This is a genomic window from Micromonospora sp. NPDC049529 (assembly GCF_055586685.1).
The window spans coordinates 377,381-433,544 of the sequence record NZ_JBVJHT010000004.1 but is presented as its reverse complement, the minus strand read 5'-3'; the positions used below and the strand labels follow the sequence as shown (position 1 = coordinate 433,544).

General features: G+C 70.8%; 52 protein-coding genes, 1 tRNA gene, 1 other RNA gene and 2 pseudogenes. 36 read left to right on the top strand and 20 right to left on the bottom strand.

Annotation, left to right across the window (positions count from 1 at the left end):
• Positions 1–74 precede the first annotated feature (74 nt).
• The 3 genes from ssrA to ACZ6QQ_RS09520 all read left to right on the top strand — a co-directional run bounded on the left by ssrA (position 75) and on the right by ACZ6QQ_RS09520 (position 2,109).
• Positions 75–450, top strand: a transfer-messenger RNA (tmRNA) gene (gene ssrA, locus ACZ6QQ_RS09530).
• Between the two features lie 174 nt (positions 451–624).
• Positions 625–1,104, top strand: a complete 480-nt coding sequence (locus ACZ6QQ_RS09525; RefSeq protein WP_465875480.1) for a hypothetical protein — start codon at positions 625–627, stop codon at positions 1,102–1,104.
• Between the two features lie 63 nt (positions 1,105–1,167).
• On the top strand, positions 1,168–2,109 hold the full coding sequence (locus ACZ6QQ_RS09520) for a hypothetical protein (protein ID WP_465875479.1): 942 nt from the start codon (positions 1,168–1,170) through the stop codon (positions 2,107–2,109).
• Between the two features lie 82 nt (positions 2,110–2,191).
• On the opposite strand, the gene ACZ6QQ_RS09515 is transcribed toward ACZ6QQ_RS09520, so the two are convergent.
• On the bottom strand, positions 2,192–2,995 hold the full coding sequence (locus ACZ6QQ_RS09515) for an S-methyl-5'-thioadenosine phosphorylase (protein ID WP_465875478.1): 804 nt from the start codon (positions 2,993–2,995) through the stop codon (positions 2,192–2,194).
• A gap of 286 nt (positions 2,996–3,281) precedes the next feature.
• Here ACZ6QQ_RS09515 and ACZ6QQ_RS09510 point away from each other — a divergent pair, with 286 nt between their 5' ends.
• From ACZ6QQ_RS09510 to ACZ6QQ_RS09500, 3 genes are all read left to right on the top strand, one after another.
• Positions 3,282–3,881 carry a YqgE/AlgH family protein gene (locus tag ACZ6QQ_RS09510; RefSeq protein WP_465875477.1) on the top strand — a complete coding sequence of 200 codons (600 nt, stop codon included), beginning with the start codon at positions 3,282–3,284 and terminating at the stop codon, positions 3,879–3,881.
• A 103-nt stretch (positions 3,882–3,984) separates the two neighbouring features.
• A tRNA-Ala gene (locus tag ACZ6QQ_RS09505) sits at positions 3,985–4,057 on the top strand.
• A 551-nt stretch (positions 4,058–4,608) separates the two neighbouring features.
• Positions 4,609–4,770 (top strand): hypothetical protein, encoded by a 162-nt coding sequence (locus ACZ6QQ_RS09500; protein WP_465875476.1) that lies wholly within the window; start codon positions 4,609–4,611, stop codon positions 4,768–4,770.
• Between the two features lie 3 nt (positions 4,771–4,773).
• Here the strand turns inward: ACZ6QQ_RS09500 and ACZ6QQ_RS09495 are convergent.
• Both ACZ6QQ_RS09495 and ACZ6QQ_RS09490 read right to left on the bottom strand, forming a co-directional pair.
• Positions 4,774–4,980: pseudogene (locus ACZ6QQ_RS09495) on the bottom strand (hypothetical protein); the annotation flags it as partial.
• Between the two features lie 54 nt (positions 4,981–5,034).
• Positions 5,035–5,784: a transposase gene (locus ACZ6QQ_RS09490; protein ID WP_465875475.1), complete on the bottom strand. Its 750-nt coding sequence runs from the start codon at positions 5,782–5,784 to the stop codon at positions 5,035–5,037.
• Positions 5,785–6,579: 795 nt separating this feature from the next.
• Between ACZ6QQ_RS09490 and ACZ6QQ_RS09485 the strand changes: the two genes are divergently transcribed.
• The 13 genes from ACZ6QQ_RS09485 to ACZ6QQ_RS09425 all read left to right on the top strand — a co-directional run bounded on the left by ACZ6QQ_RS09485 (position 6,580) and on the right by ACZ6QQ_RS09425 (position 20,178).
• Complete coding sequence (locus ACZ6QQ_RS09485; protein WP_465875474.1) at positions 6,580–7,830, top strand: nucleotide sugar dehydrogenase; 1,251 nt, start codon at positions 6,580–6,582, stop codon at positions 7,828–7,830.
• 116 nt (positions 7,831–7,946) lie between these two features.
• Positions 7,947–8,912 carry an NAD-dependent epimerase/dehydratase family protein gene (locus ACZ6QQ_RS09480; protein ID WP_465875473.1) on the top strand — a complete coding sequence of 322 codons (966 nt, stop codon included), beginning with the start codon at positions 7,947–7,949 and terminating at the stop codon, positions 8,910–8,912.
• 68 nt (positions 8,913–8,980) lie between these two features.
• Entirely contained in the window at positions 8,981–9,892 is a 912-nt protein-coding gene (locus ACZ6QQ_RS09475) for a GNAT family N-acetyltransferase (protein ID WP_465875472.1), read from the top strand.
• Positions 9,893–9,912: 20 nt separating this feature from the next.
• Positions 9,913–10,785, top strand: a complete 873-nt coding sequence (locus ACZ6QQ_RS09470) for a hypothetical protein (protein ID WP_465875471.1) — start codon at positions 9,913–9,915, stop codon at positions 10,783–10,785.
• A gap of 20 nt (positions 10,786–10,805) precedes the next feature.
• The gene (locus ACZ6QQ_RS09465; protein WP_465875470.1) at positions 10,806–11,996 is read left to right on the top strand and encodes a DegT/DnrJ/EryC1/StrS family aminotransferase; all 1,191 of its coding nucleotides are present in this window, start codon (positions 10,806–10,808) and stop codon (positions 11,994–11,996) included.
• On the top strand, positions 11,993–13,288 hold the full coding sequence (locus ACZ6QQ_RS09460) for a M20 family metallopeptidase (protein WP_465875469.1): 1,296 nt from the start codon (positions 11,993–11,995) through the stop codon (positions 13,286–13,288). The genes ACZ6QQ_RS09465 and ACZ6QQ_RS09460 overlap by 4 nt, the downstream gene beginning before the upstream one ends.
• Positions 13,285–14,262 (top strand): phosphotransferase, encoded by a 978-nt coding sequence (locus ACZ6QQ_RS09455; protein WP_465875468.1) that lies wholly within the window; start codon positions 13,285–13,287, stop codon positions 14,260–14,262. The genes ACZ6QQ_RS09460 and ACZ6QQ_RS09455 overlap by 4 nt, the downstream gene beginning before the upstream one ends.
• Before the next feature lie 2 nt (positions 14,263–14,264).
• The gene (locus tag ACZ6QQ_RS09450) at positions 14,265–15,062 is read left to right on the top strand and encodes an inositol monophosphatase family protein (protein ID WP_465875467.1); all 798 of its coding nucleotides are present in this window, start codon (positions 14,265–14,267) and stop codon (positions 15,060–15,062) included.
• A gap of 23 nt (positions 15,063–15,085) precedes the next feature.
• Positions 15,086–16,210, top strand: coding sequence for a DegT/DnrJ/EryC1/StrS family aminotransferase (locus ACZ6QQ_RS09445; RefSeq protein ID WP_465875466.1), 1,125 nt, complete (start codon positions 15,086–15,088; stop codon positions 16,208–16,210).
• Positions 16,211–16,362: 152 nt separating this feature from the next.
• The gene (locus tag ACZ6QQ_RS09440; protein WP_465875465.1) at positions 16,363–17,016 is read left to right on the top strand and encodes a hypothetical protein; all 654 of its coding nucleotides are present in this window, start codon (positions 16,363–16,365) and stop codon (positions 17,014–17,016) included.
• A 61-nt stretch (positions 17,017–17,077) separates the two neighbouring features.
• Positions 17,078–17,899, top strand: a complete 822-nt coding sequence (locus ACZ6QQ_RS09435; RefSeq protein ID WP_465875464.1) for an LLM class flavin-dependent oxidoreductase — start codon at positions 17,078–17,080, stop codon at positions 17,897–17,899.
• A 9-nt stretch (positions 17,900–17,908) separates the two neighbouring features.
• Positions 17,909–19,279, top strand: coding sequence for an MFS transporter (locus tag ACZ6QQ_RS09430; protein WP_465875463.1), 1,371 nt, complete (start codon positions 17,909–17,911; stop codon positions 19,277–19,279).
• Positions 19,276–20,178 carry a glycosyltransferase family 2 protein gene (locus ACZ6QQ_RS09425; RefSeq protein WP_465875462.1) on the top strand — a complete coding sequence of 301 codons (903 nt, stop codon included), beginning with the start codon at positions 19,276–19,278 and terminating at the stop codon, positions 20,176–20,178. The genes ACZ6QQ_RS09430 and ACZ6QQ_RS09425 overlap by 4 nt, the downstream gene beginning before the upstream one ends.
• 48 nt (positions 20,179–20,226) lie before the next feature.
• On the opposite strand, the pseudogene ACZ6QQ_RS09420 reads toward ACZ6QQ_RS09425, so the two are convergent.
• Positions 20,227–21,052 (bottom strand): annotated as a pseudogene (locus ACZ6QQ_RS09420) (transposase family protein).
• 137 nt (positions 21,053–21,189) lie between these two features.
• Here ACZ6QQ_RS09420 and ACZ6QQ_RS09415 point away from each other — a divergent pair.
• Positions 21,190–22,539, top strand: a complete 1,350-nt coding sequence (locus tag ACZ6QQ_RS09415) for a DUF6271 family protein (protein ID WP_465875461.1) — start codon at positions 21,190–21,192, stop codon at positions 22,537–22,539.
• Between the two features lie 472 nt (positions 22,540–23,011).
• On the opposite strand, the gene ACZ6QQ_RS09410 is transcribed toward ACZ6QQ_RS09415, so the two are convergent.
• Positions 23,012–23,317 (bottom strand): putative quinol monooxygenase, encoded by a 306-nt coding sequence (locus tag ACZ6QQ_RS09410; protein ID WP_465875460.1) that lies wholly within the window; start codon positions 23,315–23,317, stop codon positions 23,012–23,014.
• 117 nt (positions 23,318–23,434) lie between these two features.
• Between ACZ6QQ_RS09410 and ACZ6QQ_RS09405 the strand changes: the two genes are divergently transcribed.
• Complete coding sequence (locus ACZ6QQ_RS09405; RefSeq protein WP_465875459.1) at positions 23,435–23,983, top strand: winged helix-turn-helix transcriptional regulator; 549 nt, start codon at positions 23,435–23,437, stop codon at positions 23,981–23,983.
• On the opposite strand, the gene ACZ6QQ_RS09400 is transcribed toward ACZ6QQ_RS09405, so the two are convergent.
• The 7 genes from ACZ6QQ_RS09400 to ACZ6QQ_RS09370 form a co-directional block, all read right to left on the bottom strand.
• Positions 23,980–26,367, bottom strand: coding sequence for a hypothetical protein (locus tag ACZ6QQ_RS09400; RefSeq protein WP_465875458.1), 2,388 nt, complete (start codon positions 26,365–26,367; stop codon positions 23,980–23,982). The two genes, ACZ6QQ_RS09405 and ACZ6QQ_RS09400, sit on opposite strands and share 4 nt — an antisense overlap.
• Complete coding sequence (locus tag ACZ6QQ_RS09395; protein ID WP_465875457.1) at positions 26,364–28,184, bottom strand: ABC transporter permease; 1,821 nt, start codon at positions 28,182–28,184, stop codon at positions 26,364–26,366. The genes ACZ6QQ_RS09400 and ACZ6QQ_RS09395 overlap by 4 nt, the downstream gene beginning before the upstream one ends.
• Positions 28,181–29,467: an ABC transporter substrate-binding protein gene (locus ACZ6QQ_RS09390; RefSeq protein ID WP_465875456.1), complete on the bottom strand. Its 1,287-nt coding sequence runs from the start codon at positions 29,465–29,467 to the stop codon at positions 28,181–28,183. Before ACZ6QQ_RS09390 ends, ACZ6QQ_RS09395 begins: the two co-directional genes overlap by 4 nt.
• Positions 29,464–30,117, bottom strand: a complete 654-nt coding sequence (locus tag ACZ6QQ_RS09385; RefSeq protein WP_465875455.1) for an ATP-binding cassette domain-containing protein — start codon at positions 30,115–30,117, stop codon at positions 29,464–29,466. The genes ACZ6QQ_RS09390 and ACZ6QQ_RS09385 overlap by 4 nt, the downstream gene beginning before the upstream one ends.
• Before the next feature lie 121 nt (positions 30,118–30,238).
• Positions 30,239–30,817 carry a thymidine kinase gene (locus tag ACZ6QQ_RS09380; RefSeq protein WP_465875454.1) on the bottom strand — a complete coding sequence of 193 codons (579 nt, stop codon included), beginning with the start codon at positions 30,815–30,817 and terminating at the stop codon, positions 30,239–30,241.
• Positions 30,818–30,937: 120 nt separating this feature from the next.
• Positions 30,938–31,702 (bottom strand): S1 family peptidase, encoded by a 765-nt coding sequence (locus ACZ6QQ_RS09375; protein ID WP_465875453.1) that lies wholly within the window; start codon positions 31,700–31,702, stop codon positions 30,938–30,940.
• A 175-nt stretch (positions 31,703–31,877) separates the two neighbouring features.
• A complete protein-coding gene (locus ACZ6QQ_RS09370; RefSeq protein WP_465875451.1) occupies positions 31,878–32,783 on the bottom strand; it encodes an AraC family transcriptional regulator in 906 nt (301 codons plus the stop codon).
• Between the two features lie 156 nt (positions 32,784–32,939).
• Here ACZ6QQ_RS09370 and ACZ6QQ_RS09365 point away from each other — a divergent pair, with 156 nt between their 5' ends.
• The 3 genes from ACZ6QQ_RS09365 (at position 32,940) to mdlC (ending at position 36,036) form a co-directional block, all read left to right on the top strand.
• Positions 32,940–33,245 carry a putative quinol monooxygenase gene (locus ACZ6QQ_RS09365; protein WP_465875450.1) on the top strand — a complete coding sequence of 102 codons (306 nt, stop codon included), beginning with the start codon at positions 32,940–32,942 and terminating at the stop codon, positions 33,243–33,245.
• Positions 33,246–33,299: 54 nt separating this feature from the next.
• Positions 33,300–34,268, top strand: coding sequence for an alpha/beta hydrolase (locus tag ACZ6QQ_RS09360; RefSeq protein ID WP_465875449.1), 969 nt, complete (start codon positions 33,300–33,302; stop codon positions 34,266–34,268).
• 172 nt (positions 34,269–34,440) lie between these two features.
• A complete protein-coding gene (gene mdlC, locus ACZ6QQ_RS09355) occupies positions 34,441–36,036 on the top strand; it encodes a benzoylformate decarboxylase (protein WP_465875447.1) in 1,596 nt (531 codons plus the stop codon).
• Between the two features lie 27 nt (positions 36,037–36,063).
• Here the strand turns inward: mdlC and ACZ6QQ_RS09350 are convergent, their stop codons facing one another.
• Positions 36,064–36,582: a DinB family protein gene (locus ACZ6QQ_RS09350; protein WP_465875446.1), complete on the bottom strand. Its 519-nt coding sequence runs from the start codon at positions 36,580–36,582 to the stop codon at positions 36,064–36,066.
• Between the two features lie 114 nt (positions 36,583–36,696).
• Here ACZ6QQ_RS09350 and ACZ6QQ_RS09345 point away from each other — a divergent pair, with 114 nt between their 5' ends.
• From ACZ6QQ_RS09345 to ACZ6QQ_RS09330, 4 genes are all read left to right on the top strand, one after another.
• Entirely contained in the window at positions 36,697–37,305 is a 609-nt protein-coding gene (locus ACZ6QQ_RS09345) for an NAD(P)H-dependent oxidoreductase (protein ID WP_465875445.1), read from the top strand.
• Between the two features lie 119 nt (positions 37,306–37,424).
• Positions 37,425–37,922 carry a hemerythrin domain-containing protein gene (locus tag ACZ6QQ_RS09340; protein ID WP_465875443.1) on the top strand — a complete coding sequence of 166 codons (498 nt, stop codon included), beginning with the start codon at positions 37,425–37,427 and terminating at the stop codon, positions 37,920–37,922.
• Between the two features lie 153 nt (positions 37,923–38,075).
• Positions 38,076–39,569, top strand: a complete 1,494-nt coding sequence (locus ACZ6QQ_RS09335) for a sigma 54-interacting transcriptional regulator (RefSeq protein WP_465875442.1) — start codon at positions 38,076–38,078, stop codon at positions 39,567–39,569.
• Positions 39,570–39,572: 3 nt separating this feature from the next.
• Positions 39,573–41,546: a vWA domain-containing protein gene (locus ACZ6QQ_RS09330; protein ID WP_465875440.1), complete on the top strand. Its 1,974-nt coding sequence runs from the start codon at positions 39,573–39,575 to the stop codon at positions 41,544–41,546.
• A 37-nt stretch (positions 41,547–41,583) separates the two neighbouring features.
• Here ACZ6QQ_RS09330 and ACZ6QQ_RS09325 read toward each other — a convergent pair whose 3' ends face one another.
• The gene (locus ACZ6QQ_RS09325; RefSeq protein WP_465875438.1) at positions 41,584–42,219 is read right to left on the bottom strand and encodes a TetR/AcrR family transcriptional regulator; all 636 of its coding nucleotides are present in this window, start codon (positions 42,217–42,219) and stop codon (positions 41,584–41,586) included.
• 125 nt (positions 42,220–42,344) lie between these two features.
• On the opposite strand from ACZ6QQ_RS09325, the gene ACZ6QQ_RS09320 reads away from it, so the two are divergent.
• Both ACZ6QQ_RS09320 and ACZ6QQ_RS09315 read left to right on the top strand, forming a co-directional pair.
• Entirely contained in the window at positions 42,345–43,886 is a 1,542-nt protein-coding gene (locus ACZ6QQ_RS09320; protein WP_465875436.1) for an MFS transporter, read from the top strand.
• 79 nt (positions 43,887–43,965) lie between these two features.
• Entirely contained in the window at positions 43,966–44,445 is a 480-nt protein-coding gene (locus ACZ6QQ_RS09315; RefSeq protein ID WP_465875434.1) for a hypothetical protein, read from the top strand.
• Positions 44,446–44,483: 38 nt separating this feature from the next.
• Here the strand turns inward: ACZ6QQ_RS09315 and ACZ6QQ_RS09310 are convergent, their stop codons facing one another.
• The 3 genes from ACZ6QQ_RS09310 to ACZ6QQ_RS09300 are packed head-to-tail and all read right to left on the bottom strand — an operon-like array spanning position 44,484 to position 45,877.
• Positions 44,484–44,888 carry a hypothetical protein gene (locus tag ACZ6QQ_RS09310; RefSeq protein WP_465875433.1) on the bottom strand — a complete coding sequence of 135 codons (405 nt, stop codon included), beginning with the start codon at positions 44,886–44,888 and terminating at the stop codon, positions 44,484–44,486.
• The gene (locus ACZ6QQ_RS09305; protein WP_465875431.1) at positions 44,885–45,145 is read right to left on the bottom strand and encodes a hypothetical protein; all 261 of its coding nucleotides are present in this window, start codon (positions 45,143–45,145) and stop codon (positions 44,885–44,887) included. The genes ACZ6QQ_RS09310 and ACZ6QQ_RS09305 overlap by 4 nt, the downstream gene beginning before the upstream one ends.
• A gap of 15 nt (positions 45,146–45,160) precedes the next feature.
• On the bottom strand, positions 45,161–45,877 hold the full coding sequence (locus tag ACZ6QQ_RS09300) for a hypothetical protein (protein ID WP_465875430.1): 717 nt from the start codon (positions 45,875–45,877) through the stop codon (positions 45,161–45,163).
• A gap of 296 nt (positions 45,878–46,173) precedes the next feature.
• Here ACZ6QQ_RS09300 and ACZ6QQ_RS09295 point away from each other — a divergent pair, with 296 nt between their 5' ends.
• The 3 genes from ACZ6QQ_RS09295 (at position 46,174) to ACZ6QQ_RS09285 (ending at position 49,251) form a co-directional block, all read left to right on the top strand.
• A complete protein-coding gene (locus ACZ6QQ_RS09295) occupies positions 46,174–46,602 on the top strand; it encodes a nuclear transport factor 2 family protein (protein ID WP_465875428.1) in 429 nt (142 codons plus the stop codon).
• A gap of 124 nt (positions 46,603–46,726) precedes the next feature.
• Positions 46,727–48,310 (top strand): PQQ-dependent sugar dehydrogenase, encoded by a 1,584-nt coding sequence (locus tag ACZ6QQ_RS09290; protein ID WP_465875427.1) that lies wholly within the window; start codon positions 46,727–46,729, stop codon positions 48,308–48,310.
• Between the two features lie 158 nt (positions 48,311–48,468).
• Positions 48,469–49,251, top strand: coding sequence for a GNAT family N-acetyltransferase (locus ACZ6QQ_RS09285; protein ID WP_465875425.1), 783 nt, complete (start codon positions 48,469–48,471; stop codon positions 49,249–49,251).
• Positions 49,252–49,296: 45 nt separating this feature from the next.
• On the opposite strand, the gene ACZ6QQ_RS09280 is transcribed toward ACZ6QQ_RS09285, so the two are convergent.
• On the bottom strand, positions 49,297–50,277 hold the full coding sequence (locus ACZ6QQ_RS09280; RefSeq protein ID WP_465875423.1) for a GlxA family transcriptional regulator: 981 nt from the start codon (positions 50,275–50,277) through the stop codon (positions 49,297–49,299).
• Between the two features lie 71 nt (positions 50,278–50,348).
• On the opposite strand from ACZ6QQ_RS09280, the gene ACZ6QQ_RS09275 reads away from it, so the two are divergent.
• Positions 50,349–51,677, top strand: a complete 1,329-nt coding sequence (locus tag ACZ6QQ_RS09275) for an MFS transporter (RefSeq protein ID WP_465875421.1) — start codon at positions 50,349–50,351, stop codon at positions 51,675–51,677.
• Between the two features lie 55 nt (positions 51,678–51,732).
• On the opposite strand, the gene ACZ6QQ_RS09270 is transcribed toward ACZ6QQ_RS09275, so the two are convergent.
• Complete coding sequence (locus ACZ6QQ_RS09270) at positions 51,733–52,440, bottom strand: RICIN domain-containing protein (RefSeq protein WP_465875420.1); 708 nt, start codon at positions 52,438–52,440, stop codon at positions 51,733–51,735.
• 115 nt (positions 52,441–52,555) lie between these two features.
• On the bottom strand, positions 52,556–52,840 hold the full coding sequence (locus ACZ6QQ_RS09265) for a DUF427 domain-containing protein (RefSeq protein WP_465875419.1): 285 nt from the start codon (positions 52,838–52,840) through the stop codon (positions 52,556–52,558).
• A 161-nt stretch (positions 52,841–53,001) separates the two neighbouring features.
• Here ACZ6QQ_RS09265 and ACZ6QQ_RS09260 point away from each other — a divergent pair, with 161 nt between their 5' ends.
• On the top strand, positions 53,002–53,529 hold the full coding sequence (locus tag ACZ6QQ_RS09260; RefSeq protein ID WP_465875417.1) for a hypothetical protein: 528 nt from the start codon (positions 53,002–53,004) through the stop codon (positions 53,527–53,529).
• Positions 53,519–55,996 carry a caspase, EACC1-associated type gene (locus ACZ6QQ_RS09255; protein WP_465875415.1) on the top strand — a complete coding sequence of 826 codons (2,478 nt, stop codon included), beginning with the start codon at positions 53,519–53,521 and terminating at the stop codon, positions 55,994–55,996. The genes ACZ6QQ_RS09260 and ACZ6QQ_RS09255 overlap by 11 nt, the downstream gene beginning before the upstream one ends.
• Positions 55,997–56,164 lie beyond the last annotated feature (168 nt).

Below are 56,164 nucleotides of genomic sequence, written 5' to 3'. Positions count from 1 at the left end.
CGGGGATCCGGAATTAACTCGCTGGCGCGAGGCGTTAAGGTTGGGGTGGCTGCCACATCGGGTGGCCCCGTCTAGGGGGTGACTGGTTTCGACTTCGTACGCTGCGTCAGGGGAAGCGAGCCGAGGAAGCCGACGTCGTCTCGAGAATCGGTCGTCGGAAACCAATAAGCGCCAAGCAAAATCGCGCTGACTTCGCTCTCGCCGCCTGAGGCGAGTAGCAAGTCTGTCGGCCTGGGAGTGCCTTCGTCCCAGTCTGCCGGCATCAGCTAGAAGGCTGGCCAATCGAACCCGGTCGCGGGGTTCGTGCGGCGAGATTAATCAGCGACTGGGCCCGTCACACCAACTCGCTCGCGTGATCGGTGGGGCCGAGTAGAGGCATAGCGAGCTGCGCTCGGAGAAGTCCTGACAATCCGACGAAGGACCCGGGTTCGATTCCCGGCACCTCCACCCAGCGCTCTGCGCCCCGGTCCACGGACCGGGGCGCAGAGTCGTTCTCCGGCCGGATCCGTCCCGGAGCAGAGCCGGATCCGTCCCGGAGCAGACAGGACACCTTTGGGGGCTGGACACCGGCGGGGTGGTGGACTCACCATCAGCTCAGGCGGTAGGCGCTCAAGGAGGTGCGTCATGGTGACGGGCCCGATCCAGCACCCGGTGGCGGCGTTCCCGATCGACGACCCGGCCGCCCTGCGGGCGGCGCGGCGGCACCGGGTCACGCTGCTCCGCGAGATCCACACCTTCGAACAGGCCGTGGCCGGTCCGGCCGGTGACCCGGACTGGCGACCGCGCTTCGGTGCGCGGCTGACCGGGCTGCGCGGCGAGTTCACCGAGCACGTCAGGCTCACCGAGGGCCGGGCCGGGCTCTACGCCGAACTGCTCGACCGGGCACCCCGGCTGGCCCGGACCGTACACGTGCTGCTGCGCGAGCACGCCGCGGTGGCCGCCGTACTGGCCGGGTTGCAGCGACGGGCGGAACTGCCCGAGACGACCACCGAAGAGCTGCGCGACTCGGCCGGCGACCTGCTCGGCGAGCTGTCCCGGCACCGGCAGCGCGGAGCGGACCTGGTCTACCGGGCGTACGGCACCGACATCGGCCGTCCGAACTGACCGGACGTGGTGTTGGCGTCGACCGGTACGGAACCCGACAGTGCCCGGTGACGTCTGACCGACATGCGACGTCTTCCCGCTCCGCTGGGCCTGGCGATGGTGTTGACCCTCGCCGCGTGCGCACAGCCGGACACATCGACCGGCTCGGCGGCGCCGGACCGCGAGGACACGTTCCAACGGCGGGCCACCGAGGTCGTGGCGGCCTGGCAGTCGGCCTCCGCTCCGGGCTGGGGCAGCGGGTACGTTCCCTTGCAGGATCCGACCGTGGTGCCGGCCGACGCCGCGTTCGGTGCGGACACGAAGCAGGCCTTCGCCGCCGGTTGGTACCGGGACCGGGCGTCGGTGCCGACCGACGTACCGGCCGACGGGACGATCACCTTTTCCGACGGCACGCTCAGTGTGCCGTTGGTGAGCGCCGCCGACGCGTACCGCCAACTCGACCAGGGTGACCCGCCGCCATGCCCGGGGCGGGCGGCGCAACCGTCACCGAGCACGGCCGCAACCGGGCCGGACGGGTCGGTCAGCGGTCCGGCGGCGACCGCCTGCACCCCGCTCACCGTCACCGGGGTCGAGCTGGGCACGACGACCATCCGGACCAGCCGGGGCGAGGCGACCGTGCCGGCCTGGCTGTTCACCATCGACGAGATCGGTGCCCGGATCGCCCGGGTCGCGGTCGCGGCGAGCGCGACCGGGGCCGTGCCGGAGCCCTCGCCCGCCGCCACCCCGCCGGTGGGCCTGGTGGGCGCCCAGGACCTGGTCGGGGCCGACGGGCTCACGCTGACCTACCGGCTGGGCGTCGGCGCCTGCGACACCGAGATCACCCCACTCGTACGGGAACAGGACAACCTGGTGCTGGTCGCCGGCTCGGCGGTCCGCTCCGCCGGCATCTGCACCGACCAACTGCTGCTGCAACCGGTCACGGTGACCCTGGGCGCGCCGCTGGCCGCCCGTACCGTGCTCGACGCCGTCTCCGGGCGGCCGCTGATCCTGACCGCGGCCCGCTGATCCTCCTCGGCGGGCCCGGTCCGGGCAGCCGCGCTCGCGCGGCGCGTCCTGATCCGCCGGCGGTCTCCCTGCCGCCGGCGGATCAGGGCAGTTCGATCGGCAGGGTGATCCCGTCGAGGCTGCGCGCGCAGGCGCAGGAGCGGTCCAGCGGCAGCGTGGCGACCGCGTCGAGGAGCAGTTCCCGCAGCCGTTCGGTGTTCTCCCCGAAGACCCGGAACACCTCCTCCTGGGTCACGCCCGCGTCACCCTCGACCCCGGCGTCCAAGTCGGTGACCAGGGCGATCGAGGTGTAGCAGAGCGCCAGTTCACGGGCGAGTACGGCCTCCGGATGCCCGGTCATGTTGATCACCGAGCCGCCGATCGTGGTGTACCAGCGCGACTCGGCCCGGGTCGAGAAGCGCGGCCCCTCGATCACCACCATCGTGCCGCCGTCGCGCGCCTCGATGCCCTGCCGCTGCGCGGTGGTCAGCACCGCCCGCCGTCCGTCCGGGCAGTACGGGTCGGCGAACGACACGTGCACCGCACCGGTGTCGTAGTACGTCTGCTCCCGGCCACTGGTCCGGTCGACGAGCTGGTCCGGGACCACGAACGCACCCGGTCCCAGGTCCGGCCGCAGGCCACCGACCGCGCACGGGGCGAGGATCTGCCGTACGCCGAGCGAGCGCAGCGCCCACAGGTTGGCCCGGTACGGGATCCGGTGCGGCGGATGCCGGTGGTCGCGCCCGTGCCGGGGCAGGAAGGCGACCGGCCGACCGGCGATCTCGGCGATCGTGATCGGGTCGGAGGGGTCGCCGTACGGGGTCTGCACGGCGTGCTCGGTGGCCCCGTCCAGGAGGGCGTAGAGGCCGGAGCCTCCGATGATGGCAAGCTCTGCGTGTGCACTCACGGGGCCTACCCTGCCATCCCCGGCCGCCCCGCGGTCCGATGGGCCCGAGGCGTTCGCCGGCCCCGGCCGTCGACAGAGGAGTCGGGCGATGTCGGGTGATCCGGACGGGCCGGCATATCCCCGATTGCTCAACTCGCACTGGCCGTCCAGACCTTAGCCAGCGACAGCCGTGCAAGCTATGGTGCGAGGCATGGCGTTGACTGCGCGCATGGTCGCGTTTGACGGTGTGGATCCGGTATGGCCGACGATGTTCGGCCCTGCCCGTGACTGCGCCCCCGAGTAGCAGATGTCCGGCGTACAGGGTGAGGGCCAGGCGATCGGGGGGCGCGCGATGGCGTCGATGACCGGGCAACTGCTGGTCGCGACCCCGTCCCTGAAGGATCCCAACTTCGACCGTACGGTGGTGCTGCTGGTCGCGCACGAGCCCGGCGGCGCCCTCGGAGTGGTGCTCAACCGCGCCACCGAGGTGCCGGTCGCCGACGTGCTCGGCGCCTGGGGCAGCCTGGCCGGCGAGCCGGCGGTGCTGTTCGAGGGTGGGCCGGTGCAGCCGGAGTCGGCGATCTGCCTGGCCCGGATGCGTACCCCGGCCCGTCGGGTGAAGGGCTTCCACCAGGTTTCCGGTGCGGTCGGCACGGTGGATCTCTCCGTCGACCCGGAGCGGATCGGGGACGCGGTCTCCGGGATCCGGGTCTTCGCCGGGTACTCGGGTTGGTCGCCGGGGCAGCTGGAGGCGGAGATCGATGCCGGCTCCTGGTTCGTCCTGGACGCCCTGCCCGGTGACGCGTTCGTCGACCGGCCGGACGACCTGTGGCCGATGGTGCTGCGTCGCCAGGGCGGCATGATGGCCGCGGTGGCGCACTTCCCGCCGGATGTGGCCCTGAATTAGCAGGTCGGGGGATTGGTCTGCGGAAGCGACCCCTCCGATATGACCCGGCGCCCCGGCGTGTGTATTATTTCGTGAGTGCCCGAGAGATCGGGTCGGCAGGTAGGGGGCCGTGGCGCAGCTGGTAGCGCACCACACTGGCAGTGTGGGGGTCAGGGGTTCGAGTCCCCTCGGCTCCACCCTATAATTGCTGGTCAGGCGGCATAATCGATCGATTGTCGATTATGCCGCCGTCTGTTCCTCTCGCGACGTCTCACACTGCGGCTTGCCAAGGGAACGCATCGGCCTGTTCTGGTTGCCTGAGTTCCGGCGCTCGCCGCCAGCTGAGGGTACGCAAGCCGAATTTGCGTCCGGGTTGAATTCCCCGGTGGTTGCGGCTGCGCCAGCCCGTCGCCCGCCCAGTTTGTCAAGAGATCGTGCGGCCCGGGGGCCGTCGGCGAGACACTGCACCACATCGGACGTGTGTTGGTCCGGCAATGGGCCTGGGTAGCCGTGGAATACGTGTCCGATGCCGTCCTGCCGGGGCTGCTGGCCGTGATCAGGTCCGTTCGGCGTCGCGGCCTGATGATGGGGTCGGAGGTGTCGGCGAGCGGCAGCTACGAGATTCGCCGGATAGCCGGGGTTCCGATTTGCGACGACCTCGTCGGGCCGTCCGGCTTGGACCGCTCTACCTTGATCTAGCACGACGATCTGGTCGCGGCACGGCACGGCTTCGCCGAGGTCATGGGTGATGAACAGCCAGGCCGATGCTGTCGGTGGGGTGGCGAGGGTGTTGGCGATGCCGGCCCGGGTGGAGACGTCGAGCATGGGTGTCGCCTCGTCGGCGATCAGTAGCCGGCTCACCGACGAGGGCGCGGGCGATCGCGACCTGTTGCCGTTGCCCGCCGGATAGTTGATCGGGGCTGCGGGCCAGATCGGTGGGGAGCCCGGCCAGGTCGAGGGACCGGCTGATTCGGGCCGGGTGGAGGTGACGGGGCGTACCGGCGATCCGGAGAGGTTCCGCGACGCGGTCGGCGACCGTCATCGCGGGGTGAAGGGCTCCGTAGGGCCCTGGGCGACGAAGCCGAGTCGGTGTCGCATGGCGCGTAGGCGGCGTTGTCAGTTCTGTGCCGGCCGCCTCAACCTGGCCGGCGGCGGGCCCAGGGCCCCGGCAAAGTCACGTGATGCCGAGTGGTGCCGGCGGGCGGGTGCTGTCGCGGGCGTGATGCCGGTTCGCGGCGGCGATGTTGGTGACCCCGGCGGTGCGGAGTGCGCCGATGGCGGCGTTGCGTAGGGCGGCCATGTGGTGGGGGTCCGGTGCCGGTGCTGTCTCGGGATCGGTCTTCGTCGAAGGTGACGTCTCGCATACAGTGGATCTTTTTGCGATCGACTGGTGACCACGGATTCGCGTCGCCAGTTGCGGCGGCCTGGCCTGGTGCACATGCAAGTCGGTGATGGCATAGACGGTCTCGGTGGTGAACCGTTTCGGCTGGTCGAGGCGACGTCTGCGGGGTGTGGGAAAGTCGATCCTGGTGGAGACGGTCAGGATCTTACAAGTGCGGGTCTCGCGGCGGCCGTGGCCGCGGTCGGTGTCGCGTGCGGCGTCGGGGGCGGCCCGCCAGGGCAGGCCGGCGAGTTGGGCGTGCAAGGTGGGCTGGTTGGCCTTGACGGTCAGGATCCAGTGGGCGCCGCGTTCGGCGAGGTAGGCGACGTGGTCGCGCTGGCAGTGCAACTCGTCGGCCGTGATCACCGTGCCGTGTAGGTCGCCGATCTGATCGGGCGGCGGTGCGAAGCGGGTGATTTCGTTGGTCTTGCCGTCCACGGCGATCGTCGGCCGCTGGGCGGGCGCTGCCGCCACGGTCCGGGTGGCCGCGCTGAGCAGGTCTGGGTCCAGGGCCTGCAACAACCGGCGGATCTTCCTCGCCAACCGGCATGATTCGCGACCCCCGAACCACCGTGACGATCCGACCTCCAGCCTTTCCACCTCTGTAGCCATCAACGGAACGGCGACGTCCGCACGACGTTCGCACCCGTGTTGACCATTGCCGGCAGTCGATAGCGGATGGTGAGGACGGCGGCGACGTAGGGCTTGTCGACGGCCCAAAGATCGGCTAACGTCAAAGACGGGGCCCGTCACGATCACTCGTCGTGCGGCCGTCGCAATTCAGGGAATTGCCCTGTATTCGGCGAGGAGAGTGGGTGCTGCTCTTAAGGCGGCTTGCGTGCGCTAGCGGCGTTGCAGCATTGCTTAACGGGGGAAGTTGCATTTACAACGGGGGATTACAGTGGACAATGATCGAATATCCCATTAGCTCCCGATTACTGGCCACAGCAGAGAAATGCCTCGGCGCACGGCTGCCCGGTTGCCGCGCGCAGGGCTGGCCCATGGGAAGCCCGCGAAACGCGGTTGTTGTACCAGTGCGTTCGTTGACGCAGGCAGTCGCCCCAGGACCACGGCACGGGGACCACCAGGCGAAGACCCATAGCCCGAGGACGGGGCCGGGCGGGGTGGAGGAAAACACCACCGGTCCGCGGTGTCGAGGACGCGATCGCCAGGGTGATACCGGCCAATCCGATGAGTGTCGTCCTGTCGGTTCTCGACGTCCGCACATGCCGTGGACAAACGCCTTTTCCAACAACGAGCCGTACCGGCTCGATCCGACGCTCCGCAGCAGCAATGGTCCTTGGGCGAGAGCCTCAGTCTTAGTGAGGGATTTGCGGAATGCCCCAACTCGATTTAGTGGTCCTGGGCCTCGGGTACGTCGGTATGTCGCTCGCCTGTGAGGCTTTACAGAGTAGGCTTCGAGTGGTGGGCGTCGACGTCGACAGCGCCATTGTGGATGGCCTCATGGCCGGCCGCTCCCACGTCCGCGACGTGTCCGACGACGATCTCGGGCGGATGCTCGCCGGTGGCTTCACGGCTACGACTTCCACCGACGTCATCAGCACCGCGGCAACGGTGGTGATCTGCGTCCCGACTCCGTTGGACGATCAGCGCCGTCCGCACCTCTCAGCCGTCCAGGCCGCCGCGCGCCAGGTCGCGGCCCACCTCTCCCCGGGCACCCTGGTGGTCTTGGAATCCACGACCTATCCGGGCACGACGGACGAGATGATCCTGCCGATCCTCGAAGAATCTGGTCTGACCGCCGGCACCGGATTCTTCCTGGCCTTCTCGCCGGAGCGAATCGACCCGGGCAACTCCGAGTTCAGCTTGCGCAACACGCCGAAGATCGTGGGCGGCTATACAGCGGCCTGCGCGAAGGCGGCCGAGAGCTTCTATTCGCGCATCGTCAACAAGGTGGTTCCGGTACGAGGCACCAGGGAGGCCGAGATGACGAAGCTGCTCGAAAACACCTACCGGTACGTCAACATCGGGCTGGTCAACGAGATGCTGTTGCTGAGCAAGTCGTTGGGCGTGGACTTCTGGGAGGTGTTGGGCGCTGCGGCGACGAAGCCCTTCGGTTTCCAGCCGTTCACTCCCGGGCCGGGCGTCGGCGGTCACTGCATACCCGTCGATCCGATCTATCTCTCCCACCGTCTGCGGGACCTGGGCAGCAACTCGGAGTTCATCGACATCGCCGACCGGACGAACGAACGCATGTCACGCTATATCGCAGCGCGAGCGATGAACCTGCTGGCGCCCTCTGATGACCACCCCGCCTCGGTCGCGCTGCTGGGCGTCACCTACAAGGAGGATGTCGCCGACGCCCGCGAGTCCCCGGCCGTTCCGCTCGCCGAACATCTCGTCGCCGCGGGCGCCGAGATCAGGTTCCACGATCCGTACATCGAGCGCCTGACGGTGCACGGCATCGACCTGGTCGCGCTGCCGTCGCTGGACGAGGCGTTCCGGTTCGCGGACGTTGTCGTCGTGCTACAGAGGCACAGCCAGTACGCGAGCACCGACTTCAGCCCGGCGCGGGTGGTGCTGGACACCCGCGGCTTTCTGCGGGGCGACAACGTGGTGCGGCTGTGACCGCCCTGACTGCGGCCGCCGACCCCGATCGGGGTCATTCGGCCCGACCGACCTCGCCCACCCTATGCTGGCCGGCCGCGCCCGACCCGTACCCCTCGGAGAACTCATTGCCGACGATGTCCGCGAACCTCGACCACCTCCGCAGCAAGCGGGTCTTCGTCACCGGCGCCGCCGGCTTCATCGGTGGACACCTCGTCCGTCAACTAGTGGCACTCGGCGCGGACGTCTCGGGGCTCGACCGCAAGCCGTTCGCCGACTTCCCCGGCACACGTCACCTTGTCGGCGACGTGACCGCCCTCACCCCCTCCACCGTCCGTGAGTTCCAGCCGGACATCATGTTCCACCTGGCATCCGTCGTTGGCGTGACGACAGCGGCCGCAGACGCGGGCAGCACCACCGCCGTCATCCTGGACGGCACGAGAAGTGCACTCGATGCGGCGGTGCGCGCTGGTTGCCGGCACTTCGTGTTCGTGTCGTCGTCCGAGGTCTACGGGGAACCGACCGCGTTCCCCGTCACCGAATCGACGCCCCACGCACCGCTGTCGGCCTATGGCAAGGCCAAATCCGCAGCGGAGCAGCTCGTCCGGGAGCAGGCGGAGACCCACGGCATCCGCGCGACCATCATTCGCCCCTTCAACGTCTACGGGCCGCAGCAGCGTCTCGACTTCGTGATCCCCCGCTTCGTGTCCCTGGCGCTTCGCGACGAGCCCATAACCGTCGTCGGGGACGGTCAGCAGCTGCGCACCTTCACCTACATCACGGACTTCGTCGCGGGCACTCTGGCCGCGGTGGCCGAGGAGGCCAGGGGCTCAACCGTCTACAACATCTCGGGGGCGGACACCTGGAGCTTGGAGGCTGTCGCCGTCGGTGTGGTGCGCACACTCGGCTCCCGCAGCCGGATCGTCACCGTCGATCCGGCCGACCTCAACCGGCCGCCGCTCATCGAGATCAAGCACCGGGTCGCCTCGCACAGCCTTGCCGGTCGCCGGCTCGGATACGCCCCGGAGGTGTACCTGATGGAAGGTGTCGGCAGGGTAGCCGCGGCGATGCGGGAGCCCGTCGATCTGGCCGGGGTGAGCTGAATGCCATGTCGCGAGGTTGCACTCTCACCGTCGGGGCTACGCGGCCCGCTGCGGCGACAGGGGTCGACGTGAGCGCCACGACGGTCACGGGACTGAGCACGGTGACGGAACGGCGGACCTGGGCGGCGATGGCGGCACAGGCTGTCGGAGCCACCTTCTTCCACAGCTGGGAGTGGGCCGAGTGCGTCAGTAGGGAGTTCGGCTGGCAGCCCCATCGGCATGTGATCGACACGATTCGCGGCCGTTGGCTGTGTCAGAGCTTCCGGACACCGCGTGGGCTCGAGTCGGCGCCCATCGGTTACGGCGGCCCGCTGCCGCTGCCCGACGGCGCGGAAACCGACCAGCCGGAAGCCGTCCTGCGTGCTGTAGAGGAGGCGGAGGGCAGCTCGTTCGCCAGGATCGTCTGCTCTCCCGGCCTGATGCCGGTGCTGGATCGGCCGGGCGGGCGGGAGCGCAGGACGAGCGTCGTTCGCCTCGCTGGCTCCTGGGACCTCACCTGGTCCTCCGTTCTCACCGGCAACGCCCGGACCGCGACGCGCGCATGCTGGCGAAACGGTGTCACGGTAACTTTGGTCGGGGATGCGGACGAGGTGGACGGCATCTACGACCTCTACGACGAGTCGATGGAACGGGTCGGCGCCACCTATCGTACGTCTCCCGATCTGTTGCGGGCCCTGGTGTCACTCGGCGACGCCCACGTCTGGCTGTTGCGGGCCGACTGCCAGGGTCGCCCGATCGGCGTGGGCATGTTTCTTCGGCACGCCCGGCATCTGTTCCACTGGATCGGCGCCTACCGCTCGCCGGACCGTCGACTCATGCCAACGCACGCGATCCTCGCCACCGCTTTCAAGATGGCCGTCGACCGAGGGACCGCAGCGGTCGACCTGGGCGCCTCCATGACCGAGGGCCAACGATTCGCCAAGTCACGATGGGGCGCCGTGGAACTGCCGTATCTGGTGTACGAACGGGAGGTCTCGTGACTGGAGGACTCCAACCTCTCATGCCGATCTGGGGCTTGGATGTCCACCAGCTCGACCAGCGTTGGCTCGACCGAGGGTACGGCGTCGAAGCGCTGCTGTTCCGCGCTGACGAGCTGCACGAGCTGGCCACGCTGGAACGCAACCTGTCGGCCGTGGCACCGGCGGTTCCCCTGACCATGCACTTCCCGATGGACGCCAACTACCTCGAAGATCGCTGGATCCGGGACCGGTTGTACGAGTTCATCGACATCGCGCTGCGCCGTGGCGCACGGGGAGTGGTGGTGCACACCAACTACCTGATTCCCGTGGAGCGCCTACACCGGCACGATCTAGCCTCGTTGCGACAGCGATTCCTGGAGGTGTTCGGCGAGGTGGACGAGTACCTCGCCGGGACCGGGCTCTGGCTCGGCGTGGAGAACATGCCGCTGGTCGGCGACCTCGGTGACGATGTGGACGCTGTCTTCGTCTACCCGTCCGACTTCGCCGGCCTGCGCTTTCGCAACGTCGGGATTACCTTCGACCTCGCGCACTGGGTCGGTGCGCTGGAGAGCACGCACGAGGCGGCCCGGTACGGCGTGGCGGCAGACATCCTGCCACCGATTCAGCATTGCGGGCTTCTCGACGTCACCGCCCTGCGGGACAGGATCAGGCACCTGCATTTCGGTGCGGTGTCTGGTGTCGCGCTTCCGGTTCGCCGGTCGCGGGCGCGGGGGGGCGAACTCCCGGGCGATGACGCGCGGTACCTGGCCCTGGCACAGTCGCTGTGCGGTGCCGGACTCACGGTGAGCCTGGAGTTGGCCGAGGCGGACTACCGCCGACGCGTGAACCTGTGGCGTGGGCTCGACTGGTTGAGCACCCGCGGCCTCGTGACTGGTGGGCGGGCCGCAGTTTGACAGACACACGTTACGTTCCGATGCCGGACACGGTCCGGGCAGCCGTCTACGACGACGCGCCCACCGCCCTCGACCTGTGGTGGCTGGCCCGACAGCCACACCGGAACGCCGCAGCCGCCGCGAGCCGTGCGCTCGCGAGGTACCTGCGGTCCCGCGACCCGGTGCTGCTGACGGACTCGGGCACCAGTGCACTCGTCCTGGCGCTGCGATGCTTGGGCGTCGGCACCGAGGACGAGGTCGTTCTCGCCACGTTCAACTGTCCTCAGGTCATCGACGCGATCCTGGCCGTCGGCGCGGTGCCGGTGCTGATCGACAGCGATCCGGCCACGGGGGCACCCGACCCGGCCAGCCTGGCGCGTGCGATCACCGGCCGCACGCGTGCCGTCGTCCTCACCCACCAGTTCGGCGCGGTGGCCGGGAGCACCAGCGAACTGCTCGACCTGGCGCGATCGAGGGCGATACCCGTCATCGACGACGCGGCACAGGTCCTGGGTGCGGGCCTGCGCGGCGTTCCGGCGGGTCTGCTGGGCGACGTCGGCGTGCTGAGCTTCGGGCGGACCAAGCCGGTGAACTGCTTCGGCGGCGGCGCGCTGCTCCTGACGTCCCGCCTGCAGCCGCCCCGGCTGTCTTCTCCCGGCGGGAGCTCTGTACGCGGTCTGGCGCTGAGGCTGGGGTACGAGCGCTTTCTGCGCTCACGCAGCCCTGCGGTGCGGCGTCACCTGTCGCGGGTGCTCGCGCCACGCCCGCTGCTGGACGACGTTGCGGAGGCGCTGGCGGCCCGGCCCGAGGGTGTGGATTCGCCCACGACGATGGCCCCGGCATCGGCCACGCTGCTGCTCCACAAGATCCGTCGACTCTCACGGGACGTGATGCGGTGGCGCCTGCGGGCAGGAGCGCTCGCCGAACTGCTCGGGGACCTTCCCGTGGGGTTGCCGTCGACGCGGGGCGAACAGTATTCAGGTGCGTCGTTCGTGCTCCGCGTGCCGGCCGAGGACCGTTGGCCGTTGGGAGCTTTTCTCAGCCGGCGCGGCTTCCAGACCAGCTGGGTGCACTATCCGCTGCACCGTCAGAGGCGCTATGCCAGGTACGCGAACCAGGAGTATCCCGGCGCCGAACACCTGTGGCAGCGCATCCTCCTGATCCCGTGCCGTTCCCTGACACCCACCCGGCGGGTACAGCTCGCCGCCTCGATTCGGGAGTACCTCGGATGATGACGCGACAGGTCGACCGGGAGGTTGACCGGCTGGTCGAGCGGGACCGCGACCTGCTGGTGGAGCTGACCACCGAACTCATCGGCTGCCGCCCGACGTACGTAGGCCCGGTGACGGGCATTCGTAGGGCACAGGACATCATGACCGGCGCGCTGCGCGACGCCGGTATGCGACTGGTCGACGTCCCGGCAGCCACCGACCTGCGGCACCATCCCCTCTATGTCGGCGTTGAGGAGTGGGGGGACGACTTCGCGGGTTACGAGCCGGGCGTACATCCGCTCGTTGTCGGTCGGGTGGATGTCGACGCCGCGTTGCCCACGCTGGCGCTGAGCGGGCACATCGATGTGGAGCCTGTGGACGAGGAGGAGTGGGCGGATCCGGTGCTCGCCGTGGGTCGCCTCCGCGACGGAGCGGTCTTCGGCCGTGGTGCCTCCGACATGTTGGGCGCGCTCGCGGCCTACACCGTCGCCGTGCGGGCCGCGGCGCGGCTGGGTGGTCCCTCGGTGAATCTGGAGGTGCACAGTGTGCCCGACGAGGAACTGGGCGGCAACGGCACGCTGGCACTGCTGGCCACGCATTCCGCTCCGGAGTACGTGCTCATCGGAGAGCCGACGTCCATGCGGATCTGCGAGGCGACCCTTGGTTTCCACCACTTCGTTCTCGACGTGGATGGCCGGCGTACCCACATGGCGGAGTCCCACGGCGCGGAGTCGGCCATCGAGCAGGCAGCGGCGGCGATTACCGCCGTCGCCGCGATCAGGCACGTTCTCGCCGATCGTATTCGGAACAGTCCCGGGTTCGCGGGGTACGTCAGCAACCCGCTGGCGATCGGCAAGATCATCGGAGGGGTGGACGCGGCGGTTCCACCACTGTCCTGCAGGGCCGAGGGAGTGGCCTTCTCCGCTCCCGAGATGTCGCCCGGTGACGTGCGTGAACTGTTGGCTGCGGTGCTGAACGAGCGAGGGCTGCGGCAGGCCGTGCCCCGACTCACCCGAATGGCGTTTCCAGGAAACCCCCCGTCCACCGACCGTCGCCTGCCGATGGCCCTGTCGGCCTGCCTCCGGTCGACCGGAGGCAGGCCGGAGTGGACGGGCTTTCCCTCGCCCTGCGACCTGCGGCTCTACCACGCCTTCGGCGCCTCAGGCGTGGTGTGCGGACCGGGTGACCTGGCACAGGCGCACGCGCCCGACGAACGCGTCAAGGTGGAGGCGCTCGTCGCCTTCGCTAAGGTGATTACGAAGCTCATTCTCAACTTCGCGGTCGACAATTCTTTAGAGGAAGTTACGCCATGACGGAAGCACGACTCCACGCGACGGTAGAAGTTCGGGAGGAGGTGGTTCGGGAGCTGTTCGCCGGCCACGGGCTCACTGCCGTGAGCGTGACACCGATGAGCGGCGGGATCATCAATACCAACATCCGGGTCGACTGCACGGACCGACCTTACCTGCTCCGCGTCTATCAGGCTGAGCGGAGCGTTGACGAGGTTGAGTTCGAACTGTCCGTGTTGCGGCGACTCACCGATGCCGGAATGCCGGTCCAGCGCCCGATCGATGCGGTCGACAGTCCACCGACGGCTCTGGACGGGCACTTGTATTCCATTCTGACGTTCATCGAGGGCGACGTCATGGACGAGGTTGACATCTCACCGGACATCGGCAAGCAGATGGGACGAATACTCGGTGACATGCAGAACGCTCTGCGGGGCTTCGTGCCTGCCGGCGGCAAGGAGCGCTGCGACGTCGACTTCATCGACAAGCTCGTGCGCGAGTCGGTCACCGTCCTCGATGGTCAGGGCGAGAAGCCGTTCGCCGAGCGGATCGCCACGGGGTGGCAGCGTGCACGGGTGCCGTTCGTCGCGGACGAGCTGCCGCTCGGGCTGGTGCACGCCGACCTGTACCCAGGCAACGTCATCATGCGGAACGGAACCGTGGTAGGCGTCATCGACTTCGATGACGCCTACTACGGCACAGAGTTCTTCGACGTGGCGATCGCCGCGATGGAGTTCGCGTTCCGTGGCGACACCGACCTCGACGTCGGGATCGTCCGGGATCTCGTCTCGGAGTACGAGGCGGTGCGGTTGAGAGTCGACGACAACATGTTGCTGGACGCGATGTTGTTGAACTGTTTCCGATTCTTCTGCTATACCCTGCCGTTGACCATTGAAGCCGGGGATCCGGCGGAAAGCAACGTCTATGCCAAGCGCATCGCTCTGCTCGAAAACCCGGATTTCAGGAACGACCTGCTGCATCGACTCGGGAGGCGTTGACCGTGGGTAGCTATCGGTACCCCGTCGACGAGTTGCTGCGGTTGGTCGAGGACCTGGGCGACAAGGCGGTACAGGCCCGCACCGCCGGCGTCGCCACCCGACGCAAGCCGGACCGCACAGTGGTCACCGAAATGGACGTCTACATCGAGGAAAAGCTGTTTGAGTTCGTCCGCGCGAATTTTCCTGACGACGGGTTCGCCGGAGAGGAGGGCAGGGCCGTCGCGTCCCGCTCCGGGCGGGTCTGGCTGGTCGATCCCATCGACGGAACCCAGCAATACGTACGCGGTCAGGACTTCTGGGGCATTCTCGTGGCTTGCGTGGCGGACGAGGTCCCCGACCTCGGGATCATTGCGCATCCCGCTCGACGCGACGTGGTGTGGGCCGAGCGCGGAAAGGGGTGCTACGCCCGTACCCAGGCATGGGATGAGCGGTTGCACACGTCCCTGGTGGACCGGATCGAGGACGCGTACGTCCTGCACAACGGCATCGACTTCGCCTCTCGGACGGGCAAGCTCGACCAGCTTCGCCGCATCGTACGATCGGCCGAGGCTGAGCGCGGCTACGCGGACTCCTTCGGTCATACCGAGGTTATCCGTGGCCGCGCCGACGTAATGATCGATTTCCTCGCGGAGCCGCACGACATCGCCGCGGTTGCGGTCTGCGTGGCAGAGGCGGGAGGGTCCTGGTCCGGCCTGAGCCGACAGGACTCCGTCCATCAGCCGGGGCCAGTATCGGTGACGGCCAACGGTCATCTGGGTCCGTTGGTCTGCGCCGAGTTGGCGGCCGAGGTGTTGCCGTGATCCACAAGGTTCCCTTCCACCGGGTGATCGCCGCCGAGGAGGAGATCGAGGCGGTGGTGCGGACGCTGCGTTCTGGCTGGCTTACCACCGGCCCGCAGGTGCGGGAGTTCGAGTCGGAATTCGCCCGTGCCATCGGCGTGGAGGACGCCATCGCGGTCTCGTCCGGCACCGCAGCGCTGCATCTGCTGTTGCTCGCTGCCGGCATCGGTCCCGGCGACGAGGTGATCGTTCCCACGCTGACCTTCACCGCCACTGCGGCGGTTGTGGCCCATGTCGGCGCACGGCCGGTGCTCGCGGACGTCGACCCCGACTCTCTGATGCTGACCGGCGACGAGGTCAAACGCCGGTTGACCAGCAGGACCCGGGCGGTGCTGATGGTTCACTTCGCCGGGCTGCACGGCGACGTGCGAGACGTCGCCGCAGCAGCCCCGTCCTGCCTGGTGTTCGAGGACGCCGCACACGCCCTGCCGTCCCACCGCGACGGCCGCCACGCCGGCACCGTCGGCGACGGTGCCGCTTTCAGCTTTTATGCCACCAAGACGCTCAGCACGGGGGAGGGAGGAATGGTGATCCTGCCGGACCGTGAGCAGGCCGCCCGTGCTCGGAAGCTGTTGCTGCACGGGATGAGCAAGGGTGCGCTGGACCGATACGGCTCGGGGTCCTGGTGGTACGACATCGAGGATCTCGGCTTCAAATACAACATGACGGACATGGCGGCCGCGTTGGGCCGAGAGCAGTTGACCACGCTGACGGCACGACGGGGCGTTCGCCGGGCGATCGTCGAAGCCTACGACTCGGCGTTCGCGGGTCATCCGGCGCTCCAGGTGCCGACCCGACTCGACGAGGAGTCGCACAGCTGGCACCTGTACGCGCTGAGGCTCAACCTCGAGCGCCTCAACTGCTCTCGTGACGCGTTCCTTGACCGGCTGAGGGAGCGTGGCATCGGGGCGAACGTTCACTTCATACCCCTGCACCTGCACTCCGCGTACCAACGCCGCTACGGCTGCCGTCCCGGGGACTTTCCCCAGGCGGAAACGGAGTACCGGCGGATGATTTCCCTGCCCCTCTGGCCCGGTATGACGGAGCGGGACATCAGTGCGGTGACCGACGCCGTGCTGGACATCGCCGAACCCGAGGTCAGGAGGTGACCCCTGGGACTGGCAAGGACACCGCCCTGGCACTCTTCGACGTGACCTGTCCGAAAGCGGGAAGCCCAGTGCCCTCGTCCCCGTCGGGCGGTCGGCCGGAGGAGGAAGCCCCGCTGACAGGGGCCCACCCCGGCACGCGTGCCTCCAGGCTGGTGGCGCAGCAGGACCTCGCCGGCCTGGACCCGGCTCGCCTGATGGAGCTGATGGCTGCCGTGGTGGCGATCCTGACAGTCCCGGCGGTCGCGGGCGACCGAGTCGACGCCCTCGCCGTACCGGTCGGCCAGGGCGAGCAGTGGCGCCTCAGCGCAGCCATCGAGAGGTGGGAGAGCAACCGCGCGGTACGTCGGCTGCTGGTCACGAACGGCAACCCGGCGGAGCAGACGTTCCGGGAGGTCACCCTGGAGCACCTGCGAGAGCTTGGCTTGCGCCGCCTGGACGGGGTCCACATTCAGCGCGAACCGGCGCCGAATACGGCCATCCAGGCCGCGTGGATCGCTGACCGCGTCGAGGAGTTCGACGTAGGCGCCGTGGGGGTCGTCGTATCGGCGTACCACCTGCCCCGGGTTTATCTCACCGTTCTGAATGAGTTCATCAGGCGCGGCGGACCGGTGCCTCTCGTGCCACTACCGGTGCAGCTCTCGCCGCTCTGCCCGAGCCCGGAGACCGGGATGAACCAGCTCAATCTCGTACCAGGAGAGGCTCTGCGCATGCTGAGATACGCAGACCTGGGCTGGATCGCCAGTCCTGATGAACTGCGGGTCTACCTTGACTGGCTTTGGCGGCGACATCGGGCGCTCCTACGGTGACCGGCAGACGGGGCACGGACCGTGAGCGATCGGACCAGAGCGTGGGGGACAGGGGCAACACGTGAAGCGCGGCCTGATGGTGTCCACGGTCGGCGAGTACGCGGACCCAAACGTGTTGCTGTCGCTGGCCGTCGCAGCAGAGTCACATGGTTGGCAGGGCTTCTTCCTCAACGACTACCTGGTCTACCAGCGGGACAAGCCAACACCGGTCACAGACACGTGGGTGACGCTGGCTGCCATCGCCGCGACAACTACGAGCATCGTGATCGGTCCCATGGTCACCGCCCTGGCACGCCGTGACCCGTGGATTGTGGCGAAGCAACTCGTCGCGCTTCAGCAACTCGCCCCTGGACGTGTCATATTCGGAGCGGGAGTGGGAGGTCCAGTCGAGGCAGACTTCGGTGCCTTCGGTCACGAGACGTCGTACCAACGGCGGTGGGACAGGACGGTGGAGGCGCTGAAACTTCTGCAGCAGTTCCTGAGCGGCATACCGGTTCGCCATACGGGCGCCTTTTACGAGGTGGAGGCGGTCCGGTTGTTGCCACTGCCAACGACGCCCGTTCCGATCTGGGTCGGCGGCTACTGGCCGGGCCGATCCGTCCTGCGACTGGCCAGGACGGCGGACGGCGTGTTCGCGGAGAAGCGAGACGGCGACCTCACCCCTGATGACGTCACTCAGATACGCGCCGCTCTGGATGGCGATGCTCGATCGCAGGGATCGAGGATCGAGCTTGTCGTCGACGGCCGCACCCACGAGGACGGACCAGGAGCCGTGGGCTTCGCGCGGGCGGGAGCCGACTGGTTCTTGGAGTACGTGGGGTGGCGACGAGGAGGACCGGAGACAGCACTCGATCGCATTCGACAAGGGCCGCCCAATGCCTGAGGAGAAGACATGACCGAAAATTCGACGCGCCGATCGGAACTCCTCGGCGCCGCCGCGACGCGCCGGCGGAACCGGGTCGCACGCGCGGCGCTGATCTCGGTGTTCTTCGTCAACGGGATACTGGGCGGCAGTTTCGCGGTCCGGCTGCCCGCCTTGATGGAGCATATGGACGCCGACACCGGCTCCTTGGGCCTGGCATTCACCGCCAGTGTCGTCGCGGCGCTGGCCACCATGCAGCTTTCCGGATGGACGGTGACCCGGTTCGGCAGCCGTAGGGTCACCCGGCTCAGCGTCGTGTTGTTCTGCCTGGTCACCTCGATACTGCCGCTGGCGCCATCGGTGCCGGTGTTCGCCACGATGATGGTGCTGTTCGGCACGTTCGGCGGAGCGCTCGGGGTCGCCATGAACGCCCAGGCCGTGGCCCTGGAGACCGCGTACGGCCGGCCGGTGATCTCCGGCCTGCACGCCATGTATAGCATCGGCGGGGTCGTCGCCGCAGTGGTCGGCGCGGGGGCGGCCCACATTGGGACGTCGCCCGCCGTGCACATAGCCGTGGTGGCCCTGGTCTCCGCAGCCGTGGTGACGGCGCTGGGTGGGCGCCTGCTGGTCGACAACAACCCGACCGCGCCGGGTGCCACCGGTAGCGGGGGGGCCGAGGGCGAGGCCGGTCGCCCCGTTGAAGCTGCGGGTGCCCGTACCAGCGGTCGCGCGTCGCGGCTGCTGGTGTTGTCGCTCGGGGCGATCGCCTTCTGCTTCTACCTGGGCGAGGCCGCGGTGGACGACTGGAGCGCTATTTACCTCCACGGGTCTCTGGGCACGTCAACCAGCGTTGCGGCGCTCGGTTACGGCGCGTTCGCCGTGGCGATGGCGGTGGGTCGACTGTTCGGCGACCGGGTGGTGGCAGCGGTGGGCAGGGTCCGTGCTGTCCGGCTCGGCGCACTTGCCGCCGGTGGCGGGTTGACGCTCGGTCTACTGGTCGACCAACCGGTGGCGGCCGTCGTCTCATTCGGTGTGTTCGGCCTGGGAATGTGCGTGGTGGCTCCGGTCACCTACAGCGCCACCGGCAACCTGGAAGGAATCGACAGGGGCAAGGCCATCGCCCAGGTGACGGTCATCGGCTACTGCGGTCTGCTGGTCGGGCCGGCGGTGATCGGTGCGGTCGGCCAGTGGGTCAGCATCCGGGCAGCCCTCGTCATCCCGGCCGCCCTGGCGTTGGTCATCGCGCTGCTGGCCACCGCAGTACGGCCGCAAGCGGCGGTGACCGGTGTGGCAGAGCCACCGCCCGACAGCCGGGCGGAAGTGTCTAGGCCTGGTGACGCCTCCGGGCCGTCCGAGGCAGACAGCGGAAAACAGGCAGTACTGCAGAAGGAGCGACAGTGACCTCCGCGTACGACAGTTCATCGGTACCCGTGACGGTGCTGATCACGACCTACAATCGCAAGGAAATCGTCTGGGAGGCGGTCGGATCCGCGCTGAACCAGACCATGCGGGACATCGACGTACTGGTAGTGGATGACGGCTCGACCGACGGCACCACCGTTGACTTGACCGACCGGTACGGTCACGACTCGCGGTTGCGAATCGTCAACCGGCCCAACGGCGGGGCACCCGCCGCCCGCAACACCGGTCTGGACCACGCGCGCGGCGAGTACCTAGCGCTTCTGGACAGCGACGACCTGTGGGAGTCGGGCTATCTGGAGAGCCAGTTGTCCGTGTTCGCTGCCTACCCGGCAGTCGATCTGGTGATCAACGACGGTCTCTGCGAAGAGCCGGACGGCACAATCCGCAGGCTGTCCCAATATCCGAGATGGACGTTGCCGAACTCGATCGAGGCACTGTGTCAGGGCACCTGGATCCTGCCGAGTCTGACGGTCGTACGGACGCAGGCAGCGCAGAAAATTCGGTTTGACGTCACAGTCCAGTATTGCGATGACACCGATTTCATCTGGCGATTCGTCGAAGCGGGATACCGGGTCGCGGGAAATCCGCAGCCGATGGCGCGGTATCGAGCTGTCTGCCAGGGGCAGACGTCCGACGAGCCCCAAATCAGCGCTGACGAGGACAGGCTGCTGCTGGCCACATACGACGTCTGGAAGCGTTATGAGAAGAAGTACCCGGACATCTTCGACCGTGGCTTCGACTTCCACCTGGAGTATGCGCAGCGGCTTCAGCGCGGAGGTCGTGCCGCCGAAGCCGTCTGGCACATCGAGCAGATGCTACGCGAACGCCCAACCGATCCGGATGCGTTGCGGCTGGCTGCCGAGGCGGGCGTCCGCTAAAGGACGTCTCGAAACTCGGTGAAGGCGTTGCCCGGCGAGAGGTTGGTGTCACCCAGCCAAAATGATGTTGTGAAGATGTGCGATGCCGGACGCGGTGTCGGTCAATGTGTGGGCGGCGCGGCGGTAGTCGCGCAGGATCTTGAAGCACTTCATACGGGCCAGGGCGTGTTCGACCTGGGCGCGAACCCTGCGGTGCTGCTTGTTCAGAGCGAGCTTCCAGTCGGGTAGTTCGCTGCCGTCGGCGGGCTTGCGGTACGGGATGATCACCTCCGTGGAAGATCTTGCGGGTGAGTCGGTGTCGGGATTCCTGGACGTTGAGGGTTGCCGCGGTAGGCGCCGTCGGCCATGACCGGTCGTCCGGCCAGCTTCTGGTCGATACCACTGGTGCGGTAGACGATGGTGTCGTTGCGGTTGCCGGGCTGCCGGTCGCCGAGAGCGACGACGAGGCGGGTGTGGGCGTCGATGGCGACCCGCAGGTTTGTGCTGTAGCGGTAGTTCTTGCTGCGGGCGGCCAGGCGGTGATCCCTGGTCGGTATCAGAGTGCCGTCGACGATCGTGATCTGGTCGACCCGGCGTCGGCGCACCGGTGCGGGGGCGAGGAGGGGGCCGAGGGTGTCGATGACCCGGTGGGCGGCGGAGTGCGACACCCCGAACAGCGAGCCGATCGCCGCATGGTCAGGTTCGTGCGCCAGTACGCGGCCACCAGCAACACCCGGTCGGCGAGGTCGCGTGACCACTGCCGGCCCGGCCGGCCGTCAGCGATCGCCTCCCCGCCACGCTCGGCGACCAGCCTGACCAGGCGGCCGAACTGGACGGGTTGCAGCCCGCTGAACGGGAAGATCCACTCCTGGCGGGCTGCCGAGATCACCTGCACGCGGCCAGCATCGATGATGGTCCTTACCGGACAGACATCGGATTACGAGACATCCCTAGGCACGTTGACGCACACCGCTCCCGAACTGGCCAGCCACGGCGCTATGGCTGGCTCGACCCCAGAGACAAGGGACTGACATGGTCACCTCACCGCAGGCCGAGCCCGGCATCGGATCGTCGGTCTTCTTCATCCCCACCAACCGGGACTGCTCAGCGGCGGCGACCAGCTACCTGGCTGAGCTGGAGTTCGCCCGGCGGCGGTTCGGCAGGTCGATCCCGCTGGTGGTATCCGAGACCGACCAGGGACCGTACGTGCCAACCAACGCCCGGACTCTCGCGGAGTTGGCAGACAGACATCCGGACCAGCGGATCCACCATCTGACAGTGGATCTCCAGCGGACCTACTTCGATCAGCTCTTCCGGGACGAGCCGGCCGCGATCAAGGAGATGTTCCTGTCCCAGCAGCGCAACTATGGGACAGCGATGAACAAGCTTTACCTGATGACGGTGTCGTTTGGAGCTGATGCGCTGCACCGGCGCGACTCGGACACCCGACTGTTGCAGGATGAGGTGCCCGAGGCGGCCGGGCAGTACCCGATCGAGCTGGAGCTCTCCTATCTCGGACGGGCGGTGGGCGAGGTGGACGTGCCCGTCCCCGCGGGAGCGGAGGGGGTGGACGACGCAACGATTTGCGTGGTGGGCGGCAACTATTTCGGCGAATGGAATCTGGATGTCAAAGATTTCGCCCGTCGCTCGTACGACATCATTTACCGCCTGTACGACATTCTTGGCTTTGACCCCGACAAGGTGGTCGAGCTGGTGCACGAGGTGTTTCCGGCCGAGCAGGTCTATGACGGGCGGGACGTACGTAACCTTCTGCTGGTCCCCAACGAGGGGGCGAACCCGGACTGCGGCAATGTGGCGATCACCCGGATCCACGAACTGCTGCCCAATGCGCCCAGTCGGAACAATCCGGCTGCGGACTACTTCAGCTTCGACTCGGCGATGGCGTTGGGCATCCCGTCACTGCACCACAGCCGGGCAGTCTTCCATGAGTACCATTCCGGTAGGTTCGAGCCGAACCAGAAGCAGCTCTACTGGGAAGGCGTGGCCCGTTTCGCCGACTACTTCAACGTGTACGGGCCGCTGTTCGAGCCCGGCTCCGTCGGCCGGGCCAGCACGTCGGCCGCGCAGCTGCTTTCTGCGGATGTGCGCGCCGCGCTCAGCGAAGCGATCGGCGCGCTGTCGGGAGCCAGCCATGAACCCCGAGTAGCACGGATCAGAGCCATGGCCGAGGAGGTGCTCATACCGTTCGACGACCGGTACGCGCGGGTGGGCAAGCACCTGGTCGCGAACGCCGAGCGGTATGTGCGGGAGGCGGACGAGGACTACGCGAAGCATCGACTGGTGACGGACCGGTGGCCGGGAATCATCGAGCGGGCCAGGGACATCGACCTGGCGAAACTGGCGCCTCGTCTTGGACATTGAGCAGATGGTTAGCTGGTTCCGGTGTGGTGTCAGGCGGGCTCCATGAAGCCCGGGGAACATCAACCGCTCCATCAAAGCGGGGGGAACTCATCTTAGGAGGGGGGAGGGGCGCTGATTGTTGATCTCCAGCGCCCCTTCCGGGCCGAATGGCCGTGATATCTCACAACCGTCTCACGGACGGTCTGACAAGCCCCGGCGGAGGCCGATACGGTCCGGACCCTGACTGGGCCAGTGACCTGCGCGTTCGTCATGCTCCGGCACTGCGCGGCGAGCTCCGACACCCTGGCTAGTTCACTGGCGGTGTGGGGGTCAGGGGTTCGAGTCCCCTCGGCTCCACCCTATGTTCGTGCACGACAATCGGCACCAGTCTTCGACTGGTGCCGATTTTTTTGGCTGACGGTGCTCATGCGGACGGCCAACCGCGGGGCGGGGGCCGGTGCGGTGAACGCGTGCCCCCGCCGCCGGTCACGGCCTACGCGGTGACCTCGTCGCCGATCAGGTTGCCCTTCATGAGCCACGTCGGGCCCTCGGCGTACGGGCTGACCTCGGTGAAGAACGCGCCGAAGTAGGGGCCGCCGGCGTGCGCGTTGAACGCGTCGACGTCCGCGTAGACCTCGTTCAGGTAGTACAGGTCGGGGTTCTGCTCGTCGGCGAGGACCTCGAACCGCTGGGAGCCGGGTTCGTTCGCGAGCGAGTCCTGTGCGGTCTTCTTGGCCGCCCGGACGAAGTCGTCGCGGTGCTCGGGCTGGACGGTGAAGGAAACCAGGAACTGGTACATGGGGCAGCCTCCTCGGGCTTTGATCTGTACGGCGAAAGCCAGCCAGTTCAGTCAGTGAACTGTTGGACTGTAGCACGGCTCAGTTCAGTGAGTGAACTAGCGCGGTAGAATCGCGGGATGTCCCTCCCCAGCACGTACGCGGACCGCAACTGCTCGCTGGCCCGAACCTTGGAGGTGGTCGGCGAGCGGTGGACGCTGCTCATCGTCCGCGACGCGTTCTACGGGGTACGCAGGTTCGGCGACTTCGCCACCCAGCTCGGCATCCCCCGCGCCGTCCTGACCAGCCGACTGAAGTCCCTCGTACGGGAGGGTGTGCTCACCCGCGACGACGAGGCGGCGGGAGGTGTCGAGTACCGGCTGACCGCCAAGGGCATCGCGCTCTGGCCGATCGTGCACGCCCTGATGAACTGGGGGGACACGTTCTACTCCCCGACCGGGGACAAGCGCACCCTGCGCCACGACCGGGACGGCGGTCTTCTCGACCGGGACGGACGCTGCCGGGACTGCGGACTGGCCGTCCCGGTCCCGGACATCCGGATCGAACCCGGACCCGGATTCGAGACCACTAACTCCGCTCACGATCCCGTGTCCAGGGGAATCGACACACCGCGACGACTTCTCGAACCGATCATGACGCCGCGTATACCCGTGGCCGGCGAAGGCTAACTCGGCCCGTCCAGCAGCCCGAGCGGGCGGGCGTCCGCCTCGGCCAGCCCGGCCGGGTCCCCGACCGCCTCACAGACGCCCGCCGCGTCGGCCCAGAGCCGGCGGGCCTCCTCGGTACGCCCCAGCGCGTGTGCCGCGTCACCGAGGTAGAGCAGGGTACGGCCGAGTCCGGCGGTGGGACGCCACCGCTCCCGTAACCGCCGGCTCTCGCTGAGCAGCTCGTACGCCTGGTCGGCGCGGGCCGGGTTGGTGCTCACCAGGGTGGCGCCCGCGTTGAGCAGTGCGGTGGCACGGGCGCCGAGGTCGGCGACGGTGTCGTACTCGCGCAGCGCCGCCCGCCAGGCCTGGGCCGCGTCGAGGTGCTCGCCGAGCCGGCCGTGGACCAGGACCAGGTTGGTCAGGGCGGCGGCGTACCCGCGCATCTCGCCGATCGAGCGGAACGTGTTCGCCGCCCGGACCAGGTGGTGGTGCGCGGCCTCCGGCTCGTCCCGGGCCAGGTGGGCGGCGCCGAGCCCGAGATCGGTGAGCGCGTGCCCGGCCCGGTCGGCGGTCGACCGGTGCCGCCGGGACAGTTCGAGGTGTTCGATCGCGTCGTCGAGCTGACCCAGGTCGAGCAGGGCCAGCCCCAGGTTCATCCGGGCCTGGGCGGTGCCGCGCCGGCCGCGTTCGGCCACTGCCAGGGAGAGGGCGACGGCGGCACCCTGCGGGTCGTGCTGGCGGCGTCGGAGCACCCCGAGCTCGTTGTGCGCCCAGCCGGCGATCTCCGGTCGGTCGTCGGCGGTCGGGGTGTCCAGCACCATCCGGCACACCATGGCCCACTCGTCGAGCCGCTCCTCGTGGGCGTACCAGCCGCAGAGGGCGACCGCGACCCGGAACCACCAGCGGCGTACCCAGCGGGGGAGGGTCTGCGCCGCGCCGGCCGGTACCCGTACGGTCGCCAGCAGCAGTTCCTGGTTCAGCTCGAACCAGCCGGCCGGGTCGTCCAGCGGCAGCGGCCGGTCCCGGCCGGCGAGCGAGGCGGTCACCGCGAGGCTGGCGGCGTGCCGTTCCGCCCGGCGGGCCAGGTGCCGGGCCAGCCGGGCCTGGGCGGTGGTACGCCGCCAGCCCGGTTCGCTGTTGCGCAGGTGCAGCCGGGCGTACCCGGTCAGCAGCGGGCGGATCTCGTACCGGTCGCCGGGTGCACCGACCACGAACCCGCCGGCCAGCTCGTCGAGCAGGGCGGCGACCCGGTGCCGGCGGCGCCGGGCCAGTGCCGCGATCGTCGGCCGGTCCAGGGCCACCGGGCTGAGCGACATCAGCCGGTAGAGCCGCCTGGCCCCGCCGGACAGGGCCGCGTACGCGGTGTCCCGTTGGGTCAGCAGGGTCACCGCGGGGGAGTACGGCAGGTGCTGGTGCGGCGGTGCCTCGGCGGCCCGGCGCAGCGTCCTGAGCAGTTCGGTGGAGGGCCAGCCGTGCCGGGCCGCCTGGGAGCCGAGCGTCCAGATGGTCCGGGGCTGCCGGCCGCAGAGTTCGACGATCTCCCGTACGGCGGGATCGGTTCGCGGATCGGGGCGACGGGCCCGCAGCCCGTGCGAATTCCCGCCGGTGGTGGCGGCGGCGAAGAGCTCCACCGCGTCGTCCGGGTCGGGTTCGGTGAGCCGGTACGCCACCACCCCGCCGAGGTTGGCCAGGGCCGGGGTGCCGGCGAGCAGCAGTCGGCAGGTTCGCGCGGTCGGTGGCAGCAGCGGCCACACCTGCGCCGGATCGTCCACATTGTCCAGTACCAGCAGGATCCGCTTGCCGTCGAGATGCCCGCGCAGCGCGTCGGCGGCCCGGCGCAGGTCGCCGGGGCGGCCGGACCGGGGCGGGGCGGTGCCGAGGATCCAGGCCAGCGCGGCCAGCGTGCTGCGGGCGGACCGGTCGAACCGGCGCCGGTCGCCGGCCCGCAGGTCCAGGTAGAACTGGCCGTCGGGGTAGTCGTCCCGGCACACGTTCGCGGCCTGGACGGCGCAGAAGGAGGTGCCGACCGCCCGCCGGCCCACCACCGCGACCGCGTGTTCCCGCTTGACCGCGTCGACGATCGCGCCGACCTGCTCGGCCCGTCCGGTGAACCCGGTCAGGTAGGGCAGCGTCGGCGCCCCGCCCGCCGAACCGGCGGTCTCGCCCGCGCCGACGACGGCCAGCCGTTCGGCCCGGCGTCGACGGACCTCGAACAGGACGAAGGCGACCGCGGCGGCCGCCGTGACCGCGATGCTCGCCGGTCCGAGCACCTGTCGGGCCAGGGCAGACAGTTCGTTGCTGGCGATGTTGACCAGGACGCCGCCGACCAGGGTGCCGATGGCCAGCAGCGCCGGCCAGCGGGCCGGGCGGCCGGGGCCGCCGTCGGGCGGGGCGGGCGGGGTCACCGGACGCCGCCCGAGACCAGACCCGTGACGAGGTGCCGGCGGGCGAGGACGACCAGCAGTACGGGGAGAATCGAGGTGATCACCGAGCCGGCGGCCAGGGTGCCGCTGTTCGACACGAACTGCCGGGTCTGGCTGTGCAGGAACATGCCCAGTGGTGCCGCGTCGGGACCGCTGAACAGCACCCCGACCACCAGGTCGTTCCAGACCTGGACGAATTCCAGCACGCAGACCGCGACCACCGCCGGGCCGTTGAGCCGGGCCAGCCGCCACAGCAGGACCCACCAGCGACGATCGCCGACCCGGACCCGACGCAGTTCGTCGGCCGGCAGGTCGGCGAAGGCGTTGCGCAGCACCAGCACCGCGAACGGCAGGCCGAGGGCGATGTGCACCAGGGCCAGGCCCCGGATGGTGCCGGTGGACGACACCACGCCGAGCACCTCGTTGATCGGCGCGGAGATCACCTGGACCGGCACGATCGCGGCGGCCATCAGCAGCAGACCGGTGAGCTGGGCGCTCGGGCCGGTCAGCCAGGCCAACGGGTACGCGGCCAGCAGCCCGATCACCAGCACCACCAGGGTGACCACGGTCGCCAGGAGCAGGGTGAAGCCGAGCGCCCGGTGCAGTTCGGGGTTGCCCAGCAGGTCCCGGTACGAGTCCCAGCGCAGCGGCGCCGCCCACCAGCCCCGGGTGGTGGCGTCGACCTTGCCGTGCAGCGAGGTCGCGACCAGCACCACCGGCGGCACCAGCCAGGTGACGGCGGCACCGACGGCGACCAGCCGGAACAGGCGGCCGGGCGTGGCCGGCGGTACGGCGGGTTCGGGCCGGTCGGAGCGGCGCGGCGGGGGCCAGGACTGCCGGACGAATCCGGCGGCGACGAACATGCCGACCGCGACCGCGGCCAGCCACACCACCCCGAGGGCGGCGCCGGGGCCGGTGGTGGTGCCGATCGAGGTCTGCCAGACCTGGACCGCGAGCACCGACGCGTCGTCGCGGGCCGAGCCGGGAACCATCACCAGGATCAGGTCGAAGGTGCGGGCCGTGCCGAGCGCGACCAGGGCGAAGACCACCGCCACCGTACGCAGCAGCAGCGGGCGCCACTGCGCGTCCCAGAGAACGTGCCGGCGGCTGCCGCCGTAGGCGCGTACGGCGTCGGCCAGGCTCGGCGGTACGGCGTCCAGGGCGGCCCGGAAGACCAGTACGGCCAACCCCACCCAGGCCCAGACGAAGGCCGACATCAGCGAGACGGTCACCAGGGTCGGGCCGAGGAACTGCGGCGCCTCGTCGGCGGTGCGGCCGAGCAGCCGGGCGGCGAGCAGGGTGGCCAGGCCACGCTCCGGCTCCGGGTCGTAGACGAGCCGGAAGGTCACCCCGGTCACGACCAGCGGGATCGCGATCGGCAGCACCAGGATGAGACCGGCCAGGCGTCCCTCCTGGGAGCGGCGGGAGGCGGCGGCGAGCAGGTAGCCCAGCGCGGTGACCACGGCCGGCACCACCAGCGCCCAGAGCACCGTACGGCCGACCACCGGCCAGGCGTCGGGCCCGCCCAGCGCGGTCCGGTAGTGCTCCAGCCCGACGAACCGGCCGTTCGCCGCGTAGAGGCTGCCCTGCACGGTTCGCAGCACCGGCCAGACCACCAGCGCGCCGAGCAGCAGCAACGCCGGGAGCAGGAGCAGCGCCGAGGTGCCACCGGCGGTCGGGTACGCCCGGCCGCGCCGGGGTGGCCCGATGTCGTCGAGTACGGCGATCTCACCGAGGACGGTCGGGCTCGACGCGTTCGGCTGCTCGGGCCGGTCCGGCGAGGTGCGGGAGTCGGTCATCGGCCGATCCGGGCTGTCCGGGCGGCGGCCGCGAGCGCGTCGGTGGTGCGTCGTACCGCCCCGTCGAGACGGTCGCCGGTGACGTCGCCGAAGAAGTCCTGCATGATCCGCCAGATGCCGACGCCGTCCGAACCGGTGAACGAGCCGGGCAGCTGGTCGGACAGGTCGAAGCGCAGGTTGGCGCGGGCGGCCGAGATCTGGGTGGCGAGTTTGCCCCGGAGCTGGTCGCGGCCGGGGTCGGGGGCGAGGTCGAGGTTGGGGGAGAGGTACCCGCCCTGGGCGAGCCAGGGTGCGAAGGTGTCCGGCTCGACCAGCCAGCGGACGAGTTCACCGCCGTGCCGGGAGTCCTTGAACACCACCGCCGCGTCGCCGCCGACGACGAGCGGGTGGGTGGTCCGGCCCGGTCCGCGCGGGAACGGGATCCAGGCGGGGGTCACGTCCGGCCGGAAGGTGGTGGCCACTCCCTCGACGAAGTCGGCCTCGAACACCAGCAGCGCCTGCCGGGTGGTCATCACCTGGACCACGGATTCGGAGAACTGGGTGAGCAGGGCCCGCCGGCCCCCGCTGGGGAAGGCGCCGGGGATGCTCCAGAGCCTGGCCAACCGCTCCAGCGCCTCGTACACCTCCGGGCCGCGCCAGTTCGGGGTGTCGCCGGCCAGCGCGTCGTACGTGCCGCCGGGGGCGATGTCGGCCAGGACGTTCTCGAACCAGTCGGTGAGCACCCAGCCGTCGGCGGCGCCCATCGCCAGCGGTGCCGGGCCGCCGTGGCGGATCGCCCGCTGGCCGAACTCCCCGGTCAGCTCCACCAGCTCGTCCCATGTGGACGGCGGGGTGAAGGCCGGCTCGGGCAGGTGCCAGACGAGCGACTTGTGGGCGAGCTTCACCCAGACGCCGTACTGCCGGTTGTTGTCGCGCAGCCGCTGGTGCAGGTTGTCCGGCGTACCGATGGGTGCGGCGGGGTCGAGCGGGGCCAACCAGCCGAGCCGGGCGTACTCGCGGACGAGTCCGGGTCGGGGCAGGATCGCCACGTCCGGGCTGGTGCCGGCGAGGTGTCGGGCGCGCAGGAAGGCATCGAGGTCGTCCCCGGCGCTGATCACCTGGACCGGGCGCGGGTAGCCGGCCAGTACGTCACGGAAGTGACCCAGTTCCTCGGCGTTCCAGACCACCGCCACCTGGATCGGCCGCTCGCCGCTGGCGCAGCCGGTGCTGGCGGCGGTCGCCGTCACGGTGGCGGCGCCGGCACGCAGCAGCGTACGGCGGCTCAACCGCCCGGTCCCGGTCATCCGGCCGCACCGACGGTCACCCGCTCCGGAATCTCGTCAAGCACGGTCGGGTCGGCCGAGCAGACCAGGGTGGCGAAACCCCGGCCGGCGGGTGGGGACACCCGGGGCAGCAGTTCAGCGAGCCGGTCGGTGCCGCCCGCCGGGCCGGGCAGGTCGATGACCAGCACCTCGGGCAGGCAGGCGGCGGCACGGGCGGCCGCCACCCGGAACCGTTGCGCGTCGGAGAGCAGGTGCGGGAGCAGGTCGAGGGTGGGGCGCAGTTCCAACCGGTCGATCACCGTCGCCACCCAGTCGTCGGCGACGGCGTGCACCCGTACCCGTCGGAGCTGGCCGTACTCGATGTTGCGCCGGACGGTGAGGTGCGGGAGCAGCGCGGCGCCGGCCGGGATGTACCCGATCTGGCGTCGGGCCGGCGGCAGGTCGGTGACGTCGCGCGTGCCGACCCGGATCCGGCCGCCCAGCGGCGCGGCGAGACCCGCCACCACCCGGGCGAGCGCGGTGCCGATCGGTGGCGGTGCGACCACGGCCACCAGGTCGCCGGGTTCGACCCGGACGGAGACCGGTGCGGTGTGTGGCGCGACGAGAAGTTCGTGCAGCCGTAACGTGGACCTCACCTCCGGTGGTGAGCGCGACATTAACAACCATGCCATGAACCGACAATCATCGTTGCCGATGCGTTACGGGCGCTGGTCGTGAGCGGTGCGCGGGACGGCGAGCCGGAAGCTGTCCACAGTAGGCGGGTCGGGGCGGGCGCGGGTGCCCGTCCGGCCGTCAGACCGGGGTCGGTACGGGAAAGCCGGCCGGCAGTACGACACAGTCCCGGCAGCGTGCCTCGTAGGTGTAGGTCCCGTCGTCGGGCAGGGCGGTGGACGGCGGCAGCACCCGGATCATCGGCTCGCCATGTTCGAGCACCTGGGTGTAGACGGCGGTGAAGTGCCGGCAGGTGTCACATACCGCCCGCCGGTAGGTCACCGTCGCCGGACCGAGTTCGAGCAGGGCGCGTACGGGTGCGAACATCTCCCCCCGGTGGTCCAGGTCGATGCCGGCCGCCACGACCGTGGTCCCCCGCCGCAGCAGGGTCCGGACCACGGCGATGTCGTCGACGGTGAACATGTGCACCTCGTCGATGCCGACCACCTCCACCTCCTCGGCCAGGGCGGCGGTCAGCGAGGTGGTTTTCACCGTCGCCAGCGCGGCACCGCTGCGGGAGACGACGCCGACGTCGCGTACGTGCCGGGCGCTCTGGTAGATCCGGTGCCGGACGTTGGTGTACTGCAGTGGCGAGAGCAGGCTGACGAGTTCGAGCGACTTTCCGCTCTTCATCGGGCCGAGGATGACGGTGAGATCCACGGGCCACACGGTAGCGCCCGCCCCGCCGGGCGAGAATTCGTCTCCCCGTCACCCCGGCGTTCCTCCGCGTTCCGCGTGCCGGCGCCTGCCCTCGCCAACTGACGACCACCGACTGCGGGCTCAGCCCGTGGTCGTGTACTCGCCGCCGGTGATGCCCTGGATCCAGTCGGTGAGGTTGTCGATCCGTACGGTGGTTTCCTCCAGGGCGTGCGGGCAGGTGGGGCCGCCGCTCTCGATCGAGACGAGGGTGAGCAGCCCGCGTCGGCCCTGGCTGAAGTACGGGGCACCCGAGTCGTACGCGCACGCGCTGGTGTCGGGGAACGGCGCCAGGCCGGTCACGCCGACCGTCGGCTCGACGACCGAGGTGACGGTGAACTGTCCGGTCCGCAGTTGGTCGGACGGGACCGGGTTGGTGCCCTGGGTGGAGCCGTACCCGACGAGCCGGACCACCTCACCGGTCTGGGGCGCCCGGTGGCTCAGCGGGAGTGCCGTGATCGTGTTGATCCGCCGGTCGAGGCGGATCAGAGCCAGGTCCCGGTCGGGGTGTTGCCGTACGGCGACGACCTCCGCCTCCTCGCCGATCGTCGCGGACATGTTGGCCCGCCCGACGGTGGCGAGCGTCCGGTCGGCGACGGTGCGCTCCACCCGTACGCCGTTCAGGTCCCGGAAGCAGTGGCCGGCGGTGACGATCCACTCGCGGTGGATCAGTGCGCCGGAGCAGGCGCTGTTGCGGCGTCCGCCGTCGGCGGTGGGGATGCCCGTCATGGTCAGCTTGACCGCGAACTGGTAGACCCCGTTCGGTACGTCGACACCGTTGGCGACGGCGTGGGCCGGTCCGGCGGAGGTGACGGTCAGCCCGGCGGCCAGCATGGACGCGGCGAGCATCCATATCGACCGAAATCGACGCTTGCGTGACACAGGCACCACACATCCCTCGGTTGGTTGCTTGTGCCTGGATTATGGCTCAGAAGCCATGATTCGTGGTGCCTGTCCGACCCGTGCCTGTCCGACGCCGCCCCTGTCCGACCCCGCATCCGTCCACTGTCGACGGATGCGGGTTTCACACCAGGGCCGGTGTGGTGCCGCGCGGCAGGCCGCGCAGCCGGGCGGCGTCCTCGCTGGGCGGTGCGCCGAACTGGCGGCGGTACTCGCGGCTGAACTGTGACGGGCTGTCGTAGCCGACCCGGCTGCCGACGCCGGTGATGTCGTTGGGGTGGGTGGCGAGCAGGAGCCGGGCCTCCTGGAGTCGGATCTGCTTCTGGAACTGGATCGGGCTCATCGCGGTGACCGCCTGGAAGTTGCGGTAGAACGCCGACGCACTCATGCCGGACAGGTGCGCCACGTCCTCGACCCGGAAGGACTGCGTGTAGTGGTCGCGGATCCACCGGACCGCTCGGGCGATGTGGCTGAGGCTGCTGTCGGCGAGGCCGAGCTGGCGTACGACGGCGCCCTGCTCACCGGTGACGATCCGCCAGAGGATCTCCCGTTTGATCAGCGGTGCCAGCACCGTCAGGTGGCGTGGCTGGTCGAGCAGGCGCAGCAGCCGGACCACCGCGTCGACGAGCTCGTCGGGCGCGTCGCTGACCGCCATGCCGGACGGTGCGCCGCCGCTCATCGGCGGCAGGTCTCCGGGCGCAGCCCGGAGCAGCAGTTCCGCGACCGTGGCCGGGTGCAGGGTCAGGCCGAAGCCCAGTGCCGGCCGCTCGGGGCTGGCCTCGGTGTAGTGGCCGGTGATCGGCAGGTCGACCGAGGCGACGAGGTACTGGCCGGCGCGGTAGTCGTACAGGCGGTCGCCGAGCGCGATGCGTTTCGAGCCCTGCACGATCAGCGCCAGCACCGTGCCGGACATCGCCGCCGAGGGCGGGGGCGGCTGCTCGACCTTCGAGATCAGGACATCGTCGATGGCGGTGGTCATGTCGGGTCGGGCGTGGCGGGCGAGCAGGGTACGCAGCTCGTCAAGGTCCATGAGCCGATTGAAGCACGAGCCGAATACTCCCCGCAACGAGAGGATCAGGCAAAAGATCGGGAGCATCGTTCTAACGTTTTCCCTGGTGGTGCTGATTTCATGAGTGGGTCGACCTACCAGGGCCGTGACGGCTCCGAGAATGATGAGGTGCTTCCGATGAGCGTCAACCACGGTTTCCACGCCACCATGACCGCCCAGGCCGGCAAGGGTGACGAGCTGGTCGAGTTCCTGCTCAACGCGCCGTCCCTGCCGAACGAGGACTGCGTCGTCTTCCTGGTCGGCCGCTCGGCCGCCAACCCGGACATCGTGCACGTCACCGAGGGCTGGACCAGCCTGGAGGCCCACGGCAGGTTCTTCGCCACCGAGGAGGCCAAGGCGCTGGTCGCGAAGCTCCAACCGCTGCTGGCCGGCGAGTCCGAGTACGTCGACGAGGTACCGGTCGGCGGCAAGGCCGCCTTCTGAGATCCGCTCACCACCTCCCCTCGACCACCCCGACCGACCCCTGAGGAATGCGCCGTGACGCTGGTACGCCCCGACTTCGACCCCGAACTGCGTGCGCTGCTCGCCGAGATGCAGCCCATGCCCCCGCTCAGCCCCGAACTGCTCGCCCAGCTGCGTCAGTTCCCGCCGACGCCCGTCGACGCCCTGCTCGCCGGTCGATCGGCCGACCACCGCGAGGTCACCATCCCCGCCCCGGGCGGCGCGCGGATCCCGCTGTCGATCTTCACCTCCACGGCGGACGACCGCCCCGCGACCGCACCCTGCGTCTACTGGATCCACGGCGGCGGCATGATCATGGGGGACCGCTTCTCCCAGATCGACATCCCGCTGGAGTGGCTCGACCGGTTCGGCGCCACCGTCATCTCGGTGGACTACCGGCTGGCACCGGAGGTCACCGGCACGACCCTGGTCGACGACTGCTACGCCGGTCTGCTCTGGGTCGCCGGGCACGCCGACGACCTGGGCATCGACCCGGCCCGGATCGTCGTCGCCGGCACCAGCGCCGGCGGTGGCCTCGCCGCCGGGGTCACCCTGATGGCCCGCGACCGGGGCACCCCGGCGATCGCCGCGCAGATGCTGATCTACCCGATGCTCGACCACCGCAACGACACCACGTCGAGCCGGCAGTACTCCGGCGGACCCGGTGTCTGGACCCGCGAGATGAACGAGTACGGCTGGCGTGCCGTGCTCGGCGATCTCGGCGACGCCGACGTGCCCGGCTACGTCTCGCCCGCGCTCGTCGACGACCTCGTGGGCCTGCCGACCACCTACGTCGACGCCGGCACCGCCGAGGTGTTCCGGGACGAGGACGTCGACTACGCCACCCGGATCTGGGCGGCGGGCGGGCAGGCGGAGCTGCACGTCTGGGCGGGCGGCTTCCACGGCTTCGACGCGCTCTACCCGGACGTGCCCGTCTCGGCGGCGGCCCGCCGGACCCGTACCGACTGGCTGGCCCGGGTGCTGGCCCCGGCCTCCGACGGGTAGCCGCCGACCGGCCTCCCGACCCGCGAGACCGGGCCCGCACCGGGGGTGGGTGGGGTCTCGCGGGTCGGGAGGCGGCTCGTCCGCCCGGACGCCCGGTCGGCATGGATGGGGCGTCTGCCCGGATAAAAGGCGTGCCCGTGGGTAGACCCGCTCGGACGGGGGGAGTTTGTCCATGGCGACGGTCCGGGATGCGACGTACGACCTGCTGCGCCACCTCGGGCTGACCACCGTCTTCGGCAACCCCGGCTCGACCGAGGAACCCTTCCTCGGCCACTTCCCGGCCGACTTCAGCTACGTGCTCGCGCTCCAGGAGGCGTCTGCGGTGGCGATGGCCGACGGGTACGCCCAGTCGACCGGCCAACCGGCGCACGTCAACCTGCACACCGCCCCCGGCACCGGCAACGCCATGGGCAACCTGATCACCGCCTGGCACAACAAGACCCCGCTGATCGTCACCGCCGGCCAGCAGGCCCGCGAGATGCTGCTGATCGAGCCCCGGTTGACGAACGTACGCGCGGCCGAACTGGCCCAGCCGTACGTGAAGTGGAGCTACGAGCCGGTCAGGGCGCAGGACATCCCGGCGGCGCTGATGCGGGCGTACAGCACGGCGCTCCAGCCGCCGGCCGGACCGGTCTTCCTCTCGTTGCCGCTCGACGACTGGCACCAACCGGCCGACCCGCCACCGCAGATCCGGGAGGTCAGCCGCAGGTTCGCCGCCGATCCGCAACGGCTGGCCCATTTCGCCGACCTGCTCGCCGAGAGCAGCAACCCGGTTCTGGTGTTGGGCGGCGGGGTCGACCGCAGCGGCGGCTGGCCGGCGGCGGTGGCGCTGGCGGAGCGGACCCGCGCCCCGGTCTGGTCCGCGCCCGCGTCCGAGCGGGCCGGCTTCCCGGAGGACCACCCGCAGTTCCAGGGCATCCTGCCGTTCGCCATCGGCCCGCTCGCTGAGCGGCTGCGCGGCCACGACACCATCCTGGTGATCGGGGCGGCGGTCTTCCGCTACTACCCGCACGTACCCGGCGACTACCTGCCGTCGGGCAGTCGGTTGCTGCACATCACCGACGATCCGGCCGAGGCGGCCCGCGCCCCGGTGGGGGAGAGCCTGCTCGGTGATCCCGGTCTGGCCTGTGCCGCGCTGGCCGCGCTGGTGCCGGTCGCGGACCGGCCGCCGCCGGCACCCCGGGCGGCGCCACCGGAGCCGGAGGTCGGTGACCCGCTCGCCCCGGCGGCGCTCTTCGCCGCACTGGCCCGGCACTGGCCGGCGGACGGGATCCTGGTCACCGAGACGCCGTCGAACCTCTCCATTCTCCGCCGCCACCTGCCGATCACCCGACCCGGCTCGTACTTCACGACGGCCAGTGGCGGGCTCGGCTTCGGGCTGCCGGCGGCGGTCGGGGTGGCGCTCGCCCAGCGGGCCACCGGACGGCGCCGACCGGTGGTCGCGGTGATCGGCGACGGCTCGTTCCAGTATTCGGTGCAGGCCCTCTGGACCGCCGCCCAGCACCGGCTGCCGGTCGTGTTCGTGGTGCCGGTCAACCGCCAGTACGGCATCCTCAAGGCGTTCGCCGAGTTCAAGGAGACCGCCGGGGTGCCCGGTCTGGACCTCCCCGATCTCGACATCCCCCTGGTGGCCAGCGGTTTCGGCTGCCACGCGCCCCGGTTGACCGGTCTGGACGACTTCGTCGACGCGTTCCGGGCCGCGCTCGGCGCGGGTGGTCCGACCGTACTGGCGGTGCCGATCACCGCCGACGTACCGCCGATCCTGTGACCGGGGTCGAGGTCGGGGTGGCGGCGCTCAGGCGCCGGTGACGCCGTCGACGCCCTGGCGGATCAGGTCGGCGTGGCCGTTGTGCCGGGCGTACTCGGCGATCATGTGGACGAAGACCAGGCGCAGCGAGATCTTCTCGCCGTCCGCACCGACGAAGGTGGCGTCCAGCGGGGCGTCCTCGACCGCACGGCGGGCCGCCTCCTGCTCGGCCAGCAACCGGGCGTACTCGGCCTCCGCTCGCGCCGGGTCGAGGTCCTCGAAGTCGGCGTCCTTCCACTCCGGGGTCGAGTAGAGCATCTCGATCGACTCGCCCCGGAACCGCCGCCGGAACCAGATCCGCTCCACCTTCGCCAGGTGCCGGACCAGGCCGAGCAGGGACAGGTTCGACCCGGCGACGGTGGCTCGGGCCAGTTGCTCGCCGGTGAGTCCGGCGCACTTGACCAGCAGTGTCGTACGGTGCCAGTCGAGCAGTCCGCGCAGCAGTTCCGGCTCCGGCGCGTCCAACGCCCCACCACTTCGCGCCACCGCCGGTGCCGTCCACGTCATCGCGACAGGATGTCACGTGCGATGTGCCCTTCCCGGCGGAGGTGTCGGTGGAGCGGGGACGCGAGTTACGCTACTAACCCGATCGGAATTAGAGGTAATACGAGGAGCCCGCCGATGACCGTCAACCCCGCCATCCCGGCGCAGACCGCGCCTGCCACCGCAGAGTCGCCGACCAGCGCCGAGGTCGTGGTGCTGGTCGGCAACCCGCGTCCCGGTTCCCGTAGCCGTACCCTCGCCGAGGCGGCGACCGAGACGCTGCTCGCCGGGCTGGCCCGGTCCGCGGTCGGGCTGCACGGCGTACAGGTGCTGGAACTGGCGACCCTCGTCGGGGTGAGCTTCGACGCCGAGCCGGCGCGGGGCTCCGCCGAGGTCGCCGACCCGTTCGAGGTGGTCCGGTCGGCCCGGTTGCTGATCGTGGCCACCCCCACCTACAAGGGCAGCTACACCGGACTGTTGAAGATCTTCCTGGACCAGTTCGGCCACCGGGGACTGGCCGGCGTGGTGGCCGTACCGGTGACCATCGCGGCCTCCGACGCCCACCTGCGCGCGGTGACGAACAGCCTGACCGACCTGCTGGTCGAACTCGGTGCCACCCTGCCCGCCGAACCGCTCGCCGTGCTGGAGGCGGAACTCGCCGACCTCGACGCCCCGGTCGCCCGGTGGGTCGGCCGGCAGGTGGCTGCGGTCGCCGACGCGGTGGAGCAGGCACGGGTCCGGGCGTAACCGGGGCGGGCGGCGGCGGGGCGGGTTAGCGTGGTCAGGCGTGCGCCGCGCCCGGCCCGAGCCGGGACAGCCGACCGGTCACCGGACGCCGACCAGCAACCCCGTGAAGGACGACCGTCATGGACGACATCACCGCGCTGATCCTGGACGACCACGCCGCCTTCCGTCGGGGCTTCGCCCGGCTCGACGACGCCCGGGACGAGGCCGAGATCCGGGCCGTCTGGGAGGCGCTCGCCCTGCACCTGGACATCCACGCCGAGGCGGAGGAGTCGATCCTCTACCCGTACCTGGTCCGGCACGGTGACGACGGCGCGGACGAGACCGACGACGCGATCGGCGACCACAACAAGATCCGGGACGCCATCGCCGAGGCGAAGCGGTACGTCCTCGGCACCGACGAGTGGTGGGCGGCGGTCTGGCGGGCCCGCAGGGAGAACAGCGAGCACCTGGCCGAGGAGGAGGACGGTGCGCTGGCCGACTTCCGGCGGCACGCCGGCGTCGAGCTGCGCGCCCAACTCGGCGCCCGCTGGCTCACCTTCTACGGCGAGCACCCCGGCGGCAACGGGCTGATGTTCCGGGACAAGGACCCCAAGCAGTACATCCAGGCGCATCGCTGACCCCACCGCCGGTCGCCCCGGCGACCCCGGTCGCGATCCTCGTCACCCCGGCCGGGCTGAGCCTCTCCCGGGCACCCGCGCGCTTGCGGAATTCGTCAGATGATCAACCGCAGCCCTGACGGTCCGGGGTCGCAGCGAGCTAGCGTGTTCCAGGTGACGGAGATATCCCAGTTGCCGCCCAACCCGCCGGCCGACCTGCCGCGCACGCTCGGAGAGCTGCGCGCGTCGGGTCACCGCTACCGCACCGTGAAGCAGGAACTGCGGGAGAACCTCCTGGCCCGGATGCGGGCCGGCGAGGACCGGTTCCCCGGCATCGTCGGCTACCAGGACACCGTGCTGCCCGAGGTCGAGCGGGCCCTGCTCGCCGGCCACGACCTGGTGCTGCTCGGTGAGCGCGGCCAGGGCAAGACCCGGCTGATCCGGGGACTCGTCCAGCTCCTCGACGAGTGGACCCCGGTGCTGCCCGGCTCGGCCCTCAACGAGCACCCGATGCACCCGCTGACCCCGGCCGCCCGTCGGCTCGCCGCCGAGGCCGGCGACGACCTGCCGGTCGCCTGGCTGCACCGCTCCCTGCGGTACGGCGAGAAGCTCGCCACCCCGGACACCAGCGTCGGCGACCTGATCGGCGACGTGGACCCGATCCGGATCGCCGAGGGCCGCACCCTCGGTGACCCGGACACGATCCACTTCGGGCTGGTGCCCCGGACGAACCGGGGCATCTTCGCCGTCAACGAACTGCCCGACCTGGCCGAACGGATCCAGGTCTCGCTGCTCAACGTGCTGGAGGAGCGCGACATCCAGGTCCGGGGCTACCAGCTTCGGCTGCCGCTGGACCTGCTCCTGGTGGCCAGCGCCAACCCGGAGGACTACACCAACCGGGGCCGGATCATCACCCCGCTCAAGGACCGGTTCGGGGCCGAGGTCCGCACCCACTACCCGCTCGAACTGGAGCTGGAACTGGAACTGATCCGGCAGGAGGCGGAGCTGGTCGCCGTCGTACCGGAGCACGTGCTGGAGGTACTGGCCCGGTTCGCCCGCGCCGTACGCGAGTCGCCGTCGGTCGATCCCCGCTCGGGTGTCTCGGCCCGGTTCGCGATCGCCGCCGCGGAGACCGTGGCCGCCGCCGCGCTGCGCCGGGGCAGCCTGCTCGGCGAGCAGGCCGACGGGCCCGGCACCCCGGTCGCCCGGGTCGGTGACGCCGTCTCGGTCACCAGCACCCTGCGCGGCAAGGTCGAGTTCGAGAGCGGCGAGGAGGGCCGGGAGGTGGAGATCCTCGGCCACCTGCTGCGGACCGCCACCGCCGAGACGTTCCGGGACCGGCTCGCCGGGCTGGACCTCTCCGGCTTCATCAACCTGGTCGCCGAGGGTGCCGTGATCGAGACCGGCGAACTGGTCGGCGCGGCCGACCTGCTGCGCCAGGTCGGTACCGTACCGGGGCTGGCCAAGGCGCTGGACCGGCTCGGGCTCGGCGACGCGCCCACGCCGGGCGAGGCCGCCGCCGGGATCGAGTTCGTGCTGGAGGGGTTGCACCTGACCCGACGGTTGGCCAAGGACGTGACCGAGGACGGCCGGACCCGGTACGGCGGTCGCAGTCCCGAGGGCGGCCGGTCCGCCGGGGGCGGTCGGCCGGACGGTGGCCGGGGTTAACCTATGACCCGGATGGACGTACCCGGCGGAAACCGGTTCCGGTACGGCTCCTGGCGTGGCGGCCCGGACCCGCTCGCCCCGCCGTACGACGTGCGTGCCGCGGTCGACTCGGTCGGTGCCGAGGTGTTGGCCGGGGGAAGTCTCCGGGACGCGCTGCGGCGCCTGCTGCGGCAGGGGCCGACCGGTGGCGCCGGACTGGACGACCTGCTCGCCCGGGCCCGGCGGATGCGTCGGGAGGCGATGCGCCGGGGCAACCTCGACGGTGCGGTCACCCGCGCCCAGGCGCTGCTGGACCAGGCGCTCGCCGCCGAACGCGACGAGCTGCGCGGGCGCGACGACGACGGGGCCCGGTTCGCCGAGGCGGTGCTGGACAACCTGCCCACCTCCACCGCCCGTGCGGTGGAGGAGCTGGGCGGCTACCAGTGGGCCAGCGACGAGGCCCGGCAGGCGTACCAGCAGATTCTCGACGGGTTGCGCCGGGACGTACTGGAGCAGCGGTTCTCCGGGCTGCGGGACGCGTTGCGCTCGTCGGCCGCCGATCCGGCCGCTCGGCAGCGGCTGGGCGAGATGATGCACGATCTCAACGACCTGCTCGCCCAGCATGGTCGGGGCGAGGACACCACGGACGCGTTCGCCGAGTTCATGCGCCGGCACGGCGAGTTCTTCCCGGAGCAGCCGGGCTCGACCGACGAGCTGGTGGACGTACTGGCCCGGCGGGCCGCCGCCGGGGAGCGGCTGATGCGGTCGCTGTCGGACCGGCAGCGGGCCGAGCTGTCCCAGCTGATGGAGTCGGCGCTCGGTCCCGACCTGGCGGCGGAGATGGCCGCCCTCGACGGCAACCTGCGGGGTCTGCGGCCGGACCTGGCCTGGGACCGGCGCGAGCGGGTCCGGGGCGACCAGCCGCTCGACTACGGCCAGGCGACCGGTGCACTGGCCGAGATCGCCGAGCTGGACGATCTGCTGGACCAGCTCGGCGAGGAGCATCCGGGCGGCACGCTGGACGACGTGGACGTGGAGGCGGTTCGGCGCAACCTGGGCCGGGACGCGGCCGACGACGTACGCCGGTTGCGGGACCTGGAGCGGGAGCTGCGCCGGCAGGGTTGGGTGACCCGGGGTGGCGACGGCCTGACGTTGAGCCCGAAGGCGCTGCGCCGGCTCGGTGGCACCGCCCTGCGCCGGGTCTTCGCGGACCTGGGGTCGGGCCGGCGCGGGGAGCACGACCTGCGGTCGGCCGGCGCGGCCGGGGAGGTCACCGGGGCGTCCAGACCCTGGGAGTACGGCGACGAGCAGCCGCTCGACGTGGTGCGCACGGTCGCCCGCGCGGTACGCCGGGGCGGCGGGGTGCCGGTCGCGCTGGCGGTCGAGGACTTCGAGGTGGTGGAGACGGAGCGGCGTGCCTCGGCGGCGGTGGCGCTCTGCGTGGACCTTTCCTTCTCGATGGTCTCCGAGGGGCGGTGGGGTCCGATGAAGCAGACCGCGCTGGCCCTGTCGCACCTGGTCGCGACGAAGTTCCCGCAGGACGCGTTGCAGATCATCGGCTTCGGTCGGGAGGCCGCGGCGCTGTCCCGGGAGGAGTTGGCGGCGGTCGAGCCGGAGATGGTGCAGGGCACCAACCTCCAGCACGCGCTGCGGCTGGCCGGTCGGCACCTGCGTCGGCACGCCGGCAGTGAGCCGGTGGTGCTGGTGGTGACCGACGGCGAGCCGACCGCGCACCTGGACCCGGAGGAGGGCGTGGGGGTGTTCAACTGGCCGCCGCTGCGGGAGACGATCGAGGCCACCGTGGTCGAGGTCGACGCCCTGACCCGGTACGGCGCCACGATGAACCTGTTCATGCTGGGCGAGGATCCGGGTCTGCGCCGGTTCGTCGACGCGGTTGCCAAGCGCTCCGGCGGTCGGGTCTTCACCCCGTCCGCCGACGATCTGGGCCAGTACGTCGTCTCCGACTACCTGCGCGCCCGTCGGGGTCGCCGCCGCTGACGCGTACGGATCGTCGGGGCGGTCGGTGACGGCCGGGTCACGCCGTTGCGTGTGGGTCGCCCGGCGGGTTCGGCGGCGGTTTCAGCAGGGCGTCGACCAGGTCCCGGAGTGGCCCGACGAGGTCATCCTGGCTGGCCGAGCCGATCGGCTCCAGCTTGGTCGAGGCGCGCAGCAGGGCGATCCCGAAGCTGGCGGCGATCGTGACCTGGGCGCCGAGCATGAGCCGGTCGGCGTCGGGGGCGCCGGGGTGCCAGCCGGCGGCCGACGCCAGGCGTTCGGCGAACGAGCGCAGCATGTCGAGCCGGATCTGTTCGGCCCGCTCGTCGCCGGAGGAGCGCAGCAGGAGCAGGAGCCGGTTCGGGTGTCTGCCGTTGGGCGTGTCGGTGAGCTGCCTGGCGATGGCTTGCGGGACCTGGTCGAGCGTCACGTCGGGGGCGACGCTGCGGCCGAGTTCGTCGACCGCGCCCGCGAGGCAGGCTTCGAAGAGCCCTTCCTTGGACGTGAAGTAGCGGTTGATCAGCGCCACGTTGACGCCCGCGTCGTCGGCGATGTCGCGCACGGTGGTGGCGGCGTACCCGTTGCTGGCGAAGCGCTGCCGGGCGGCGTCGAGCAGCAGCTGTCGGGTGCCGGCCGCGTCGCGGCGCCGTGCGGGCAGGGGGGCGTGCGCTGTCATGGCTTCCTTCCGGTCCGTCACCAGGGTAGCCGGCGCCAGTGTGATGTAAACAATCGTTGACTATGCCTGGCGGGAGCGCATACTGAGTAAGTCAGCAATTGTTTACATCTAGCTCCGAGGTTCTCATGACGCAGACCATCGAGGAGTCGGGCAGACCCGACCCCGGTACGGGCGTGGGCCGGCGTGCCGATCGTCCCGCCAACAGCACCCTCCTGGTGGTGTACCTGTCCCTGGGTGGCCTGGCCTACGCCGTACTCCAGTCGCTGGTGGCACCGGCGATGTCGACCATCGGGCAGGACCTGGACGTCTCGACCGCCGACATCAGTTGGATTCTCACCGCGTACCTGCTGGCTGCCTCGGTCCTCACACCGATTCTCGGCCGCCTCGGTGACATGGTCGGCAAGCGCCGGGTGCTCATCGGCGTCCTGGTCGCACTCGGTGTGGGGGCCCTGCTGGCCGCCCTCGCCCCGAACCTGACCGTGCTGATCATCGCTCGGGTGCTCCAGGGTGCCGCCGGGGCGATCCTGCCGCTGTCGATCGGCATCGTCCGGGACGAACTGCCCCGGGAGCGGGTCGGCGTCACCGTCGGCCTGCTGTCGGCGATCTTCGGTGTCGGCGCCGGCGTCGGGATCGTCGCCGCCGGCCCGATCGTGGAGCACCTGTCGTGGCACTGGCTGTTCTGGTTGCCGCTGGTGCTCATCGTCATCGCACTGCTCGGAGCGATCTTCGGGATGCGGGAGTCGGCGGTGCGTACGCCGGGCCGGCTCGACACGCTCGGCGCGGCGATCCTCACGGTGTCGCTGGTGTCGCTGCTGCTGGCGATCAGCAAGGGACAGGCGTGGGGCTGGGGCGACCCGAAGACCCTCGGCCTGCTCCTGCTCGGCGCGGTGACGCTGGTCGGGTTCGTCCTGGTCGAACGGCGCGTACGCGAGCCCCTGATCGACATGCGGCTGATGACCATCCGGGGTGTCTGGGCCACCGACCTGGTCGCCCTGATCCTCGGCTTCGCGATGTTCGGGACGTTCGTGCTCGTCCCGACGCTGCTCCAACTGCCCATCGCCACCGGGTACGGCTTCGGCAGGTCGGTCTCCGACGCGGGTCTGTTCCTGCTCCCCACCGTCCTGATGATGGTCGTGTTCGGCCCACTGGCCGGTCTGCTCGACCGCCGCTTCGGCCCGAAGGTGCCGATGTTCCTCGGCGCGGTCCTGGTGGTCGTCGCGTTCGTCCTGCCGGCGCTCGCGCACGGGGCGGTCTGGCAGGTGCTGGTCTCCGGGATCCTCACCGGAGCCGGTATCGGCCTGGCGTTCGCGGCGATGTCCAACGCCATCATCGAGAGCGTCCCGGCCGCCCAGACCGGTGAGGCCAGCGGCGTCAACACCATCGCCCGGACCATCGGCAGCAGCATCGGCACCGCCGTCGTCGCGGCCGTCGTCACCTCCCACAGCACCCCTGCGGGCCTGCCCACCGACGACGCGTTCACGGTCGGCTTCTGGGTCTGCGCGGGCGTGGCCGCACTCGCCGTCGTCGCCTCGCTCGCCCTGCCCTCGGCACGTCGCCGCCGCCAGCAGGCCGTCGCCGCCGGCGTCGGCGACCTTCCGACGGAGCCCGTCGAGCTGCACCTGCCCCACCCGCACCGGCAGCACGGGGACGAACCCGCCCGCGCCTGACCGCACCCGGTTCGGGTGCTGCCCGCCCCGCTGCCCCAACTTCGAGATGGGCGCGGCGGGGCGGGCTTAGGGTCGGGGGATGGAGGCGGACGGGTTGTGGGGCGCGTACGCGGCGTTGTTCGCCGAGGTCGACGACGGGCCGTTCCGGGCACCGGTCGGCGACGAGCTGAGCGTGGAACAGTTGCTCGCCCACCTGGTGGCCAACGACGAGTTGCTGATCGCCGCCACCGAGGCGGTGCTCGCCGGCTCGCCGTACGCGTACTACGAACTGGACACCATCCACCGCCCGCAGCTCGACGACCTGGTCGACCGGTACGGCGGTCTCGACGGCCTGACGGGCCGGCTGCGCACCACCAGCGAGCAGCTCTGCGGGATGACCGGGCGGCTGCTCGACAAGACCGACACGCTGGTGCAGACCCGGGTACGGGAGGGCGAGCGGCTCGACATCGACGAGGCGCTGCCGTGGGGCCGGGCGCTGGACATCCATCGCCGGGTCCACCTGCCCGCACACACCGACGACCTGCGCGCCCTGCACCACCCGCCCGCACCGGCCGGCTGACGCAGGCGGTGAGCCCGGTCGGGTGCCGCGCGGCCGGTTCAGCGGGCGTCGGTGACCACGTGCGAGCAGGCGGGGCAGGCGGCCGGCCCCTGCTCGGCGTACCAGCGGCAGGTGCGCCGGATCGCGCAGCGCGGGAGCGTTGCCTCGTCCGGTACGGCCGCCTCCCGGTACGACTCGACCAGCCGGGCGCCGAGGCCGCAGTGCTCTCCGGTCCAGAACCCGCAGGACGAGGTGACGCACGGCCCGGCCAGCCGGTACTGCGACTCCGCCGGTCCGGCCCCGTCCGGCAGCCCGGAGAGGGCCACCTCGGCCGGCATCGCCGGGGTGACGTAGGCGACCCGCCCCGCCGGAGTGATCATCCCCAGGAACACCGTGGCGTTGGCCTTCGGTGTGCTCGGGCACATCCGCTCCGGCGGGTCCGGCCGTACGGGAACCTCGGTCACCGTTGGATCCAGAAACCGATATCGTTGATCTTGTTGCCCAGCTCGTCGGCGAACGGGCCGTCCACCACCCAGAGGCCGTACCACTCGGGACGCAGCTTGATGTTCCCGTGGCCGATGGTGAGCGGATTGGACAGCTTCGCCGATACGTTGTGCAGCGCGCTCAGTCCGGCTTTCTGTATTTCGCCGGCGATGCGTGCCTTCTGTGTCTCGTCCAGTTCGACCCCGTCGACCACGAACCGGAATTCACTGCGTGCCATTCCTGCCTCCTTCGGCTAGTACGACTCGGTGTCCAACCCGAGCCGCAGGCTTGTCCTGGTGAATGCCGCCCACCCCGCGCGGGAGGCGACGTCGGCCGGCTGCCCGGCCCGGCGCAGTGCCCGGTTCGCGGAGTCCTGCCAGTCGGCGGTGGAGGCGCTCGGGTACCCCCACAGCTCGCGGCAGGCCGAGGCGGCGAAGGTGACCTGCGCGGGTGACCGGGTGAAGCCGGCCGGCCCACCGCCGGCCCGGACGCCGTCGGCGGTCGGCTCGACGAGCGCGAAGTGGTGGTGCAGGCTGGCCAGGGTGGCCCAGTAGGCGCGGTCGGTACGCCCGGCGGCGAACCCGTCGCGCACCCGGTCGTCGCGGCGGTACCTGAGCCCGACCAGGAGGAACGTGGCACCGGAGGGGTCGCTGCGGCCGGTCACCTCCACCGGCTCCTGCCACTTGGACGGCGAGTTCGCCGACCAGAACGCCAGCCACGCGCCCAGCCGGTCGTGCAGGTCCACCTGGAACGGCCACGCGGTCAGGCCGCCGCCCGGCGACCTGATGACGGCGGTGGCGATGCGGTCCCGGGTGACCGTGACCGTGGCCGCGACGTCCGCCGAGCCGGCCACGGCCGTCCCCGGTCGGGCGCCGAGGGCGGGTGTCGCACCGGCGACGGTGGCCGCCGACGCGGTGGCCGCGGTGACCAGTAGTCCCCGGCGGGAGAGTCCGAACGGTGTGTCACTCATGGTTCACCTTCCCGCTGCGACGACCTTTGCCGAGAGCCTAGCGATCAAATGATGACGACCAATACGAGGAACTGTCGTGAGTACGACGCGAAATGGTCGGAATACCGGTGGCGCAAAATGCGTCCACGTGCCTGTCGGTTGCCACCCGCTCGTGGACTCGGTCGACCGCGATATCAGCGATTAGCAGGATTGTACGCGGTAATGTCGATATCATTCCGTTCGCGGAGTTCCCTGCCCGCGCCAATCGCCCCGGTGCTCGCGGTCAACCGGCACCGGCCGGATTCCAGGGAGTGGAGATGTCCCTTGACGCGCTCGTCGGCGACGCCGACCACGTGCAGCTGACCCGGCTGCTGACCGAGGTGAGCTGGCGGATCGACAACGGTCGGGCCGAGACGGTGCACGAACTCTTCGTCGACGACGGTGAGCTGATGCTCGGGCCGGAGCCGATCGTCGGTCGGGAGGCGATCCGGGAGTGGGGACGCACGCTCGACCGGACCCGGCCCCTGCCGGGCATCCTGCACTCCTCGACCAGTGCCCGCTTCGTCGCCGACGGCCCCGACCGGGCCGCCGGCACCTCCGTGCTCACCGCGTACTTCGTCGAACGGAAAGGGGTCGGCGGCGAGACGATCCCGTACGCGGTCGGGCTGGACCACGACGCCTTCGTCCGTACGGCGGACGGCTGGCGCTTCACCTCTCGGCGCTGGGAGGCGCTGTTCGGCCGCTGACCGCCGTTCGGTCGGTGGCCCTGTGATGCATTCGGGTGAGTCGTGGGAGCGTTCCCATGTTCTGGGATGGTCGACTCGGGGTGACGTCGTGGCATTACGTTCCTGTTAACCGACAGGAGTGAATATGTTGCGTCGTCAATCCCTTGGCCGATTCGGCGCGGCCGCGACCATCGCCGTACTCGCGCCGCTCGCCCTCACCGGGGCGCCCGCCACCGCTCACGACAGCGCCCGGACCGGGCCGTCCGCGTCGGTCGCACCGGCCACCATCGGGGCGGCCGCCGTGCCGCTGGACCGGCTCACCGTCAGCACCACCCAGGTCGCGTCCGGTCTGCAACGACCGACCGCGATCTTCGCCCCGGACGACGGCAGCGGCCGACTGCTGATCACCGAGAAGGCCGGCACCGTCCGGGTCTACCATCCGAGCACCGGACTCGCCGAGGCGCCGCTGCTGGACATCACCGACCGGGTCTCCACCGCCGGCAACGAACGCGGCCTGCTCGGCATCGTCACCTCGACCAACTTCGTCACCAGCCGGGCCGTGTACGTCGCCTACACCAGCCTGCCGTCGGGCACCCTCACCCTGTCCCGGTTCACCCTCGACCAGGCCAACCAGCAGCCGATCCCGGCCGCCCGCGAGCAGGTCCTGCTGACCCAGCCGCACGCCGAGTACGGCAACCACAACGGTGGGCAGCTCGCCTTCGGCCCGGACGGCTACCTCTACTGGAGCCTCGGCGACGGCGGCGGCGCGGACGACGTACTCAACACCGGGCAGAACCTGGGCACCCTGCTCGGCAAGATCCTCCGGCTGGACGTGGGCCGGGCCTGCGCGCCGCTGGCGTACTGCGTGCCGGCGGGCAACCCGTTCGTCGGGGTCGCCAACGCCCGGCCGGAGATCTGGGCGTACGGGCTGCGCAACCCGTGGCGGTTCTCGTTCGACCCGGCCGACGGTTCGCTCTGGATAGCCGACGTCGGCCAGGGCACCTTCGAGGAGGTCGACCACCTGCCCGCCGGCCGCGCCGGAGCGAACCTCGGCTGGTCCTGCCGGGAGGGCACCCAGGTCTTCAATCAGGCCCGCTGCCCCGCCGGGGCGAGCTTCGTCGAACCGGTCTTCACCTACCGCACCTCGGTCGACGGTTGCGCCATCATCGGCGGGCACGTCTACCGGGGCCAGCAGTACGCCGACATCGCGGCCGGGACCTACCTCGCCACCGACTACTGCTCCGGCACGGGTTTCGCGATCCGGCCGACCGGCGGGACGTACGCCACCCGGGCGCTCGGCGAGCTGACCATCCAGCCGACCACCCTCGGGGTGGATTCTGCCGGCGAGATCTACCTCGCCAACGACCTCCCCGGCCAACTGCACCGGGTGGCCTTCGCCGCCCTGCCGCCGCCGGCCGGTTGCACGGTCGCCTACCGGGTCGACTCCCAGTGGGGCACCGGCTTCACCGCCACCCTGACCCTCACCAACACCGGTACCGAACCGATCAACGGCTGGACCGTGGGCTGGACCTTCCCCGGCACCCAGCGGGCCGGCACGTTCTGGAACTCCACCGGCGGCCAGGAGGGCGCGACCGTGACGGCCCGCAACGCCACCTGGAACGGCACCGTCGCCCCCGGCGCCTCCGTCACCTTCGGCTTCCTCGCCACCAGCACCGGCCCCAATTCACCCCCCACCACCTTCACCCTCAACAACACCCCCTGCACCTGACCCCCACCCCCACCCCCATCCCCACCCCGGACCTCCTCGTTGATCATGAAGTTAGCGCAAGTTCGATCTTTGTCTGGCGCACTAACTTCATGATCAACGGCTCTGTCCGGGGTGGTCGGGGTGGGTGGGGTGGTGGGGGTGGGTGGGACGATGTGGGGGTGATCAAGGTCGAGGTGCGGGGGGTTCAGGAGAGGGCGGCTCGGGCGCTGCCGGCGGAGTACGTCGAGTACGCGCACGGGTGGTGGTTGCGCCTCGCGCCCAACTGCTCCTGGTGGATCGGAACCGTGCTTCCGCACGGCGACGCCGGGCCGCAGGAGTTGGCGCGGGGCGTGGCGCGGGCCGAGGAGTTCTATCGCCGGCACGGGCTGGAACCGCGCTTCCAGATCTGTCCGGGCGCCTGCCCCGACGGCCTCGACGCGTTCCTGGCCGATCGCGGCTATCTGCGCAGCGGCCGTATCTCGTTGCGGACGGCCCCCACCGGACGGGTGCTGGAGCGGGCGTCGGCGGGGTCACCCCGCGCTGCCGAAGCCGGCGGTGCCGAGCACGAGGGTGGAGCGGTACGAATCGACGACCGGCCGGCGGCCGACTGGTTCGAGGTCTGGCACGCCGTGCACGGCCACGACGGTGAGCGGGATCTGCTCGGCCGGGTGGCGCTGCCGAGCGCCTATGCCTCGTTGACCGTCGGGACCGAGGTGGTCGCGGTGGGCCGGGCGGTCGTCGACGACGGCTGGGTGGGGGTGTTCGGGATGGCGACGCTGCCGAGGGTGAGGGGCAGGGGTGCGGCCGGCGCGGTGCTCGCCGGGCTGGCCGGCTGGGCCCGTACGTGGGCGGCGGATCGGATGTATCTCCAGGTGGAGTGCGAGAACGAGGCCGCCGTCCGACTCTACGAGCGGCTGGGTTTCGAGGAGTTGTGCGGGTACCACTACCGGACGGCGCCGTGAACGTCCGACGGTGTGCCCGGTAGTCGGGGGCTCGGGTGACCGGGGTCAGTCGACCGGGGGCTGGTGGCGGAAGGTGCGGCGGTAGGCGGTGGGGGCGACGCCGATGCTCTGGTGCAGTTGCTGGCGCAGGGCGGCGGCCGTACCGAAGCCGGACTGCTGGGCCACCTGGTCCACCGGCAGATCGGTGGTCTCCAGCAGGAGCCGGGCGTGGTCGGTACGGTGCTGCAACAACCAGCGGGCGGGACTGAGACCGGTCTCGGCCCGGAACCGCCGGGTGAACGTCCGTACGCTCATGCTGGCGTGGCCGGCGAGGTGCCGCAGGGTCAGCGGCTCGTGCAGGCGGTGCTGGGCCCACTGCCGGGTCGCCGCGGTGCTGGCGTCGGTGGGGCGCGGCACCGGCCGTTCGATGTACTGCGCCTGTCCGCCGTCCCGCCACGGCGGGACCACGCACCGGCGGGCCGACCGGTTCGCCACCGCGCTGCCGTGGTCGGTGCGGATCACGTGCAGGCAGAGGTCGATGCCGGCGGCCACCCCGGCCGAGGTGAGCACGTTGCCGTCGTCGACGAAGAGGACTCCGGGGTCGAGCCGGACGTTCGGGTGCCGGCGGCGGAACCGTTCCGCGTACGCCCAGTGTGTGGTCGCCGGCCGCCCGTCGAGCAGCCCGGCGGCGGCGAGTACGAACGCACCGGTGCAGATCGACATGATCCGGGCACCCCGGTCGTACGCCGCGTTCAGTGCCCGGTGCACCTCCGGTTCGAGCAGTTCCCGGTCCAGTGACTCGCCGTGGACGCCCGGCACGATCACGGTGTCCGCCCGGTCGAGCAGTTCCAACCCGTGGTCGGGCACGATCTGGAAGCCGGCGCTGCTGCGGGTCGGCCGGCCGCCGGGGGTGCAGACGTCGACGGTGTAGAAGTGCTCGTTGTCGGCGTTGCGGGCGGTGCTGAAGATCTGTGACGGGGTGCCCAGGTCGAGGCCGACCACCTGGTCCAGGGCGAGTACGGCGATCCGGTGCGGGCGTGACGTCATGGCCCGATTGTTGCGCATGATGGCTCTCCGGCCACTCGTGTGCCGGGTGGGTGTGACCGAGACTTTCGGTCGTGAAGACTGCGCGCCTGTTCCACCCGGCCTGGGCCGTTGCCGCCGTCGCCTTCGTGGCGTTGGTCGGTGCGGCCGGGTTCCGGGCCACCCCGTCGGTCCTGCTGCACCCGCTGCACGAGGAGTTCGGTTGGCCGTTGGCGACCATCTCCGCCGCCGTCTCGGTCAACCTGATCCTGTACGGCCTCACCGCCCCGTTCGCCGCCGCGCTGATGGAACGCTTCGGCATCCGCCGGGTGGTGGTGTCGGCCCTGCTCCTGGTCGCCGCCGGCAGTGGGCTGACCGTGTTCATGACCGCGAGCTGGCAGCTCATCGCCTGCTGGGGCGTACTCGTGGGGTTGGGCACCGGGTCGATGGCGCTCGCCTTCGTGGCGACGGTGACCGGGCGCTGGTTCGTCAGGCGCCGGGGACTGGTGACCGGGGTGCTCACCGCCGGTGGGGCCGCCGGGCAGCTCGTCTTCCTGCCGGTGCTGGCCAACCTGGTGCAGGCGTACGACTGGCGGGTGGCGGCGCTGGTCGTGGCGGCGGCGGCGCTGCTGGTCGTACCGCTGGTGGTTTTCTTCCTGCGCGAGCACCCGGCGGACCTGGGGCTGCCGTTGTACGGCGGGACCGAGGTGGTCCGGCCGCAGCCGCTGGCCGGCGGGGCGGGCGGTGCGGCGGCGCGGGCGCTGGGCGGGTTGCGGATGGCCGCCCGGACCCGCGCGTTCTGGTTGCTCGCGGGTGGGTTCGCGATCTGTGGGGCGACCACGAACGGTCTGGTCGGAACGCACTTCATCCCGGCCGCGCACGATCACGGGGTGGCCGAGACGACCGCCGCGAGCCTGCTCGCCCTGGTCGGCCTCTTCGACATCGTCGGCACGATCGCGTCCGGCTGGCTGACCGACCGGGTGGACAGCCGGCTGCTGCTGGCCGGCTACTACGCGCTGCGCGGGCTCTCCCTGCTGGTGCTGCCGAGTCTCTTCGCCGACACCACCGGGCCGACGATGCTGGTGTTCATCGTCTTCTACGGGCTGGACTGGGTGGCGACGGTGCCGCCGACGGTGGCCCTGTGCCGGGAGCACTTCGGTGACCGGGGCCCGGTGGTGTTCGGTTGGGTGTTCGCCGCGCACCAGGTCGGTGCGGCGATCGCGGCCACCGGCGCCGGCCTGGTCCGGGACCGGCTCGGCGAGTACACGTTGGCCTGGTACGCGGCCGGGGTGTTGGCGCTCGGCGCTGCGGTGCTCTCGCTGATGCTGCGGCGGCGCGAGCCGGTGCCGGTGCCGGTGGTCGAGCCGGAGCCGGCCGTCGCCGCGGCGCCGCGCGCCTGGCGCCTGCGTCCCACCGACGGGTAGCGGCCCGCACGGGCCCGGTCGGCGGCCCGCCCGGCTGCCGGCCCGGCTGGCGGGGCTATCCGGCCCACTGCTGGTTGCTTCGGCCGTGGCAGGCCCACTGTTGCAGGCTCGTGTCCGGGCTGGAGAGGGTGTCGCTGGGTACGTCGGCGCACCGGCCGCTGTTGAGGTTGACCAGCGACACCTGCCCCTCGCCGACGCCGGCCAGCCGCCACCGTTGCTCGGGGCTGCCGTCGCAGACCGCCGGTTGCAGCCGCGCGCCGTCGTCCTTGCTGCCGTCGGCGACCTCCAGGCAGCCGCCGGTCGCGGCGTTGACCAGGCTGAACTGGTCGCCGACGACGGGGGTGGGGCGCCACTGCTGGCTCGGGTCGCCGGTGCAGACCCGCTGCTGCACCTGCGCTTCGTCCGGGTTGCCGTTGCCGCCGACGGCGAGGCAGAACGACGACGCGACGGAGCGGAACGTCCGGGCGGGGATCTCGGGTGCGGTCGGGCTGGGCGGGGGCGGGGCCGGGTCGGTGCTGCCCGCCGCCGCGCCACTCGGCGCGGCCGGTGCGGGGGCGCCGGAGACCGCCGCCGGGGCCGGCACCGTCGCCGGGTCGCCGTCGCCGGTGAAGATGCCGGTGGCGAAGAGCACCCCGATCAGTACGCCGACGCCGCCGGTCGCGAGCGCCGCCGTCATCAGCCGGTCCCGGCCGGGTCGCGGTGGGGCGGGCGAGCCGTAGACGGTGCCGCCCGGCGGTCGGTTGTGCTGGTCGGAGGTGGGCATCCTGCGATAGTGACCCAGGCGACCGGTCGGGGACCAATCGGCCCGCCGCACCTCACCCCGCATTTTCCGGTACGGGGTGAGGGGCGGGCTGTGGCGCGGCGGCCACCGTCGTCGTTCAGTCGACGACGGTGACGTCCTTCCAGAAGGCCACCCGGTCGCGGACCTGCTCGGCTGCCGGGAGCGGATCGGGGTAGTACCAGACCGCGTCCTGGCTCTCGTTGCCGTCCAGTTGGAGGGAGTAGTAGGAGGCCTGTCCCTTCCAGGGGCAGATGGTGTGGGTGTCGGATTCGCGGAGCACGTCGTCGCGCAGCGCGCTGCGCGGGAAGTAGTGGTTGCCCTCGACGACCACGGTGTCGCTGCTCTCCGCGATGACCTGGTTGTTCCACATGGCTTTCGGCACGTTCTCAGCGTATGCCGGCGGACGAGGGGCGGCCACGGCTTCCATGCGCGGTTTCGGCTGGCGCGACGCGCGGTGACGGTTAGCGCGATCTTGGGGGAACGGCAAGGCTCCGCCCCCTATCGGATTACGGATAGTTACGAGATAATTACTGTATGTGGAACATGTCGGGGGATCGGAAGCTGTTCCTACAGGTCAGCGGCCCGATAGCGGACAACGTACGGGGCGATGCCGCCGCCACCACCGCCCTGCTCCGGGAGCTGCGCACCGGGGCGGGCCTCGGGGTCGGCCGGCCCGCCCCGGCCGGCGACGGGCCAGCAGAGCGCACGACCGGAGAACCGGCGGACCGCACGGCGGAAGAAGCGGCGACGCGCAAGGCGGGTGAGGCCGTGTCGCTGGCCGAACTCGCCATCACCGGCGCCTTCTCGGCCACCACGCTCGCCGCCCTCACCCGGATCGTCGTCGCCTTCGTCCGGCGGGGCGCCGCCCGGCGGATCGTGCTGCGCGACGGCGACCGGACCCTGACCATCGTCGACCCGTCGGAACGTACCGAGCGGGCGGTGGCGCAGTGGCTCGGCGCCCCCGGACCGCCCGGCCCGAGCCGGACAGCCGACCCAGCCGAGGAAGCCGAGGTACCGGACACCATCGCGGTGCCGCCGGTACGGCGGGGTGTCGGCTCCGGTGTCGACTAGGCCACCGGCCGGCCGGTACGCGCTGCTCATCGCGACCGGCGAGTACGCCGACCCCTCGCTCGACCGACTGCGCGCGCCACAGCAGGACGTGGCGCGGCTGGCTGCCGTACTGGCGGATCCGGCGGTCGGCAACTTCCAGGTGCGTACGCTGCGGGACGCCCCGGAGCGGGAGATCCGCGCGGCGATCGAGGACCTGCTCACCGACCGGGTCGACAGCGATCTCGTGCTGCTCTATTTTTCCTGCCACGGCATTGTCGACCCGTACCACCGGCTCTACTTCGCGGCCGGTGACACCGTCCGGACCCGCCCGGCGAGCACCGCGATCTCCCGGTCGTTCGTCAACGAGCAGTTCGAGGCGTGCCGGGCGGCGGCCAGGGTGCTGATCCTGGACTGCTGCTTCGCGGGGGCGTTCGCCGAGGGCTTCAAGGGGGCGCCGCAGGGTGCGCTGGACTGCCAGGTGGGCCGGGGGTACGTCGTCCTCAGCGCCTGCGACAGCTACGAGTACGCGTTCGAGTCCGGCGAACTGGTCGCCTCGGCACCACGCGGTTCGATCTTCACCGACGTACTGATCGAGGGTTTGGTCTCCGGCGCGGCCGACCTCGACGGCGACGGCCGGGTCGGCGTCGACGAACTGTTCCGTTACGTGCACGACGGGGTGGTCCGTCGCCGGCCGGAGCAGCAGCCGAAGTACAGCGCCTACAACGCCGAGCCGCACATCTACCTCGCCACGGTCGGGCAGGCCAGCCGGCCGACCGCCGACGCCCCGCCGACCGGCTCCGGCCCGGACGCGCATCCCACCTCCGCCGCGCCCGGTGCCCCGCCTACCCACCTGCCGCCTACCCATCTGCCGGCGAGCTACAACCAGCACCAGGCGATCGTGGCGCGCGGCTTCCGTACCGGTGCGGACCTGGTCCGACGCACCTACGGGCCGTTCGGTCGGCGGATGCTGGTGGAGGACGAGCACGGCGGGTACCACGAGATGGCCGACGCGGCCGGCATCGTCGCGCTGCTCGGCGGCGGTGACACCCGCGACGGGCTCGGCACCGGCTACCTGCGGGAACTGGTCGAGGGGATCCGGCGCCGGGTCGGTGACGGCGCCACCACCGGCGTGGTGCTGGCCCAGTCCATGCTCGACGGCGCCTCGGCCGCGCTGCGGGCCGGGGCGAACCCGGTGGCGCTGCGACGCGGGATCTCGGCCGCCGTACGGGACGTCGCCGTCGAACTCGCCGGCCTCGCGGTGCCGGTACGCACCAGGGCGGAGCTGCGGGCGCTGGCGACCATCGCCTCCGGTGACGAACTCGTCGGTGACCTGGTGGCCGAGGCGGTGGACCGGATCGGCCGCGACGGGGTGATCCGGGTCGAGGCGAGCAACCTGTTCGGCCTCGAACTGGAGCTGACCGAGGGGATGAGCCTGCGGGCCGGGCACGTGTCACCGGCGTTCGTGACCGACGAGCAGGAGGCCGAGGCGGTGCTCGACGAGCCGTACGTGCTGCTCGTCGACGACCGGGTCGGCCTCGCCGACGACCTGCTGCCGCTGCTGGACGCGGTACGGCGGGCGGGTCGGCCGTTGGCCGTGTTCGCGGCCGAGATCGGCGAACCGGCGCTGGCCGCCCTGGTCCTGGCGAAGGCACGGCAGCTGCTCGATCCGGTCGCGGTGGCGCTGCCCTGGGCGGCCGGGCAACGGCGGGACGCGCTGGCGGACCTGGCCGCGCTCACCGGTGCGACGGTGTTCGGCGGCGGGTCGGGTGTGGATCTCGTCCGGGCGACGCTGACCGACCTGGGTCGGGCCCGGCGGGTGGTCACCACCCGGACCGAGTCGGTGGTGCTGGCCGGGCCGGGCGACCGGGACCGGATCGTCCGCCGCTACCAGCGGCTGCGGACCGGCACCGGCCGGGACGACCGGCGCGGCACCCTGGGCCGGGACGACCGGCGCGGTGCCGTCGGGCGTCGGGGCGGGCCCCGGTACGGCGAGCCGCTGCGCGTGTCGGCCGAGCGGATGTCGAGGGTGGCCGGTGGGGTGGCGGTGATCAAGGTCGGTGAGGTGACGCCGGAGCAGCAGCGGGTCCGGCGTCGCCAGATCGACGACGCGGTACGCAACGCCAAGGCGGCGGTCGAGTGGGGGATAGTGGCCGGCGGCGGGGCGGCGCTGCTCGGCGTGCACACCCGGCTGGCCGATCGGCGTACCGCACCGGTGCCGAGGCAGCGGAGGGACGACGAGGCGCTCGGTTACGCGCTGGTCGTCGACGCGTTGCCGGCGCCGTTCGAGGAGTTGCAGCGCAGCGCCGGCCGGGAGCCGGACGGGGTGCCCGAGGACCTGCGGTACCGGGGGCCCGGTGTCACCTTCGACGTGGTGGGCGGCCGGTACGTGGTGGCGCGGGACGCCGGCATCGTCGATGCCGCCGCGACCGTACGCGAGGCGGTCACCGCCGCCGCGGGTGTGGTCACCCGCTATCTCATGCTCGGCTGAGTGATGCCGTCGGCATGCGTCGGACGCAGGTCGTCGCGATGGTGGCGGCGGAGTCGGGGTGTCGGGCTGGGGGGGGGGGGGGGGGGGGGGGGGGGGGGGGGGGGGGGGGGGGGGGGGGGGGGGGGGGGGGGGGGGGGGGGGGGGGGGGGGGGGAAGAGAGAAAAGCAA

Coding starts and splice junctions, on each gene's coding strand:
- ACZ6QQ_RS09525 (WP_465875480.1), top strand. CDS start 625: ATGGTGACGGGCCCGATCCAGCACCCGGTGGCGGCGTTCCCGATCGAC.
- ACZ6QQ_RS09520 (WP_465875479.1), top strand. CDS start 1,168: ATGCGACGTCTTCCCGCTCCGCTGGGCCTGGCGATGGTGTTGACCCTC.
- ACZ6QQ_RS09510 (WP_465875477.1), top strand. CDS start 3,282: ATGTCCGGCGTACAGGGTGAGGGCCAGGCGATCGGGGGGCGCGCGATG.
- ACZ6QQ_RS09500 (WP_465875476.1), top strand. CDS start 4,609: ATGAACAGCCAGGCCGATGCTGTCGGTGGGGTGGCGAGGGTGTTGGCG.
- ACZ6QQ_RS09485 (WP_465875474.1), top strand. CDS start 6,580: ATGCCCCAACTCGATTTAGTGGTCCTGGGCCTCGGGTACGTCGGTATG.
- ACZ6QQ_RS09480 (WP_465875473.1), top strand. CDS start 7,947: ATGTCCGCGAACCTCGACCACCTCCGCAGCAAGCGGGTCTTCGTCACC.
- ACZ6QQ_RS09470 (WP_465875471.1), top strand. CDS start 9,913: ATGCCGATCTGGGGCTTGGATGTCCACCAGCTCGACCAGCGTTGGCTC.
- ACZ6QQ_RS09465 (WP_465875470.1), top strand. CDS start 10,806: ATGCCGGACACGGTCCGGGCAGCCGTCTACGACGACGCGCCCACCGCC.
- ACZ6QQ_RS09460 (WP_465875469.1), top strand. CDS start 11,993: ATGATGACGCGACAGGTCGACCGGGAGGTTGACCGGCTGGTCGAGCGG.
- ACZ6QQ_RS09455 (WP_465875468.1), top strand. CDS start 13,285: ATGACGGAAGCACGACTCCACGCGACGGTAGAAGTTCGGGAGGAGGTG.
- ACZ6QQ_RS09430 (WP_465875463.1), top strand. CDS start 17,909: ATGACCGAAAATTCGACGCGCCGATCGGAACTCCTCGGCGCCGCCGCG.
- ACZ6QQ_RS09415 (WP_465875461.1), top strand. CDS start 21,190: ATGGTCACCTCACCGCAGGCCGAGCCCGGCATCGGATCGTCGGTCTTC.
- ACZ6QQ_RS09410 (WP_465875460.1), bottom strand. CDS start 23,317: ATGTACCAGTTCCTGGTTTCCTTCACCGTCCAGCCCGAGCACCGCGAC.
- ACZ6QQ_RS09405 (WP_465875459.1), top strand. CDS start 23,435: ATGTCCCTCCCCAGCACGTACGCGGACCGCAACTGCTCGCTGGCCCGA.
- ACZ6QQ_RS09395 (WP_465875457.1), bottom strand. CDS start 28,184: ATGACCGACTCCCGCACCTCGCCGGACCGGCCCGAGCAGCCGAACGCG.
- ACZ6QQ_RS09390 (WP_465875456.1), bottom strand. CDS start 29,467: ATGACCGGGACCGGGCGGTTGAGCCGCCGTACGCTGCTGCGTGCCGGC.
- ACZ6QQ_RS09385 (WP_465875455.1), bottom strand. CDS start 30,117: ATGGCATGGTTGTTAATGTCGCGCTCACCACCGGAGGTGAGGTCCACG.
- ACZ6QQ_RS09375 (WP_465875453.1), bottom strand. CDS start 31,702: ATGCTCGCCGCGTCCATGCTGGCCGCCGGGCTGACCGTCACCTCCGCC.
- ACZ6QQ_RS09370 (WP_465875451.1), bottom strand. CDS start 32,783: ATGGACCTTGACGAGCTGCGTACCCTGCTCGCCCGCCACGCCCGACCC.
- ACZ6QQ_RS09365 (WP_465875450.1), top strand. CDS start 32,940: ATGAGCGTCAACCACGGTTTCCACGCCACCATGACCGCCCAGGCCGGC.
- mdlC (WP_465875447.1), top strand. CDS start 34,441: ATGGCGACGGTCCGGGATGCGACGTACGACCTGCTGCGCCACCTCGGG.
- ACZ6QQ_RS09350 (WP_465875446.1), bottom strand. CDS start 36,582: ATGACGTGGACGGCACCGGCGGTGGCGCGAAGTGGTGGGGCGTTGGAC.
- ACZ6QQ_RS09345 (WP_465875445.1), top strand. CDS start 36,697: ATGACCGTCAACCCCGCCATCCCGGCGCAGACCGCGCCTGCCACCGCA.
- ACZ6QQ_RS09340 (WP_465875443.1), top strand. CDS start 37,425: ATGGACGACATCACCGCGCTGATCCTGGACGACCACGCCGCCTTCCGT.
- ACZ6QQ_RS09330 (WP_465875440.1), top strand. CDS start 39,573: ATGACCCGGATGGACGTACCCGGCGGAAACCGGTTCCGGTACGGCTCC.
- ACZ6QQ_RS09325 (WP_465875438.1), bottom strand. CDS start 42,219: ATGACAGCGCACGCCCCCCTGCCCGCACGGCGCCGCGACGCGGCCGGC.
- ACZ6QQ_RS09320 (WP_465875436.1), top strand. CDS start 42,345: ATGACGCAGACCATCGAGGAGTCGGGCAGACCCGACCCCGGTACGGGC.
- ACZ6QQ_RS09315 (WP_465875434.1), top strand. CDS start 43,966: ATGGAGGCGGACGGGTTGTGGGGCGCGTACGCGGCGTTGTTCGCCGAG.
- ACZ6QQ_RS09305 (WP_465875431.1), bottom strand. CDS start 45,145: ATGGCACGCAGTGAATTCCGGTTCGTGGTCGACGGGGTCGAACTGGAC.
- ACZ6QQ_RS09300 (WP_465875430.1), bottom strand. CDS start 45,877: ATGAGTGACACACCGTTCGGACTCTCCCGCCGGGGACTACTGGTCACC.
- ACZ6QQ_RS09295 (WP_465875428.1), top strand. CDS start 46,174: ATGTCCCTTGACGCGCTCGTCGGCGACGCCGACCACGTGCAGCTGACC.
- ACZ6QQ_RS09290 (WP_465875427.1), top strand. CDS start 46,727: ATGTTGCGTCGTCAATCCCTTGGCCGATTCGGCGCGGCCGCGACCATC.
- ACZ6QQ_RS09280 (WP_465875423.1), bottom strand. CDS start 50,277: ATGACGTCACGCCCGCACCGGATCGCCGTACTCGCCCTGGACCAGGTG.
- ACZ6QQ_RS09270 (WP_465875420.1), bottom strand. CDS start 52,440: ATGCCCACCTCCGACCAGCACAACCGACCGCCGGGCGGCACCGTCTAC.
- ACZ6QQ_RS09260 (WP_465875417.1), top strand. CDS start 53,002: ATGTCGGGGGATCGGAAGCTGTTCCTACAGGTCAGCGGCCCGATAGCG.